Raw genomic sequence first — 46222 nt, 5'->3', positions numbered from 1 at the left:
TCAGGAAAACGGGAATAGCGGAAATGTTAGGAATGCTCTGAATAAGTTTCTGCACAGTCTGGCAGATGTTTTAATGTCTGCAATTGAACCGAAATTCACATTCTTTCAAGCGTAGACAGAACGATTCTTTCCTTATTCCACAGGATTTGAGTCAATATATTTCCTTGACAGTCGGAACAGTAGTTTAGCATTTCTAGATTTACGATTACTGATTAGCTGCTATACTCAGGATACAATGTCTGCTGAAAACGAAATATTCATTGTTTGCGCTGTTGATAATCCTTATGCAATGATGGCCACCACTATGATTAAGTCCTTGGAGCACAACCATCAAAGTCACGAAGGAATTCAGATTTGTATTATCAACAACGGTCTGACAAAAAGGAGTCAAAGGAAGCTCGTAAGTTCAATTCACTCACCAAAGATTACAATAGATTGGCTAAATGTAAATGAAGAATACATTATCCAATTGGGCTTGGGTGAATACTATGAATCGCTAACCACACATTATTATAGATTATTAATTCCTTACCTAGTTCCCGACACAGTATCTAAGGTGATTTACTTGGATTGTGACTTATTAGTGCTGGAAGATATCGGTAAACTTTGGCGACAAACCTTTGACGACAATGTTATTCTTGCGATCCAAGATTCTAGAATCAAGTTTGTATCCTGTTCTTGGGGAGGAATTAATAACTATAGAGAACTTGGGATGGACGGCAAGACTAAATTCTTTAATACTGGCGTTCTTTTGATAGATCTCAAGAAATGGAGAGAAGAAGACATAAGTGAAAAAGTGATCAGGTGTGATGAGGAGAATAGAAAACATGTAAAATATTGGGACCAGTATGGACTTAATGTCGTCCTGAAAGACAGGTGGAGGGAACTCGATCCACGCTGGAATCAATTTCCTGAGACCTTGGACGTTAATCCCTACATAATGCATTTTGTCGGTAAGAAGCCAATCGACTGGATGTACGATGGCAATTACAAGAATTTGTTTTTAGAGTATTTAAGTATGACGAAATGGAGTCTCTATGAACAAGGTCCGTTCATCAAACTGACAAAGAAATTGTTGTCTACGGTAGGCTTTAGATAGCTTTCCCGAATACTAAAGGCCTTTCCAAGCTATTTATAACATTAATAATAACAGATAATTCTAGATGTTTCCTTTCTGAAAGTATACAATCTCGTACTCGACCTTGAAATTATTTTGCGTATCAATTGTTAAGGATCAATCTTAGATGTGTGGTATCTGCGGATATTGGGATAGTTCGAAATCATTGGGTGCTGAGGAACTTTCGACTAATGTCCGCAAGATGTCGAATAGTCTAATTCATCGAGGCCCGGACGATGAGGGAATATGGGTTGATGAGGAAGTAGGCATTGCTTTAGGGAATCGACGGTTGTCAATTATTGACCTTTCATCTGAAGGTCACCAACCGATGCTGTCGGCAGATGGTCGATACGTCATTGCTTACAATGGTGAAATATACAACTTTAGAGATCTTCGAAAAGATTTGGAAAAGCTAGGCCATCATTGTCGAGGTCATTCTGATACCGAAGTAATGCTTGCCTCATTCTGCGAATGGGGAGTTCAAGAATCCGCTAAGAGATTCAATGGTATGTTCGCGTTTGCATTGTGGGATCGGGTGGAGAGAATCTTGCATTTAGGCCGGGACAGGATTGGAGAAAAACCGCTCTATTATGGTTGGCAGAATGGTACCTTTTTGTTTGGTTCAGAACTCAAGGCACTTAAGGCCAAACCGGGATTCCGGGCTGAAACTGACAGGAATGCTCTCACTCTATACCTTCGGTACAACTATATTCCAGCGCCATATTCCATCTATCAAAACATACATAAATTACTTCCAGGTCATCTCTTGACAATTTCTTCATCTTCTAGTGAACCTGAACCATTGTCATACTGGTCTGCTAGGACTCTTGTTGAGTCTGGTTTGAACCATCCTTTCAAAGGTACAGATTCTGACGCAATTTCTGAACTCGATTCCCTCTTAAGAGACAGTATAAAATTACGCATGATATCTGATGTACCCTTGGGAGCATTTCTTTCAGGAGGAGTGGATTCTTCCACCATAGTAGCTCTCATGCAAGCTCAGAGTAATCAACCCGTGAAGACCTTTACAATTGGATTTCACGAGGACAGCTACAACGAGGCCCAATATGCAAAAACTGTGGCTGAACATCTGGGAACCGATCACACTGAATTTTATCTTACTCCGAAGGAAACGATGGATGTAATTCCTAGACTGCCTAGTCTATACGATGAGCCGTTTTCGGATTCATCCCAAATTCCCACTTTCTTGATATCACAGCTTGCAAGACAACGAGTAAAAGTCGCTCTGTCAGGAGATGGTGGGGATGAGCTTTTTGCGGGATACAGTCGCCACTTGTGGGGAAATAGTTCCTGGAAAAGACTTAACTGGATCCCACAATTTTTGCGAAGGAGAATTGCTTCTATCATGAAGCGCTTATCTGTTGGAAGTGTGGATAGTATTTACGAAAACTTGGAGTTTTTATTGCCGGAAAGCCTAAAACTATCTCATCCTGCTGAGAAAATACGCAAATTGTCTGATGTCTTAGACATAAGTGAACCCGCAGGTCAATACAGGCGCCTCGTTTCAAATTGGGCATATCCCAAAGCCGTGGTAGCAGGTGCGAAAGAACCTTCTACAATAATAAATGATGACCAACTATGGCAAGATTTCCCCGATGTCGTGCAAACCATGATGTATCTGGATTTAGTGACATATCACCCGGATGATATCTTGGTTAAGCTAGATAGGGCCAGCATGGGTGTAAGTCTGGAAGCACGCGAACCCTATCTAGATCATAGAGTGGTAGAATTTGCCTGGCGGGTGCCTCTTTCTTTGAAGATTCGAGAAGGTCAGGGGAAGTGGTTGTTGCGACATGTCTTATATCAATATGTTCCTCCAGACGCAATTGAAAGACCCAAAACAGGGTTTGAAGTACCCATAGACAAATGGCTACGTAATCCTTTGCGGGATTGGGCCGAATCTTTGCTGGACAGAGCTTGTCTGAAGCAACAAGGGTACTTTAACCCCAATCCCATCCACCAGAAGTGGCGGGAACATCTTGACGGAAAACGGAACTGGCAATACCAGCTGTGGAACATCTTGATGTTTCAATCATGGTTGGAAAGTGAAAAGCAATAGCTATCTGAGAATTTCGCTTATTCTCTATGGTAATCAAACTTGTCATATGCATACAACATTTGGATTTGTCAAATGCTTAGGGAGATGGTTACCTTGCCCCAGATAACTGTCTTGATGCCAGTTCATAATGGTGAGAAATACCTGCGTGAAGCCATCGACAGCATAATAAATCAGACCTACACGGATTTTGAGTTCCTAATAATCAACGACGGCTCCACCGACTCAAGCAGGGACATTATTCTTTCCAGTGACGATCTGCGCATAAGACTTGTTGATAATGATGAGAATATGGGGTTGACGAAGTCACTCAATAAGGGAATAAGGCATGCCGCTGGTGAATATATTGCAAGGCAGGATGCTGACGACGTTTCGTACCCCAAACGTCTCGAAAAGCAAGTCAGATTTCTCGAAAGAAATCGGGATCACGCGGCAGTTGGCTCTTGTATTCACATAATAAATAAGAAATCAAAAATCAAAGGAACGTTGAGGAAACCTCTAGAAAGTGATTTAATCAGTGAAACTCTTCAAAAAAACAATTGTATTGCTCATGGATCTGTTTTGATGAGAAAAAATGGTTTATTAGAAGTTGGTCTATACGATGAATCCATAGATGTTGCTCAGGATTATGATCTTTTCATAAGGTTATCGGAAAAATTCAAACTGGCTAATCTTCCTGATATTTTATACGGATGGAGAAATCGAAAGGGAAACATTTCAAATGAACGCAGACAATTACAGAGACTCTATAATAAGATTATTCAGGACAGAGCCTGGAGCAGACAACATTCAAGATTGAACGAAGGTAGGATGGATTTACATAACAAAGACATGATGGAAGTCAGTTCCAATCCTAGATTCTCCGTTCTAATGGCAAATTACAATAATGCAGAATTTATGAGTGAAGCAATCAGGTCCATTGTTGACCAGACATTTAGGAACTGGGAGTTGATCATCATGGATGATTGTTCAACAGATAATTCTATTCAAGTTATAAAACGTTTTTCGACTGATAAACGAATTCGACTACTAGAAAATTCATCAAATATTGGCTATACTAAAACGTTGAATAAATTAGTCTCTAAATCTAGGGCCCCTGTTTTTGGAATATTTGACAGTGATGATGTGTTGACTGTTGATGCTCTGGAGGTTATGTACAGAGCTCACATTGAAAATCCGAACTGTGGATTCCTATACTCTCAATTTCTTTACTGCGATCAGCAACTGAACCCTGTACAAGAAGGATTTTGCCGCGATATTCCTCCCCAATCAACAAATCTTAAAGGATATTTTTCTAGTGCGTTCAGAACATTCAAAAAACCGGTCTACTCCAGGACTGATGGTTTTAATGAAAGATTCCTATACGGCCAAGATCGTGATATCATTTTCAAAATGGAGGAGGTAACTGATATTATGTTTGTCGACAGGGTATTGTACAAGCACAGAATCTTACCAAAGTCGCACTCAAATGATCCTTCCAAAAAAAAAGTAGGTCATTTGTGTCATATCCTTGCTAAATACGATGCATACCAACGTCGTCTTAATACTGAGATACCAAACCTGAATAGGTTTGAAATTAGCACTGAGCTTTTCATTGGATTTCTTGTCTCACTTAGGATAAAATCATTTAAGGAGGCAGCACTCTGCATTTCCAGATGCTTGAGCATCAATCCACTAATTCTTCTTACAATATGGGTTTATGTATTCAAGAGATTTCTTAATAAGATTGAGGGAAAATTGTATCCTGACTCAAGTTTTCAGTTCCCAAATATCTGCTAGGATTGCCATCCTTGTGGTACCTGGAATACTAGAATTAATATGAAATCATAAGTGGCACTCCATGGTGTGCTAAACTGAAAATGAAAGGGAAAGTCAATAGATTATACTGGGCAGAGTGGTACCTTTTCAAGTGCCCACAGCTGGCATATGATAAAGTACTCCATGATAGTCTAAGGAGCGTGCTGTCTTGAAATGGGCGAATAGAGTTTGCAGTGCCGCCGGCTGATTAGTTCATTCAGGGATAACCTGGTACTTACCATTTTCACAACCACTACCGATTCTCAGCTGTTCAGACATAATATTGTTGAAGACACACCGGTCTATCGTATTCATGTAAAGAATGGCGAAATGTGCTCTATGTTGAATGCGGATTAGCAATTCGTTTTCTAGTTCATGTGGCTGCGTAAAGGATTTGACATAGTCTATTTTCATGGCTTTGTGCGTAAGTCAGTGGCTTTGGTCAAGGCTGATTGTTTTGTTGGCCCAGGTCCCGCTTCATGAAACTTTGTAAGACTTCAGAACTTCCGTAGGATCGATTTCGCTTCGTTTCTGATGGAACAACGTAAGCAAGGTCAGATCGGTCAGTAGAGATGATAAAATGGCAATGAAGACAAGATTTGCTTTGCCACAGGAACTGTCGCTAATTCTCTTTGTGGGACATTTCTTTCAGAGAAATGTCATGAGATCTTGACGGTCATCTTTTTGAGCATAGCTTATAGATCTTAATATGAAGAGAAATCAGATATCTCTTCTGTTACTCCTGCTATTGGTTCTCCTACTATTGACAGTATACCTACCATATGTTCTTAAAGGTGGTTTTGGTCCGGCTGACGATCTTGCTAACATCGGCAATAGAGGTGGAAATATCCTGCAGGAATTCAGGGCGAATATTTCTCTCGTGAATTTTGCTGCTCGACCTATTTACGTCTTTTCCCTTACTAGTATCCTTATTCTGTTCAACAACAATCCAACTCTATATATCGTTTTGCAACTGGTGATCTGGTTCACAGCAGTAGCTCTCTTGTTTCATATAGTTAAACTATCATCTGGAGAAACTGTGGCCTGGTCATTTTGTTTGTTCTGTTCATTTCCAATCTTTTCGTCCTCATTCATAGCTTCAGCATACATGGTGAACTTCACCCTACCCATACTTTTTTGGGCTTTACATCTAATGCTCTTGGGAAAATACATATCACAAGGGAAGCCCTACAATTACATTGCAGGGTATACGTGCTTAGTGTTGGGTTTACTTACCTCAGAAATCATATTGCCGTTATTGATTATGAGTGCTCTTCTGCCAGTTATTTTCGAGATGGAGGGACGAAAGTCGCTATCCAAGGATGAGTTTCTTAAGGCTAGCATTTACTATATCTTGCCCATTGTCTTAATAGCGTTGTTCTTCTTTATTTTCAAAGTATACGTTTCAAAACTGTACCAAGTGGGCGACGGGACTTATGGACTTTCTCCCATCAGCTTGAAATCATTTATGCAAGCAACCTATTATTTTTTCGTTCTGGTGTGTGAAGTACCCTTGCTGCTGATCGACACCCTACCGTTATTGTTTAGATGGCAAGTTCTGATTATTGCTGTTCTAATGATTGGATTTTTCATTCTGTTACGCAAGTCGGCTGGTGCTAACCAGAGAACAAAACTAAAAGTAAGTGAAAAACCAAGGGAAAGACTCTTCGTTGGCCTGGTCGTAATTTCTCTTATCTCATGTGCAACCATCTTTCTTCTTTCGGGCTATCCCGCTGAAACCTTTGGTCATTATAATAAAATGATGGTTCCCAGTCTCATTCTGCTTTCGATATTCTTAGCTTGGGGAGTGAAAAAAGTATTGACGTCGGTATGGATGGTGCTTGCTCTTTTACTTTTCATTTTATGGCCATCTTCGATGGTAATCCAATTAGATAATTTTGTTGAGTCTTGGCGAACTCGGAAAGAAGTGCTCTCTGACTGTGTCTTGCAGTTAAACAAAACCGACCTAGGTGAAAATCCCTACCTTATTGCGTGCGTACCATTCTTTACTCAAGATAACTACAACAATGAGCACGTCTTTTGGCTAAGCTGGGACTTTAAGAGTGGACTAGAAATGTTCGGTGCAAGACCTGTATCTGCTTTCCCAATCAGTTGGCGTTCATTGGGTGATGATGACCGTGTAGTCATTGGTGACAAGTATATCAACTATCGTTTCTCCAAATTTCCTGTAAATGGGAATATTTGGTACTATGAGTTTGATCAAGACAAGAATAGGTCCAGACTTGAAAGAATCATAGATAAACAGAATCTGGAAGCCCAATTTCAGAGAATCAGGGAATATAGAATTAATTATCATCCAATTATTCTGAGAGAAAGAATCAGAATGGGACTAAAAAAGAAAGTAATGAAGGCGGGTTTCTTGTAGGCTTTGACGATTTGCTAGAAACCAGAAGTCCGCTTTGTCCTAGTTGTAAGGATTTCAATCCCACCCTTCATACCTAGTCATTCAGTGATCCTTAAGACTTTCCCCACCAAGCATCTAGGTGTACTGATGGTCACGGGTGTTTACTATCCAGAGGTCAGTGGAGGAAGTTTCCAGTGCCGTCAACTCATTAATTTGCTGGCAGACAGGGTGAAATTCTCTGTTGTGACAACAACCAACAATCCTCAAATAACCAAAAGGGACCAAGTCGATGGTGTATCTGTTTATCGTTTCTATGTCGAGATAGGAAAAATCTGGTCTTTGTTGAACGCCACTTTTCGTCTAATCTTACTATTCCTAAGGCTACAAAGGGGATTTGACATAGTACATTTTCATGGATTCTCGCGTAAATCGATGTTGTTTATGGCTTTGGCAAAGCTTTTTGGGAAGAAGTCAATTATAAAGCTTTCATCAGCTGGACACGACGATCCCCTTGCAATGCAGGGAAGGAGCCGTATTATCTATTGGTTCTATTCACTGGCCGATTGTTTCGTCGGACCAAGTCCTCGATTTGAGAAGTTGTATAATTCTTCCAGTCTCCAGCACGAACGATTTCGGCTGATTCCCAATGGTGTTAATCTTGAGAAATTCCAGCCAACCGAAAAGAAACAGCAACAGGAGCTGAAACAGGAACTCAAATTACCCACTGGACTATTGCTTATTCTGTTCGTAGGTCATTTTTCTGCTGAGAAATCTCCGAATTCCTTGTTTGACGCTTGGAAAGAAAGAATAGCCGAAGAACTTCCTGTTACAGGACTTGTTTTCGTGGGTGCGACACGCTCCGATCATTACGAGGTGGATCAGGAGCTAGTAGAGCAGATCCAAAGGGAAGTGCAATATCACAAATTGCGACAGCGTATAGTCTTCGTAGAGAGGACGTATGAGATTGAAAAGTATTATCAATCTGCTGACATATTTGTTCTTCCTACTATTCGTGAAGGTTTACCCAACGCCCTATTGGAGGCTATGGCAACCGGACTTCCATGCATAGCTTCCAGGCTTGAGGGAATTACGGAAGGATTGCTAGTGCACGGTGTGAACGGTCTACTTTTTCCACCGGGAGATGTAGCTGCGCTTGAAGAGAATCTGGCAAGAGTCTTAAAGGATTCATCCCTCGCCCGAAGACTCGGAAGTGAGGCAAGAAAAACAATCGAGGATAGGTATTCAATCGAACAGGTTGCGTCCGAATATCTTGAAGTCTATAATAGCATGCTGGCTACCTAGATCAATGTGTGGAATCACAGGTATTGTTGACATTCAAGGCAGGCCTATAAACGAAGAGCTAGTCCGTCAAATGACCGCGCTCTTGAAGCACCGGGGACCGGACGAGGAAGGTATCTATCGCAATGAAGCGTGTCAATCAACCTCCAGTACGAATGGGTGTTCGGTTGCTCTGGGCAACAGGCGGTTGAAAGTGATCGATCTGGAGGGAGGGGGGCAGCCGTTATGTAATGAACAGGAAACAATCTGGATCACATTCAACGGAGAGATATATAATTACCGAGAACTTCGTGAAGAACTAATTAGTCGAGGATACCGTTTTCGAACAAAGTCCGATACCGAAGTAATCGTGTATGCATACGAGGAATATGGACCCGATTGCGTCCATAAGTTCCGCGGTATGTTTGCGTTTGCACTTTGGGATGAACGCCAGCAAAGACTAATGCTTGCACGCGATCGGTTGGGTAAGAAGCCTCTTGTCTATGCTCTGACGGATAGACAGTTGATCTTTGCTTCTGAACTCCGAGCAATTCTTCAGCACCCGGCCATCGAACGAGTTCCGGACTATGAGGCTATCCATCATTACTTGACATTTTGGAGTATACCGGCACCTTGGACAGCTTTCAGAGGGGTCAGGAAACTGCCGCCGGCCAACTACCTTTTATACGATGCTTCTGGATGTGTTCTAAATCAGTATTGGCAGCTTGATGTAGTGAACAAACTGCGTATTACTAGGGAAGAGGCGATTGAAGAAATCACAAGTTTGTTGGATGAGTCGGTAAAGTTGCGGCTAAACAGTGATGTCCCTCTAGGTATTTTTCTCAGTGGTGGCGTAGATTCAAGTGCCATTGTGGCCATTGCGAGTGAGCAGGGCAAGCTGCCGATCAAGACGTTTTCTATCGGCTTCGATGAATCTGAATTCAATGAACTACCTCACGCACGAAGAGTTGCCGAACAATTCAATACAAAGCATTTCGAACGGCTTGTGAAGCCGGATGCTGCGGCTGTGCTTCCACGACTCATCGAGTATTATGGAGAACCTTTCGCTGATTCTTCGGCGCTACCCACTTATTATCTGGCACAGATGGCAAGACAGCATGTTACAGTGGCGTTGAATGGCGATGGTGGTGATGAGATCTTTGGCGGCTATTATCGACACGCCGCCATGCAGCTTGTTGAGATTTATCACGGTATTCCATCATGGATTCGTCAAGTTCTTATTAAGCCGGCAAGCCAGATTTGGCCCGAACAACTAAGCGTGAAATATCTCGGTCTAAATATTAATCCAAAACGATTTCTGAGAATGGCGGATTTGCCTAGGGCTAAACGTTGGGAAAGGTGGACCAGGCTCTTCTCTGAGGCAAGTAAACGTTTTCTCTATACACAAGACATGAATCAGAATACAAGGGGAGTCAATTCTGTCGATCAGTTACGAAATCTATTTGCCAGCTTAGAAAGTGTGGATGGGGCAGATGCTGGCATAGCTGTAGATACAATGCTGAATCTACCGAGCGATTTGCTGGTTAAAATGGATATCGCGACGATGGCTCATGGGCTTGAGGCCCGTTCACCGTTTCTGGACCATCATTTGGTCGAATTCGTGGCTGGGCTCCCGGGTCAAATGAAAGTCCGAGGGATGAAATCCAAGGTACTCCTTAAAGACATCCTAAGACGTTATTTCCCGAGGGAGCATCTCAACAGGACCAAACAAGGTTTTACTGTGCCTTTAGCGGCGTGGCTTCGTGGTTCCTTGAAGGATTGGATGACAGATATATTAAGCTCTTCACAAGCAACGAATCGTGGGGTATTCAGGTCTCATCGTGTTCAAGATCTCGTAGACTCCCATCTGGCCGGAACAGAAGATCATGCTCACAAACTTTGGGCGTTGATTGTGCTTGAAATCTGGTTTGACAGATTCATTGATCAAAACGTTCCATGACACGTAGTCTCCTGGCTGACACAAGGGAAATAGGTTTGGACGACACAGAGAACACAAACATAAGTGTCATAATACCTGCTCGTGATTGCGGAGATCACCTGGAGAGGGTCTTGGAAGCACTCAAACATCAGACACTTCGACCCAACGAAGTTGTCATTGTTGACTCGAGCGATTCAGATTCTGCTGAAGCAATTATTTCAGATTATCAATCAACTTCAAGAATTATCTATAAGAAGGTAAAGAAGGCTTATCCAGGCGAGGCGAGGAATATTGGCGTCGAGATAGCCAATGGTGATTGGATCGGGTTTTTGGATTGTAAGACACTTCCAGAAGATGATTGGCTGGACAAATGCTCACGTCTGGCATCAGCCTATCATTCTGATTTAGTTTTCGGTATGGGAAAGTTTGAAGCTCGGACACCCTTTCAGAAATCGCTCAGAGCGGCTACCTACGGGTTGGTGGGGCATCATACTGTACCGGGTACCTTGGTAAAGAAGATCGCTTTTGGACAATCGGGCGGCTTCCAAGGACATCTTCGGGCTGGTGAAGATATTGAGTGGCGGGACAGAATCATAGATCAAGGCCTGAAGATTCATTTTCTCGACGAACCGGTAATCAAATACCTGGGGCTCCCTAAGACTTTTCTGCTTACCATCAAGAAGTACTTCATTTCAGCGCGCCATACGGCGAGAGCCAACATATTGGTAAATCTCAAGAATGTATATCTGAGCTTATTTCTAATATTTCTCACCATATTGGCTGCAAAATGGAATGCTCTTATAGGATGGGACGAAGATAGCGTGCTTTACCTGCCTCACATCACGAAGCTGTACTTACTTTCAATCCTGCTACTGTTTTTGCTCTATCGGCTGATCAGGTTTTTCTACAGTTTTGGCAATCTTGACAAAACGCTGACCATAACCATGAAGTTCATCATTTTCGTCTTGTTTTCAGGACTGATCTACAGGTGGAACGAAATCTTCGCGGGTTGGGTGGAGGATGCCGTGTGGTATGTACCCCATATAACAAAAATATACGTCGGCACCCTTGTATCCCTCTCGATCTTCTACAGGGGTATCCTTCTGCCGTTGAAAAGAGCCGTATCTCCCTCGTTCTTGTTTCCTGTTAAATGGGTTCAAGTTGGGATTCTGGGACTATCTTTGGACCTGGCCAAGGCCCCGGGCTATGTGTATGGGGCCATTGTGACCATGTCTAGAGGCTTTAGACTTTGAGTTTCAGTGTTCCTTTGCTCCACTGTTGTTTCTGACTTATCTGTGTCAAGGTAGAGGGATCAGAAGCGACGCCCGCCCTAGTAGAGACATAGAGTAATGACGTTCATATACGATTTGATCAACCTTGAGTTTGTATTACTGGTATTTCTATTTGTGCTGATATACCTGCGGCTCGACCTACTGAGATCCACCATCATACTTCTTCATCTCGTCACTATTTTTCTGCTAAACGATGTTCTATTCCACCCAAGCTACATGCCAGATCAATTTCGATACTTGGCGGCTACTCAACATTTCAGGAATACATTCGAACTAGCTTCTATAGGTCGGATTGAGAATCTTTCAGGCGCGCTTTTTGCATTAATTCCATTGCCATTCATTAATTCTGTCCAGTCGATCGCGATGATCAACTTCGTACTTTATCTATCAGTTTTTGTTTTCTTGAGAAAAAAGAAGGTTTCAAATAATGCGGTGGACTTCTTCTTTTTGCTATACCCCAGTCTTATGCTTTATACGTCCCTCGCTCTGAGGGAGACACTGGTCCTGTTCTTTATGATGATTTCGTTATACACAATTATTGTCAAGGATAGAACAGTCGTGGGACTAATTATTGCGGTACCGCTGGCCTTCCTGAAGATTCAAAATTTCCTGATGATTCTCTTGGCGCTATCCATATTCAAGGTATTGTCAGGAAGATTGAATCTAAGAAAATTGATAATAATTGCCTTGATTCCCATGGCCTATATGTATCTTCAGGATCTTCGAATATCGTACTTTACACTCGGCCAATATTTCTCTCTCGAAAAAATGGAGATGTACCGCAACTACATGTATTATGAAAATACGGGTGATTACAGACTGGGGTATGAACCCATAGGGGGATGGGCAAACCTCCCCTTCATTTCAGTCAAGAGTCTTTTCTACTTTTTGCTCCGTCCATTACCATGGCAAGCAACGAACATACTTCAACTGGTTCAATCCCTGGAGAATCTATTCATGGTGGCATTACTTGTCTTGGTCAATTTGAAAAAAACCTACAGTAAGTCTGTAAAGCGGAAGAGATTGTTTCTAAATATCTTTCTGTTGGTTTCAATGACCGTTTACGGGCTTATGGTATTTAATTATGGGGCAGCTGCAAGATATAGATTTGTGTTGTTAGCTGTATACTTCGTTTTCAATTTCTATCTTCTTGGGTATGATAAACTTCTGTACAGGAATACTGTGTTGCGAGTGAGAAACAATATGGGTGCCCTGTCTGTCGGTGCAGCTAGCCTGTAGGTCTATTCCTGTGTTCAAGACAGGCTTACATCAAGGCAACGGGTGGCAAAAACTTCACCCAGTTTTGTCATGCTTAAACGGTGCAAACGGTGAGGTTTGACGGGAACAACCAATGGGCTGTGAGGACCTAGCCATGAGATTGGACGACGAGCCTCGATAGATCAAATCTCTCAATCCTGAAGTCAACTCTACGTGCGATAGAAACCTTGTGAAGGGAACAGAATAGAAACTCTCTAAAGTCGTGAAGTATCGAATGGCAAGATTGCTAAAGAGGCTAAGGATACTGGACAAAGTCAATTTCGTAGTGCCAATTATGCTCAATTCCCGAAAGATTCAAGTTCCTATTATCAACGGCATAGGTTACGAGAATCTGTCAATGTCGGAGATGTGGATGATGCCAGTTCTGGAAAACTTGTTGGCGAAAAAGGGCGGCACATTTGTCGACATAGGGGTCAATATTGGACAGACTCTTATTAAGGCTGAGTGCGTACAACCTAATCTTGATTACATTGGTTTTGAACCCAATCCAATTTGTGTGTTCTATTCAATGGAATTGGCAAAGAAAAACAATTTCAAAAACTGTAACATTGTTTCTGTAGGAGTATCTAATCATGATCAAGTAGTTGAATTGAAATTCTTTCAAGCTAATGTTGTCGATACTTGTGCCACTATAGTCGAAAATCTTAGGCCGAACATGGAAATTACACAGAGACATCTGGTACCTGTGTTTAGTCTCGAGAGTCTGAGAGGACTTATCAAGACTGACCAAATCTCTGTAATAAAGATTGATGTGGAAGGAGCAGAGTTGGAAATCATAGAAAGTCTAAGAACTATCATTCTCGAGTCAAGGCCAACAATACTTATAGAAATCCTGCCTGTCTATTCATTAGAGAACAAAATGCGAAAAGAACGGCAGGATAGGTTTGAAAGTATAATGTCAGATCTCGATTACGTTGTAGTTAGAGTGCTGAAAAATGCGGACGGGTCCTTAAACAGATTGCAGACTATTGAACAGATTGGCATTCATTCTAATCTAAGATTGTGTGATTATATCTTTCACCCCAGGGAATCGAATCATTTGTTTGATAGTTCTCGATAACCTGACATACTGAATAGTCAATGAGGTTAACGGAAGCATCTACAATTCGAGTGTCGAGGATGTCAGAAGTTACCATCGCAGTCATATCTCGACCGTCCACTTCAGAGCGAATATGAAACTGAATTCCTCATCATATTTCTGACTGGCCAAGCAAGTTCTTGTCTAGACATTGACTGGAATGTGCGCATGCCCAAACGAATTCTCGTAATTGCCAACACATCCTGGTACATATACAACTTCCGTTTTGGATTATTGAAGGCGTTGCTGCGACAAGGTATTGACATAACAGTCGTTGCTCCGAAAGATTCTTATTCTTCGCTCCTACGCAAAGAAGGATGTGCCTTTGTCGACGTATTTATGGACAATAAAGGTCTGAACCCTATAAGCGATTTGGTAACTCTTGTGCAACTGTTCCGAATCTACCGTCAATCATCCCCTGACTTGGTAATACACTACACAGTGAAACCTGTTCTTTATGGATCGCTAGCTGCTCGACTGCTGGACCTCCCAACGATAAATAATATTACAGGATTCGGTACGGCATTTCTCAACCGGAAGTGGGTTGCTGCAGTGGTGAAGCGGCTATACCGCGTAAGCCAGAAAAGGGCTTCACGGGTAGTCTTTCAGAATTGTGACGATCAAGCTTTCTTTGTCGAGCAACGTCTGATTCCGGAACCAGTAGCGGAATTAATACCCGGTACTGGCATTGATACATCACTATTTATGCCACAACCGTATTCCCAAAACGACGATGTGGTGTTTTTGCTCATGTCCAGGATGATCTGGGACAAAGGCATCGGCGAATTCGTGGAAGCTGCGAGACGGATCAAGTCGGAGTTCAGCGAAGTTCGCTTTCAGTTGCTTGGTTTTCTAGATGTGAGTAACCGCACAGCTATTTCGCGCGAGCAGATGCAGATTTGGGCAGAACAAGGTATCATTGAGTACCTTGGGGAGACAGATGATGTGCGACCCTATATCAGCAATGCGGATTGCCTGGTACTCCCCTCATACCGGGAAGGCCTCCCTCGTGCTCTGTTGGAAGCGGCGGCTATGGCGCGGCCTGTCATTGCCACCGACACGGAAGGATGCCGTGAGGTTGTCAATGATGGTATTAATGGATATCTTTGCCAGCCAAGGAATGCAGAAGACCTGGCTGAAAAAATGGAGAAGATGATCAGACTGTCGGTAGATCAACGAAGAGCCATGGGGCTGCGAGGGCGAAAAAAAATAGAAGAAGAGTTTGACGAAAAGGTTATCGTCAGGCGCTTAGTGTCAACGGTGAATCAAATCTTGGCTCGGAGTTGATTTCTTCATGAGCTTTTACATCCCATTCATCTCGGCGTTCGTCATCACTTTGTGGTTTTCCTTCCTATTGCTCAAATATGCTCCCAACTGGTTAATAGATATCCCCACGGGAAGAAAGACCCATAACAAGGCCATCCCGATGACGGGGGGGATTGCTTTTGGTTTGGCCATTCTTCTAGGCACCGCTTTGTTTAGTGGCCTGACGGAATACTGGTGGTACCTCATTGGTGGGATAACGATCTATGCTTTGGGAGCCATCGATGACTACCGGCGCATCTCATGGCATGTGAAGTTGGTCGTTCAACTATCGGTCGCTACCCTGATTATCTATCGCTTTGTCGGTGAAATCATGACACTGTCATTCTTCAATTTCCCCCTGGCGTTCTCCACTCCGCTGCTCATTCTCATCTTCCTCATCTGGTTCGTCGGAATACTAAATGCGGTCAACCTCATCGACGGTATGGACGGACTTGCAGGGGGGTCTATGGTTCTGATTAGCTTCTTTGCGGTGATTATTGGTATTCTGAATAATGCCCCTGATTTCATTATGATAAATGCTGCGGTATTGGGTGCTTTGGCCGGATTCCTGCATTTTAATCAGAAGCCAGCCAGGTTTTTCATGGGCGACTCAGGCAGTCTGCTGCTGGGATTTCACGTGGCCTGTCTACCGCTTCTTTTTCACCAATCCATAGAAGCGGGCTCTGTTTTGACCATCACCCCCTTCTTGATTCTTGCCTCCTTTCTGATTATGGATACGACACGCGTCTTCTTCAGTCGAATCCTGAAGAAACAGAATCCAATGACCGCGGACACAATCCATCTTCATCATCTCATGTTTCGGGCCACAAACTCCTATATGGGTACGCTGGTCCCGATTTTCTTGATTACATGGCTCACTGGTGTGGGTTCCATATTCTATTATCGATACTCCTATGATTTTCTTGCCGTGCAGGTATTTCTTCTGGTGCTCATTCTCTTTGTCTTTCTTCCTCCGGTTCCGTTTTATGTTCCGATTGTTTCACGATTTATTCAACGTCTCTCAGATAATCGTGTACGCCGCTCGGATCACAGGCACTGGCTTCGAATCAGATTTGTGCCTTTCCTGGGATTGATCTACTTCATCTCACTCATGGCAGAACGCCTAGATACCCTGTCAATAGGCAACCCTAACGTTTACCTTCTTGTGGGTCTGGCCTCTTTGATTATTTTCTCTCTTCTGCGGCCCAAACGGCACGTCTCCTTTCAGGTTCTTATCATGGCTATTGTTTTGCTTCAAGGTTTGTTGTTAATCAGTGGTGAGGTTCTGGCTCCCTATAAGAGCTTGGTTTTTGTGAGATTTGGGAGTCTGGCCATGTTAGGTATCATTACTATTGGCAACTATATCGAGAACAGTAGTGATTTCGGTCTGGAGTTCTGGTCTGTCATTGACTTACTGGTTTTGTTGATATTTGCTGGCCTGGCCCTTATGAGTCTGAACGGAATAGATGTCTCATTGTTGAGCTGGACAGAAGTGATTATTGTTTACTATGCCAGCGGGTTGTACGCCCAGAGGAGGATGAAAGGAAGATTAGTCCACACTAATCTGTAGCAGGAAGCTACTCCTTCTTCCAATCAAACTTCACGTCCACGCTGTAAGTGGGGACAAATTGGCCCGATTTGACGTCCAGGTTTGTTACGGGGTTAAAGACCCCCAGGCCAAGTCTTAGTTCATCAATGAAACTCGGTGGCGAAACGTATCTGGAGATGGGAATAAAAAGGGCAATGTCAATTGTGCTGCGTAATACTATATTCTCCAAATTCCTTGGATCTTGAACGGAAACAATACTTCCCCCAATTGTGTAACTCTTCCCGAGCTTAATGTTGTACAGCACCTGGGGGAAGAAAATGTCTATTGACCCCGTCTTCAGTTTGGTCCTCAAACCAACAGCGGTGGCAAGGTCTACGCGTTTCGAATCAAGAAACTGGTAGAATAATCCATAGTAATAAGTATGAAAACCTTCCGGATGAACAGAATAATATCCATGCACATCTAACCTTTGAGTAATACCATAGCCCAGAACTACATAAGATTGACCAAATTTGAAGATATTGAACGGGTTCCAGGTGAAGTCGAGTTCGAGCTTACCTTTGCCAGTGGCGGTGCCGTGGTCGTAGGCGCCGGAGGCCCAGAGAGGGCCAAGATAAAAGATAAAAGATAAAAGATAGAAGAGTCTCAAGAACCCCCGCACGGTCGCCCCGTTACGCTGATATTTCGCTACGGGCCGGTCAGGCTCCCTGCCTGCCGGCCCTCTAGCAGCAGGCTGGCGGGGCGGGCAGGAACCAGAACCGCGGATTGCATGAAGTGAAAGCGGTGGAACGGCCTTGGTCATTGCGTCTTAGTGAGGATTGATGGAATATACTAAAAGGGAAGAGTGGAATCAAAAGGGACTGGTTAGATTTTCATGGACAGGTTGGGAAAAATTGAGTTGCATGTGCGAAAAAACCCATTATTGTTAGAATTTGTGACCCGAAAATCAGAGACTAGTGTGAGGAGAATTGATTATTTATTATTGACAATTGATTATTGACAATGGGGAACTAGGGAGATGGAGAAATGGATAGATGAGCGCGATGCCCGGTTTTCGGTGAGGAAGCCCGTATCGGTATTCGACGCCCGTCTTTCGGTATTCGGCTAGTCAATTTGGAACCTCGATTAGGGTTTCGTAAACGAAAATTGATTGATGAGAGTGGAAGCCCCAGTTGGGGCTTTTTCAGGATAATATTGAGATCGTTTTTTCCCGTTGAAAGTAGCAAATGTCGGGAATTATGCGTACATCAATCGACCTCTAGGTTTGGGGATTGGACGTCCTAGCTCTCTAGCTGTTTCGATCCATTCCCGTATAATCACCTTGGCATTGGACAGCGCATCCTCATAGGTTGCGCCGTCGGCCATACAACCAGGCAATTCCGGTACTTCAGCGATGAAGGCTTGGTCGTCTTCGCTCCAATAGATGATTATTTCATACTTACTCATTTTCAAGGTCCCCTAACTTGTATTTGAGCATAATGTTTCTGATCTGCTTGACCTGATAGGGCTTAGCTCTGTTTCCTCTCGGCTGGATGTTTATGATTTCTTCGACCTTGTTTTTTGTAAAGATATGGTGATCTCCTTTGATTCATTCCTGGAACTCAAGATGCTTCAACAGGTTGCAGAGGCTTTGAAAACGAATGTTTTGGTCAGAAGTACCACCCAGGATTCGAAGCAACAGTTTTTCATACCTGACCACAAGTTAAATCTAAGAAGCATTGACCCTGATGACAAAACAGTTAGAGCTACGATTAATTCGAGGGGCCATCCATCAAAGCCCGGTTTTCGGTGATCCTGCTACCGTCCCTCTGCTCCTTACGATGGGGCAGGCGAAGTCCGTATCGGTATTCGATGCCCGGCTTTCGTTAGACGAACTTCAATACGGGTTTGTTTAGCGATAAACGTGTAATGAAAATCGAGTGATGAGAGTGGAAGCCACGGTTAGGGTTTTTTTTGTGACGTTTTTCTTGTTTCTTTATGATAAAAGATGCAGATTATCAGAAATACTGATAAACGGAAATGAACAAAATCGTACAAATAAGAAAACGAGGAACACTGACCTTACCCAAGAAAATTCGGGAGAAATATAACCTGGATGAAGGAGATGCCATTACCCTTGTAGATCTGGGCGAAGGCATCCTGATCAGCCCCAAGCCTACCACGCTTCCGAAACTAGTATCTCAGATAGAATCTCTGATGGAGGAACAAGGCCTCTTACTTGAGGACTTGGTTAAGGGGTTGGCTGAAGAGAGGGCCCGTGTAAGAAGTGACGCGTGACTCGTAACGCGTGACAAGAGAAGGCTTGTTCACGAAGAAGGGTGAAGAGATCATCAGCCCGGAAAGTATTCTTCGATTCTGATGTGATTATTGCTGGGACATTCTCCAAGACTGGCGCAAGCCATATTGTTCTCCAGCTGGCGGAAATCGGTATTGTCCATGGACATATTTCTGATCAAGTTGTTGAGGAGTGTACCCGGAACATCCGGAAGCAACTTCCGGCAGCCCTACCTCTCTTTCAGTCTATTCTGGATGCTTCTTTTTTGACAGTTGTCATTCCGGCTGATGAATATCTGATGAGGGCAAGAGACCAAGCCGATGATAAGGATGTTCCAATCTTGGCAGCCGCCTTACAAGCACAGGCTGATGTATTGGTGACTTTCAATACTAAGGATTATTTTCCCCACGAATCACCGCCGACGATTCTTACCCCAAGAGATGTGCTGAAGACTATCGGGAAAGGAAGGTACCCATAAGAAACACTTTGAGTTGTAGAGCGTAGTTAGGGTAAATTGTTACGAAGGCTTTTTGACAAATTCTTACGGACGTTCGTGGCCTAATCTTGAACCACGATTCATCATGGAGTAATGGAGTATTGGATAAATGGAGAAATGAGACGTGCCTGCCCACCGGAGTACAATGAAGGCGGGATGCGTAAATTGTAATTCGTAGCCTAACTCTTAACCCTTGACTCTTAACCGTTTCCAATGGGGGCGACTGGCTTCGACGGGGCGGAAGAGACGTTCGGTTGCATGTAGAGGATTCCAGGTCACCTCTTCCCGAAGTACCGGGATCCCGATTCGTCGGGATTAATCACCCTGGAAGAAAAAGAAGTGCCAACACTGGCAACTTCGCTGTCGCTTAATTGACGACAGCCGTTCTCCCGGAAGCCCGCCTTTGGCGTCCGGACAGAACGTCGCAAATAAGGGCTGGTCCCGGCTTTCGTCTGTGTAATCGGGACAAGAACAAAGCAGACTGGTTCTGGAAGGAGGGTGTTCGTTAAGCTCCTCCGGGATGAGAAAAAACTAGCGAGCTAAACATGTAGAGACTGGCCGTATCGCCGTTCCGGACGGGAGTTCGAATCTCCCCGCCTCCACTGGCCCGAAGGGCCAAGATAAAAGTTCCAAGTTCCCCCGTACGCTGTCGCTACGGGGCAGGCAAGATAAAAGTAGAAGAATAAAAGACTAAGAGAGTTAAGCGTTAGACGTTGGGAGTCAAGTGGTGCCGTCTAGATCTTCTGGACGGCATTTTTTTATGAGATAACTCCTTAGAATCAATTAAACTACCCCGCGCAGAGACGAATACCAGGATAAAAGGAAAAAGATAAAAGAGATTTCACAACGGCGGGGATAAACGACAACATGAAGCGTCTATTACTCTGTATTTCATCTGCTGCTTTGCTTTATTCGGCGAGCGCTCAGAGATACATTCCGGCGGATCCGTTTGATTTGATGTTCTATGAGAAATCCTACTTCCACAATGGCGAAGATAACGGGTCGCTGATTCTTCGACCGTATTTCAAGAAATACCACAATCGGGGGAATAACTGGAACGTGACCCTCAGGAGCGAGTTTTTCAATAACACAGGTGCCCCGAACCTCGAGAACACGTCAGACAGATGGATTGGCAAAGGGGAGAGTTTTTTCAGTTCGCTCAACGTTTCTTATTCCGGCAAATATATTCTGTTCAGTGTCGAACCGTTCAATTTCCGGAATCAAAATGAAGACTATACAGTCCCTCTCAGATTGGAAAGGTACTCGAAACTTAACGACAATCAGCCTCATGGCGAGGCGACTTACAAAGTGTCCGGCCTGAGGGAAACCCAATTCTATCTTCACTATAATGGCATTGGATTTGGCATCTCGAACGCCAGCATGTGGTGGGGGCCGGGCATTCATAGCACCCTGAACATGACCAACAATACCCGGGGATTCAAACACCTTATGATCGGAACGCTCAGGGAGCAGAGGATAAGAAACGTCGGACTTGACGTCCGGTACATTTTCTCAGAGATGGATAGCCTAAACGCGGCAGAACCTTACTATACGGCCTTCGTGTTTGCGGCCACCATTCATTCCGATCCGGTTGTGACGGTGGGACTTTCCAGGACATACCTTTCGGGCGGAAACTTCGCCGGAAAGGACACGCTCAGTCGGAAAGAAGCCATGCTCATACCCTTTAAAGATCCCCCATTCCTGAAACAGAAACAGACCGATCCTGATGATCCTGAAAGTGCTGTGGACATCTGGGATCAAACAATGTCAGGGTACCTGTGTGCCAGTTTTCCTGAGTCGGGCCTTAAATTGTTTCTCGAGTATGGGCGCGATGATCATGCGTGGGGTGGTGCGGACCTTCGCCGGCAGCCTGATCATACGGTTGCCAGTGTGATTGGGCTTAGGAAGTACGGCATATTCGGAAATAGAAACCTGACGTTTGGATTTGAATACGCAAATCTTATCCAAACACGTTATGGCATAGGGGGCATAACAGGAAGAAAGCGCTTAGCTGGTAATTGGTACGAAAAATGGCCCTATGATTACAGCAGTTATGACGGTAGACACTGGGGGGCTCACAGCGGACCCGATTCCGACGATTTCACGATATACCTCGGGTACATTGGTGATAGATTCTCCATCGTTCCCACCTTTAACTACGAGAGACACGGCGTGATCAATAATGACGCGCTGGTATGGGTGTTGAGACCTTATATTCTGAAGAACCCGGAGACAGGGGAGGTCAGTGTTGCGGTAAGGGAGGAATTGAGGGAAATGCATGTTAACATATACCCGGAAGTGAAGTTTGAATTCCGGCTTGATATACGTTTTGCATTTGAACACTTACGGTTTAATCTATATTATGAGCGGGAATTTGTCGATAACCTCGAGTACAGGAACCAACGGAGGAGTGGAAACGTTCTCTGGCTGGGGGTTGAAAAGGTGTTTGAGAATCTCAGGCTTCCCAGGCTTCTTGACATATTTTAGCTCCATTTTCACGTACTTTTTCTCGATTCTATCGGGAATACCCTCCACAGGATCCTCATCCGTGTTCTTTCCAACCTGATCACCTAAGGAACTAATCCCAGGTCATTTCTTCCTTCCTTTTTTTGGTGTTGATTCGCCTGAACAACGTCTCGTGAGAGATAATGGTGTTGATTGCTGGGGAAAGGAGCGCGAGGGAATGAAAAAGCTATGCACTAGATTCGTGCCAAGAATATGAGTTCAAGTTCGAATGTGAGGGTGTCGGTTATCATCGTCACGTACAATTCCGAGGAGGAAATTGGGCCGTGTATACGATCGGTTGTTCCTCAGGTGAGTTCAGTGGGGGGAGAGATCATCGTAGTGGACAATGCCTCCGCTGACCGGACGGTAGAAAGAATTGAATCTTTGCGGAATCAAAACAAAAACATCCAGATTATCACAAATACCGAAAACGTTGGGTTTTCCAGAGCGAATAACCAGGCATTTGAAATGGCAAGGGGCGAATCAATTTTGCTATTGAATCCAGACACGGAGCTAAGGGCCGAGACGATTGAAAAGCTCTCCTTTCTATTATCCACCAATGACGAGCTCGGAGCGGTAGCCCCGCAGCTGCGTCTTCCCGACGGACGCATCCAGACCTCCTGCCGGCGGTTTCCCACCTACGGATCTGTTCTTTTTGAAATGTTCGGTCTTAGCAAAACCTTTCCTCGATCCAGATTCTTCAACGGATGGAAAATGGGAGACTTTGATCACACCAGTTCAAGGGAAGTGGATCAACCCGCGGCTGCCGCACTTATGATAAGGACAGAGCTGCTCCGATCCCTTAAGGGATTCGATCCGGCGTTCCCCATGTTTTTTAGCGATGTAGACTTGTGTCGACGGATCTGGAAAACCAGGAAGATTCTCTTCTATCCCGGCGCTGTCGTAATGCACCATGGCGGTGCCAGCATTAATCCACGGAAGCCATCCATGATAGTCAATTCCCACCGGTCCTTTATCCGATACTTTCGTAAATGGCATGCCGGACCTGCAAACCGAGTGATGAACATTGTTATCGCAGTGGCGCTGTATATTGCCATGGGGTTCAGGGTTGTATGGACTGTGGTTTTTCGCAAACGCAAGGCATTCAGGCGAACTGCGCTATGAAACCACGGATTGCACTAACTACACAAAGCTAAAAGAGACTCAAGAACCAGTAATAAGTATCAAGTTACAAGTATCAAGTGATCCCGATTCGGTCATTCGTTCCTACGGGACCAGCGACTTTGGGGGGATAAGGCCAGAGAATTTAAGGGCAAGGATCTTGATGAATGCCCAGATTAGACTGTCGTATTTGTTTTATACCAATTATGGTATATTATGAATATGAAATACAATGATCTAACATCGAGATTTCGTTCTCGTCCGTTTTTTGAGGCCCGTGAATTAGATGTCGTCTATGATGAACCGTACGCTCAGATCCGTTTCCGCCTCTCGCGATGGGTCAGCCAGAGTAAACTGATCCAAATCCGGCGGGGATATTACCTTTTACCACCTGAAGAACGAGCCGCTGACCCCTCACTCTACGCAATCTCCAACACCCTTTACAGCCCGTCCTACGTCAGCTTGCATTCCGCCTTGGAATATTATACTATGATTCTCGAACAGGTGACCCGGGTCGAGGCAATATCCCCAAAGCAGACGGCCGGCTGGGATACTCCTGTGGGTCAATTTCGGTATTTTTCGATTAAGACCGATTCCTTTCGAGGTTACCAGTATCTGGAAAGCGAAACTGACTTCAAGGACCGACCGGGATTTTTTGTCGCTACGCCAGAAAAAGCCCTCCTGGATCTGTTCTATTTCCATGCCGGGGAATGGACAGAGGAGCGGATCCTGGAAATGCGTTTTCAGCAGACGGAACGGATACAGAGAAGAGAATTACTGGAGGCTGCCCAATGGTTTCACTCCCCCAGGATTGAAAGGGCAACCCGCAACTTTCTCCAGGTGGCCCGGTTAACATAAATCAGTTACAGTCATGAAAGAGCAAGCCATCACAATTGCCAGAAGGGGCAAGAACAATCTGGAGGCTAGAAATCTTCTGCGAGAGTATCTGCAACATGTCATCCTGCGTCAACTATTTGAAAAGGACCTCCTCCGATTCCTGATCTTTCATGGTGGCACGGCGTTACGCATCTTCCACGATCTACACCGTTTCTCCGAGGATTTGGATTTTCATCTGGAATGGCCCGGTCCAGACATCGATTTTAGGGCGAAGATGCAAAAGATTAAGAGTGGACTTGCCTTGGGAGGGTATCAGATTTCGGTAAAAGAGAATTATGGAAAGACCGTGATCCCTGTATCTATCCGCTTTCATGAGGTGCTCCAGGAGGCCGGTATTGCTCTCCAGCGGAGGGAGAACCTTAGCATCAAAGTGGAAATTGACACAAATCCGCCACAGGGGTTCGTTACGGAGACCGCCTTCATTAACAAATACTTTCCTTTTGCTATCAAACATCATGACCTGGGCTCCTTCCTGGCGGGAAAACTGCATGCCATTCTCCATCGGCGATACACAAAAGGCCGGGATGTATATGATCTTATGTTTTACCTCAGTCGCTGGCCTGAACTCGAACCGAATCTCGAGTACCTTGACAACGCATTGGTTCAGACAGGGTACGATGGAGAAAAGATCACTGGCCAAGACTGGCGTGAGGAGGTAATTCGCCTGCTAGAAAAAACCGATTTTGATGGGGTTAAAAAGGACGTGGAATCCTTTTTGGAATCCGAAGCGGATTTGGCCCTCATGACCCGGGAGAATCTCCGGTCATTGCTTTGTTGAGTTGCGATTCAAAATACAAGTTTCTTCTTAGCTCTCTGCTGGTTGATACTTGCTTCGCGGTGTTATTGTTTTTCTTTTCGTACTTTTCTTGGTCGCAAGAAAAGTACTGCAAAAGAACTCCGGCGGAAAAATAATCTAGCCGGGCCCACCGTGTCCGAGGCAATCAATTAAACTCTCCCGACGGGTCGGGATCAAACAGTAATTGATTGTTACCCTCGTCCACGTTGGTCCCACTTCCAGCTAGATTATTTTAAGGCCGATTTTTTTCTTTGTGGGGTGTCGGATTTCCGTCAGTGGTCGGACAAGAGAAATATTCAGTTCTGTGTGGCTGAAAGGAGCTTGAACCTAAAAGATGCCATCCCGACCAGTCGGGATGGCATCTTTTATCCCGAGCAGAACCGTTAGAATGTATACTTGAAGAATACGGTGGGGATGGCGAAGAATTTGTTCTTCTCGTAATCCTTCTTCCGGGTCCATGCGGCTGGGAAGTTCCATGAGACCTCCACTTCCATACCTGTACTGAACTTTCCAATCTGATAAGCGAGCTGAGGTTCGCTCATTAAAACAATTGTCGCATCCTTTTCCGAGTTCCACACGTCCATAAATCCCATAAATGCAAAACGCCCAGCCATGGGATAAAACCATACAAGTGTAATCTGATACGTCAATCCTTCATCTCCATGTTCGCCCCTTACCAGTAAATCGCCGGATAAACTTAACTCTTCAAAAGGAAACAGATAGCTGAGACCCCCCAGCCAAACCCGATTGACCGCTGAGAATATCGTGGTATCCGACTCAGGAAAGAAAATGACGCCGTCATTGTACTGGACGGTGGCACTAAGATTCCTGTTGATCCGTGGGATTTCAAAATACCGCATGATCTCAAAGTACATGTCCGTGGCACCAGTCTTGTCGTAGTGATGGGAGTCATAATTGATGTCGGTGAATCCAAATGTGGTGCCGAAAGCATCATGAGACAGAAATTCCGCCGTGGAAGTGAAGATTTCCCGGCCAAGGTCGTAATGATGTTGAAGGTTGAATTGAGAGAGCAGGGTGCTGGGGGCCAGCACCAGCCAAGACCCAAGACCCAAGATCCCCCGAACAGAAGTAAGCTTCTTACGGGACAGGCAAGAACCAAGTAACCAGTCCCGAAGGATCCCCGAAAGGATCGGGACAGGCGGGATCTCCGCTCCGCTCCGATTGGCAGTTCGCAGGAGGCAGTTAGCAGTCACGACTAACATTAACCAATTACCACTGTCCAATTATCACGTATCACGAATTACGCATCACGTTTAACGTCTAACGTCGAACGTCTAACGTCAATCGTTCGGTCACATCCTCTCAGGACGGGTGATGCCGAGAATCTTGAGTCCGCTGGCAAGAACTAACCGGGTTGCCGAGACGAGAGCGAGTCTTGCCTTGGAAAGGGGAATGTCATCCGTAATAACCCGGCACTCTACATAAAACTTGTGAAAATGCGCAGCGACAGCCTGAAGATAGTTTGCGATCCCCTGAGGTTCCAGTGTCTCTAAAGCGATCTCTGTCACTTCGGGAAACCGGATCAGTTCTTTCAGAAGATCCCTCTCCGACGGTTCGCCCACGAGGGAAAGATCAGTATCGCTATCCAGCTTTATCCCAGTGTCTTCACCGAACTTGATAATGTTGCATATGCGGGCATGGGCGTACTGAAGATAATAGACGGGATTTTCCTCCGATTCCCTTTCCGCCAGCTCAAGGTCAAAATTGAGGTGACTCTGCATACCGCGCATGATGAAAAAATACCGAACCACATCAGGTCCAACCCGGTCGATCAAATCCTCCAGCGTAACAAATGTGGCCTTTCGGGTGGACATCCTAGTCTTCTCACCACGCTCTCCGAAGGATCCTGTGGATTTCAACGTTACGAACTGGTGAAGAAGAACACGGATATGGTCAGTGGAATAACCCAGTGCTCGCACCGCTGAAATAACATCGGGATAAGCATCCTTGTGGTCCGCTCCAAAGAGATCCACGATAAGATCAAAGTCCCGCTCAATTTTCTCCCGGTGATACGCGATATCCGGCAGCCGGTAGGTCGGTTCCCCCGTTCCCTTGATCAAGACAGTATCCTGGGATTTACCCAATTCAGTGGTTTTGAACCATACCGCTCCATCTTTGTCATAAATGATATCCCTTTTGCGGAGAGTCTCAACAACGCGGTCAATGGACCCGTTTTCATAGAAAGTTTTCTCGTTTACGAATTCATCAAATCGCACGTTGATTTTCTCTAGCGTCGACTTGATATCATCAAAAATCAATTCCTCTGCGGTTTCTTTGAAAATGGGTGATTCAGACTCATTCTCCAATCGATCCCCGTGTTTTTCATGTATACTTCTCGCGATGTCCCGAATGTAGTCTCCTTCATATCCGCCTTTGGGGAATTTCACCGCTTTTCCCATGAGGTCGAGATATCTTGCGCGTACGGATTCACCGAGCAGGCGCATCTGCCGGCCGGCATCGTTGTAATAATATTCCCGGGTGACGTCAAATCCGTGCCACTCCAGGATGTTTGAAACAATGTCACCCAGCACCGCCTGCCTTCCGTGACCCACCGTTAACGGGCCCGTGGGATTGGCGCTGACGAATTCCACCAGCGACCGCTTTCCTTTTCCCACATCCGTTCTGGCCCAGTCCTCCGCTCCTTCCAAAATCCCAGAAATCTGGTTCCTTAAGTAGTCCGGACTTATTGTGAAATTGATGAACCCGGGTTCTGTGACGGATACCGTATCACAGTAGTCCGAAGAAATCCGGAGTTCGTCTTTGATCTCGTCCGCGAGCTCCATGGCGGGACGCCCGGCGTCTCTGGCCAGGGCAAGAGCGAGGTTAGTGGAAAGATCACCGAAGTCGGCGGATGAAGTCGGTTCGAGTTTTACTTCGACCTGAGGTAACTCCAGAGTCTTGAGAGTCTGGCCTATTTGTTGTCGTAGATAGGTTTTCAGAGTGAGCATTATGCTACGTTAGACGTTAGAAGTTAGACGTTTAACGTTCAATGTTCGACGTTCCACGCAAGAGAATGTGCGTCCAATTCTCCATCTCTCCATTACTCCTCCGAAGGAGTTCCTACGGAACACTTCTCCAGTTTTCAATAGTCAATTATCCTCATCCGTCACCCGTCATCCATCAACCATCTCCGACCACCTCTAGATCAGCATCGGCCCAGAGGCGCTCCAACTCATAATAGTCCCTGGCCTCCTGCTGGAATATGTGAACAACGACATCCACGTAATCGATCAATACCCACCGGAGGGCTTCCCTTCCCTCAACATGCCACGGCCTGACGACGTGATCTGTACCCTCGAGAATCCCATCGAGAATAGCGTTTACATGTACGTCTGTGGATCCCGAACAGATGAGAAAAAAATCGGTGATATTTGTTTGCTTCCGAACATCGAGAATGTGGATGTTCTCTGCCTTCTTCGAGAGAGCGAGTTCGGAAACTTTGTATGCCAGCTCTTCAGAGGATATGGTTCCAGGTCGTCGCTTTCGGGGAGTCAATGTCAGGGAGGGGTCGAAAGAAACTCCTGAAGAGGCTCAATCGTGGTGTAGTCTTTTCCGATGATCAACGTGACATCCGTCTCCAGTGAGAGATCGGGTTGGATGAGGAGTCGTGTGGTGTCGCTCTTGGGAATGTTCAGAAGTTCCGCGATTCTATAGGAATTTCCCATAATCTCGTTTCGCTGGATGATGAGCGTTTTTTCGTAATCAAATCCACCCGCGTTTTCCGTTTTGACAACGTCGACCTGATGGGACCGGAGAAAATCGGTGAATTGCTGACCGAGACCCTGAACACCGCATCCATTGAGTACTTCCACCTCGATGGCAGAGAGTGGGGGGGCTTCTTCATAATTGACACTTAAGCCTGGGGGAGAAGATGAAAAGAGTTCGCTCCCTACGGGCGTTCCCCCTCTGAAGTAACGATGCAGAATGGAGGTGACGAATGCCACGCAGGCCAGGGAAAGGAGAAGGATGGCTGTATTCTGGAATGAAAATATAGACTGTGCAGGGGTTCGCCGGGACTTCTTGCGCGAGGATGGCTTTTTCTTACGTCCTCTTTTGACGGCCATCAAAAGGTCTATTCATGATATCGAGCGAACGGGGAATAGCTGTAATAACGATACCTTGGATAGTTATCCACGCCGATACTTAACTGAAGGTTTTCTGTTGGCCGGTAAAGAAGATTGGCACCATAGAAGACCTGTCCATTGAAGGAATTCACCCCATAGGGGTTACGAGAATTGGTGGGCTGAAGAAGATCGAAGGAGCCGTGCAAGGTCCACTTGTCGGAGATGAGGTATCGGAGCCTGTTTGAATAGACGCCGTAACTGACCGACTGTCCCCCCATGACGGCCATATTCAATGAGAATCCATGATTGATGGAGAAACGCTCCAGGTCCTCCAGAGAGACGGATGGTTGCTTCTCTGCACGGTTCTCTGGAAGCTGAGATTTGAATTGAGCAGATACCGGCATTAACAGGAAAATGGAACACGCCGCTATGATCAGCTTGTCAGTTGTTTTCATATAACTCCCTGTAGATACGGTTGGCCTCGATAAGTTGTTCCTGGGTATTTACCCCGGCCACTTCCCGGCTATCGGTCACACTCTCCACAGCTACGAGATGTCCTGAGGATCTCAAGACGGTCAGAACATCGGGAAGATAATACTCCTTCTGAACGTTGTTGTTTCCCACTTCCGGAAGGTACCGGAAAAGGAGTCTCGCATCGAAGGCATAGACACCGGCATTCACTTCCCGGATCGTTCTCAGGTCATCGGTGCAGTCTTTTTCTTCCACAATTCTGTGGAGATTCTCCACGCCATTTCTCACGATTCTTCCGTATCCCGTTGGATCGTCAAAGATCGCAGCCAGAACAGTGGCGCTTGCATGGGAAACATAATGCTTTGCAAGAAGTTTGTCAAGGGTCATTTGGGATAGCAGCGGGACGTCCCCGGAAAGCACCAGAATGCAGCCGTCGAAGCTCTCAAATTCCTTTTCTGCCCTCAAAACCGCGTCTCCTGTTCCCAGCCGTTCTTCCTGCTCCACAAGAGTCAACTGTTCGCCATCCAGTATATCGTTCATCCGTTCCTTGTGAGACCCGACGATGACTACGATCTTCTCAGGATTCAGAGCCCTGGCCGTGGCGACTACACGGCGAATCATGGGCTTGTTCCCAATGGAATGGAGCACTTTTTGATCAGGCGATTTCATCCGTTTGCCTTTTCCGGCAGCGAGAATGATGACGCCCAGAGGTGGCCTTTCAGCCATGAATATGACCCTCCTGAATTATGCCGCCTCCCAAAAGTTCGTCATGGGAGTAGAAGACAGCAGATTGACCGGGGGTAACCGCAAATTGTGGGGACTCAAATTCGGCCGTGACGGTGCCGTTGTCACTGCGTTGCACGCGGCAGGAAACTCCCGAATGGTTATAGCGAATCTGAACATGGATTTCCCTCCGCTCCCATGGATCCTGAAGCCAGTTCAATTCCCCGACGGAACAGCCGTCAAAAAACATCTCCTTCCGGGGAGCCAAGACGATCTTCTTCGTGACAGAATCGATGCTCTGGACGTACACGGCTTCTGGACCGGTAACTCCCAAACCCCGCCGCTGGCCGATCGTGTATTTAGAAATCCCATGGTGACTTCCCAGGGTCTCACCACCCAGCAAAACGAATTCTCCGGATTCCTCCCGGGAGGATCTCTCAGGATCGAACTCAGTCAGGAATTCCCGGTAGTCGTCATTTGGGATGAAGCAGATCTCCTGACTTTCCGCTATCTCTGCCGTGACAAACCCCGCCTCTTTTGCCAGCCTGCGAACCTGTTCTTTAGTCAATGCTCCCACGGGAAAAAGGGTGCGCTTCAGAGCCTCAGTCGGTATTCCCCAGAGAACGTACGACTGATCCTTCCTGTCGTCGATTCCCTTTTTTACCACCGGCCGCCCGGCGTCGCTGCAGTCCATTTGTGCGTAGTGTCCTGTAGCCATCCAATGTGCCCTCAACAGGTCGGCATGGCGAAAGAGTTCTCCCCACCTGACGCGACTGTTACACCGGATGCATGGATTGGGCGTTCGACCGGAAAAATATTCGCCAACAAGATAATTAACCACATTTTCCCTGAAGACGTTTCGATAATCAAGGGTGTAGTGGGGAACGCCAAGGCTCTGGCAGACGATTTTCGCATTGTTGATGGCCTCCACCGAGCAGCAATAGGAACCGTTTCGACCGTCGTATTCCCACAGTTTCAGCGTAACACCAATGGCTTCGTATCCCTCTTCCACGAGTCGAAGCAGGGCGACGGAACTGTCCACGCCACCCGACATGGCAACCACCACGCGGTTTTTGATTGGTGTCATGCCGCCGTCACCTCCTGCGCCACGTTCGACAGATTCCTCATATGCCGGCACAGGACGTCCACCAGGGTGGCCACATCTTCCTCTTGCGTATATCGCCCGAAGGATATTCGCAGCGACTGAAGGTTCAGGTCGTCGGGAATGCCCATGACTTTGAGTACGCGGGATGGCCTGGCGGAACCCGAGGAGCATGCCGATCCAGTGGAAACCGCGAGACCGTCAAGATCGAGATTCATGAGGAGAGCGTCGCCCGATATTCCTGGAACCGTGATATTCACCACACCGGGAAGATGTTCGCCGGGATGGCCGTTTATGACCACTTGAGGGAATTCTGCTCTAAGGCTGTTCACGAAAAGATCTCTCAGCATGTCCAGCCGGACGCCCTCTTCCCGGAGCGTTCCCGTGGCGAGCTCCGCCGCCAGGGCAAATCCGCAAATGCCGGCCACGTTTTCCGTACCGCCCCTCATTCGCTGTTCCTGACCTCCTCCGACAATATGGGGATGAAGTCGTACCCCCTTTTTCAGATACAGGGCACCCACACCCTTGGGACCGTACAGCTTGTGAGCGGAAAAGCTCATGCTGGTGATGTCTGGTTCTTTGGCGTCCACGGGGATCTTTCCCAGGGCCTGCACGGCGTCGGAATGGAACCAGATTCCCGCTTCGGTACAGATCTCTGCAATCTCCCGGACGGGCTCCAGGGTACCGGTTTCATTGTTCGCCATCATCACCGTCACCAAGCCCGTTTCATCCTTGCGGATGGCTTTCGAAATGTCGGCGGGGTTGACGAGACCGTGGGAATCCACGTCGACCATCGTACCCGAGATACCGAACTCCTTGAGCCTGGCAACGGTATCCGCCACAGATGGATGCTCCACCGGCGACGTAACCATGTGTTTTTTCTCACCCTGAAGAATGTTCCACAGGGCAAGATTATTGGCTTCCGAGCCACTTCCCGTGAAAATAATTTCTGACGGTTCACAGTGTATGGATTTGGCCAGTTGTCGTCTTGCGTTCTCAACATAAGCTCGGGCTTCCTGGCCGAACCGGTGGACACTCGATGGATTGCCAAAGACCCGACCGTTGAGGTCGACCATGAGTTTGGCCACCCTTTCATCCAGGGGTGTTGTGGCGCAGTAGTCGAAGTAGAGCATCTGTCTAACCCTTAAAGTAAGGCGGGTAACTTAAGCCTTAACGGAGACCTGGAGAAATGGAGAATTGATTCGTAATTCGTAACGCGTAATGCGTGAAGACAATTGACTATGGATTATGGACAATTGACTATTGAAAACTGGAGAAATGGAGAAGTGGAGGAATGGAGAATTGGAGAACTGATATGTACCTGCCGACTGCCAACTGCCAACTGCCGCTGGAACTGCCACTGCAACTCATAACCCATAACGTAGAACGTCTAACGTCCAACTACACGAATTCGTTTCGGATTTCTGCGTAACGGACGGTGTTCTGTAAATTCCGATAGAAGGGGGGTTTTCGCTCTTCCAGAAGATCGAGCGTCGCATCTAGGTCATAATCAAACCGGTGGACTTCCCATTGGAGTTCGCTTCCCAGGGTAAGAAACGCCACGGCTCCTTTCGTAAGGCCGTCGAAAGGAAGTCCCGTACTCACCGGGCAGAGAACCTTGATATTCCCATTCTCTTCCGCACGGGGGATATGAATGTGGCCATGAATGAAAAGAAACTGCTTGATGGCGGGATACTGCTGCTTCACATGATTCCGCCAGGTAATGGCCTCCGCCAGCGATGGAGGCTGTTCGTCACGTTCATACCAGGCGTGGGTGAATTCCAGTAGGAATGTCTCGAAACTATCGCGGTGTGAAATGCGCATCTCATCGATAAAATCGATTCCTTCCTTGCCGATCTGTTCGTAGGTCCACTGTTGATGCTGAACAATTCCCTGACATACCGGGTCGTCTGGACTCATCCCTTCGATAGTCGGAGCCTCATGTTCCCAGATTCGTTCTTTCAGATACCTTTCATGATTGCCCCGAAGAATAATGGAGTCCTTGTACTTCAACATGACATCGAGCACTTCCCTGGGCGCGGGACCGAGGGAAAAGTAATCCCCCAGCCAGAGTAGCTGATCGATATTGTCCCGCTCCTCGAGTATGGAAATTGCCGTCTTGAGGGCGGCTATATTCCCATGAACGTCCGAGATAATTCCAAAAGTCTTGCTCGACATGATTTCCTTTTTTTCAATATACCATCCATTTGTTATTGTATCAACCCCATCTTCGTCTTTTCTTCGCCTTTTCGCGACGGGAAGAGGCATGTAAAATCTTGTGGTGATGGTGGGCCAAGTTATCATTGTGGGATCAACTAGACCGTGGTTTTTTCTGTACTTCTCTTTGTCGAAAGAGAAGTACCAAGAGAACCTCCGGCTGAAAAATCCTCCCGCCCGTGTCGGCTGAAGCCACGGGAATCCATGAAACTCGCCCGCCTGTTGACGGCCTCACACAGTCATGGATTCTCATCCGCGTCTCCATCTCCACGAATTCCAGCGGGACGATTTTAAGGCCGATTTTTTCATTTTTGGTGCCGAGGAATCATCGAAGGAACATTTGCTTGCCAATGGAGAAAGGGAAGGATTAAACTCTTTTGTCCTCTATGTCCGCCCGCACCATTCTTGCCGTAGGTTCCATTGCCATCGACTGGCTCGAGCTGCCCGATGGGCGCGAGAGAGAGACGTTGGGCGGTTCTGCCACCTATTTCCTGTTGGCCGCCAGCCGTTTTGCCCCCGTTCACGTAGTCGGCATCGTGGGCTCGGATTTTCCCGAGGCGGGAATGCACCTTTTCAAAAAGCACGCCGCAAACCTGGATGACCTGCAGGTCACGCATGGCAAAACGTTCCGATGGGGCGGAAGGTACCACGGGGACTGGGAGAGTCGCACGACCCTGTTTACGGAATTGGGCGTATTTGAAACGTTCAGGCCCGCATTAAGCCCTGTCAACCGGAAATGTGACGTCATTTTCCTGGGAAACATTCAGCCGTCTCTCCAACTCGACGTGCTGGATCAGTCGGAGAACCATGGGAGAGTCGTTGTCTGCGACACCATGAATCTCTGGATCGAGACTACCAAGGATGATCTTTTGAAGGTGCTTCAACTCACGGACATTCTGCTGTTGAATGAACAGGAAGCATCCCTTCTTACAGGTGTTTCCGATCTGGAAGAGGCTGTTTCTGCTATCCAGGAATTGGGCCCCTCGCAGGTTGTCGTAAAGCGGGGTTCCATGGGCTCTTTTCTGGTAACGGGATCGGAAAAGACTCATATAGGAGCATTTCCCGTTAAAACCGTTAGCGATCCCACGGGGGCAGGAGACTCATTTGCCGGCGGTTTCGTGGGAGATCTGGCGAGGGGGGAATCGATCGTAGAGGCCCTCATGGCAGGCTCGGCGGTGGCTTCATTTTGTGTGGAAGGATTCGGTGTGGAAGGTCTTATCAAAATAGAGGAGGATGAGTTAACTCACCGGATAAATGCTATTCGTGAGAAATCGTTGTAACCACGGATTAAACCGATTATCAAGATAAAAGAGAAAGGATAAAAGATAAAAATGAGGAGCAGCAGTTGGGAGTACACAGTCAGCACTCAGCTGTCAGATTACGCATTACGAAACACGAATTACGCATCGGGTCTCCAGATCTGGCTTGAATCCCCACAGGGGACTTGGTATATTCCATCGTTCACGCTGAATTCAAACTTTCCAGGAGGATTTCCCATGTACCCGAAAATCACCGTTGTCGCTTCTGTGCTCGCAGGCCTGTTCCTCGTTTTTCTGGGATGTGCCAGTGAGCAGATTACATCGGCCCGGCTTTACATCCAGCAGGAGGATTGGGACAAGGCGGAGGAGATGTTACTCGAGGCCATGGAACTCGAGCCGGATAACCCGGAGGTCTATTATACCCTGGGATTGGATATCTATGCTAGAAAAGGTGAATGGGACAAAATGCACGAAATGTTCCAAAAGGCGCGAACCGTGGGCGGAGACAAGAAGCTGCCGTCGGGTGCGACAGTCAACCAAGGCGTGGAGGACGCTTTGCTGAAGTATTGGAGTGAGCATTACAACAGGGCGGCGGATCGATATAATAAGGCCATGAGGGATACGGGGGAGACCAGACTCAACCAGCTGGAAGATGTCATTGATCTGTTCGAGACGGCGAAGACAATCGATCCGGAAGAACCCCGGACCTACAAGAGCCTGGTTTTTGCGTACATTCAGGTCGGCGATTCAGACCGGGTTGAAACGACCCTGGAGCAGGCTCTGGAGAGAAATCCCGAGGATTCCGACCTTCTGGTGACGGCAGGGAATACGTTCCGGGAAAGCGGCGATCTGGAACGTGCTGTCGAAATGCTCGAGAAGGCCGTAAGGGTTGATCCTGGGGACAGCCGGTCCGCCCGGGCTCTCGCAGACACCTATTACGACCTGGGAGACAAGGATGGAGCCATTCTTGCCTACAAGAGGGCACTCCGGGAAGACCCCGAGAATGTGGACCTCCATTTTAACCTGGGAGTTCTCTACCTTCAGGTGGAAGACTACGATTTTGCTGGAACGGAATTCCAGACTGTTCTGAGACTCGATCCCGAGGACAGGGACGCCACCGTGGGCATTGGTGAGGCTTACGAGAGGATGGAACAGTGGGAAGATGCGGAATTCTATTACGGGAAAGCATTAAGACTGGACCCGGAAGACCCCCTGGTCCTCCGGGGAATTGCCAGGGTGATTTACCGCCAGGGCCGCATTGAGGAAGCAGAGGAGTATCTAAATCGCGCCAAGGCGATAGAATAGTGTTCAAGTTTTCAAGTGTTCAGGTGCTTATTTGTTCGAGTGTTTTCGTACTTTGACGTTAACACTTTGACACTTCAGCACGTTCATACTTTAGCACATTAACACTCTAACACTTAAATACTTTGGATCTATCCTATACCCTTCCGTTTCATTAAGTAACTTGTAAGGGCCAGATCCAGGTTTTGATCGGTCTGGAGCGAAACGTAGTCAATGTTCCGTTTTCGGCACTGCGTCCTGTAAAAGTCGTGGAACCGCTGCATCACCTGACGGTATGCCGATTGGATCTGCCACGGCTCAGTGGTGATCTCTTCCCCCGTTTCCATGTCACGGAAACGAGTTCTCACGGAAAAATCGAAATCTCGCTCCCTTCTGTCAACGATGTGAAAGACGATCACTTCGTGCTTCTTGTGACGAAAGTGTTTCAGTCCGGTGAGTACCTCCTCGGGTTCGTCCAGGAGATCCGAGATCAGGATGATTAGTCCCCGTTTCTTGACCTTTTCTGCCAGATGATGGAGTGTGGGGGCAACTTTCGTGTCCTCTCCGACTTCGATGTTCTCCAGTTCGGCAAGAATCGTGTTCAGATGGCCGGGTGTGGAACGGGGGGGAACGAATCCTCTTATGCCGTCATCGAACAGGGTGATGGAAACACCGTCCTGCTGGGCAAGCATGAGGTAGGTGAGTGCCGCTGCCAGATAGCTTCCGTACTCCAGTTTGCTGACTTTCGAGCTCTTATAGGTCATTGACCTACTGGTATCCAGCAGAAGGTAAGACCGGAGATTGGTTTCTTCTTCAAACTGTTTGATATAGTACCGGTCTGTTTTTCCGTATAATTTCCAATCTATATGACGGACTTCATCTCCGGGACCGTATGCCCGATGTTCCGCAAACTCCACGCTAAATCCATGGTAGGGACTCTTGTGCAGTCCGATGATATATCCTTCCACCACCAACCGCGCCCGGAGGGACATGTTGTTCAATTTCGCCACAATCTCGGGTTGGAGGTACTTACGTTTATCAATGGTACTCATGTTAAACGTTAGAAGTTAGAAGTTAGACGTTTTTGGTCGTGACTTGATGGATTTGTGGTAGGCGAAAAGCTTCGATTTCAGTTTCTCAATAAACCTCTCCGCCTCACCAAGCTTTTCCTGACTCATATAGCCTAGCTCCACTGCCAGTATTAATTGTGCGTGAGATTCATTCAACGATCCCAGTGCGATATCTACGAAATGTTTCCGGTCAGTAGCGGTTCTGCGGGCTGAACCCTCTGCGATACTTGATGGAATTGCTATGGCAGCTCTCCTCATTTGATTCGTCAATCCAAATTGCTCTGTACTGGGGAAAGGCTGAGTAATCTGGTAGACTGATTTTGCGTACTGCAAAGCAAGCTGAAACACTTCCAAATCCTTAAACGTTCCCATTGCTAACTCTTTTCATCTAACCTCTAACATCTAACGTCTAACGTGGAACGTCTACCGTATTTCCTCAATCAACTTCTCCAGGACAGCGTCGGTTGAGACGCCGTCGGCCTCGGCATTGAAATTCGTGATAACACGATGCCGGAGAACGGGCTTGGCCATGGTCAAAACATCTTCGATAGCGGGGGTGGGCCGTCCTTCGAGAACCGATTTCGCCTTTGCTCCGAGAATCAGGTATTGAGATGCCCGGGGTCCTGCGCCCCAATCAAGCCAATCGTCTATGAACTGGGGACCACGGTCCCCCGGACGGGTTTTCGCCACGAGATCAACGGCAAACTCCACCACGTTATCCGCTACCGGAACGCGGCGGATGAGAGACTGGTAGCTCATGATCTGATCCCGGGAGATGATGGTTTCCAGACTTTCTTCCCTGGCGCTTGTGGTGGACTTCACAATGTCGATCTCTTCAGCCGTGGAAGGGTAGGTGATGTCCAGGCTGAACATGAATCGGTCGAGCTGTGCCTCGGGAAGGGGATACGTCCCCTCCTGTTCGATGGGGTTCTGGGTAGCCAGGACGAGGAAAGGCTCTTCCACCGTGTATGAGACGCCAGCGGCCGTGACCCGGTATTCCTGCATCGCCTCGAGCAGGGCAGCCTGGGTCTTGGGGGGTGTCCGGTTGATTTCATCGGCGAGAATGATGTTGGCAAAGATTGGTCCTTTGATATACCTGAAATCGCGCTTGCCGGTCTTGTGATCTTCCTCAAGGATTTCCGTTCCCGTAATATCACTGGGCATGAGGTCTGGGGTGAATTGAATCCGGCTGAATTTCAGATCGAGAATCTGCGCAACTGATTTGATGAGCAGTGTTTTTGCCAGTCCCGGAACGCCGATTATGAGGGCGTGACCACGACAGAGGAGCGTTATCAGGATATGTTCAATGATGTGCGTCTGGCCTACGATAACCTTTCGCAGCTCCGTAAGAATCTTGTCCCTTGAAACGTGCAGTTCCTGCACAAGCGCAATGTCATTTTTGTCTGTCATACTTCTCCCTGAAACCGGCTCCGGAATGATAAGTTCCTTGGACCAGCGGCGAAAAACTTACACAGGCCCCCTCCTTGAATCAATGGAATTGTCTTGAAATCGCTTGGCGAGGAAGGTAACTTGAAATTCAGCGTCTTGCCAGTCATCATGAAGAAAAAACCCGGGGACGACGTTCTTTCAAAGATGGAGTCCCATGTTGGTACGTTCATCCGTGGCGCTCCTCGAACGGCGGTTATTCTTGGTTCCGGTCTTGGTGGGTTTGCGCGCACCCTGAACGGATCCGTGTCCATCCCATATGGTGAGATTCCTTTCTACCCGAAATCCAGCGTGGAGGGACATTCGGGAGAGCTCGTAGCGGGGAATATCGGAGACCGGGCGGTTCTTGTTGCCAGCGGCCGGTTCCACATGTATGAAGGGTACGATGTGGATACGGTGACACTCCCCATCCGGTTGTTTCATCGCCTTGGGATAACAGATCTGATCATCACCAACGCGTCAGGATCCGTGCGAAAGGAAGTACCGCCGGGGTCCCTGATGGCATTGAAGGGCCATATTGACTGCACATTCCGTGAGAGTGCTGATCTCCCCGGCATCAACGAGGACAGCCGGTATCATTCACCGCGGCTTCTGAAACTTGCCGGAGCTGTCGCAAAGCGGGAAGGTGTTCAGCTGAGAACCGGGGTATACGCCTGGACACTCGGTCCTTCTTTCGAGACGCCCGCCGAAGTCGTTCTGGTCCGAAAACTGGGGGGAGATGCCGTCGGCATGTCTACGGTACCGGAAATCCGGGCGGCAGGAGACCTGGGTCTCGAAGTTCTGGGGATTTCATGTCTCACCAATTACGCCGCGGGAATAACGTCCAAACCGCTGACTCACGAGGAGGTGATGGAAGTCACCAACGACGTATCGGAGACGTTTACCCGCCTCATGAGAGGGATCGTTTCGGAAATCGGGGATTCGTGATCCGGACTGCAGAGAAAATGAGTATCCTCATAAGAAGAGAAGTGAAAGCGATTCAACCTGAACTTGTGGAGTGGAGACAGCATCTGCACAAGCATCCTGAGCTGGGATTTGAGGAGGTTGAAACGGCCAGGTTTGTGGCGGACGTTCTTGAAGATTTTGACATTCGTGTGTCAACCGGTGTTGGCAAAACCGGGGTGGTCGGGTTGCTGAAAGGAAAGAGAGAAGGACCATGTATCGGACTTCGAGCCGATATGGACGGCCTCCCCATTCAGGAGACGGGGGAGGTTCCTTTCGCCTCGGTGAATGAGGGAGTGATGCACGCCTGCGGTCATGATGGACACATGGCCATGCTGCTGGGAGCAGCCAAAGTCCTGTCTGGAATGAAAGAGAAGTTGAAGGGTTCCGTGAAATTCATCTTCCAACCTGCGGAGGAAGGGGAAGGCGGCGCGGTGGGGATGATTGAAGACGGAGTACTTGAGAGTCCTCACGTGGACCAGATCTATGGCCTTCATCTGTGGAACTACCAGTACTTCGGGACGGTAGGTATCAAGGAAGGTCCCATACTAGCAGCCACAGTTCCCTTTACCATCACAGTGAAAGGGAGAGGGGGCCACGGCGCAGCACCGCAGGGGACAGTGGATGCCATTGTCGTGGCGGCCCATCTTGTCACGTCTCTCCAGACAATTGTGAGTCGAAACACCAATCCTCTCGAATCTGCCGTGATAACGGTGGGAAAGATTGAAGGGGGTCACACTTTCAATGTGATAGCCGATAAGGTTGTCCTGCAGGGAACGGCGAGGGCATACACGGAAACCGTTCGTGAGCTCATCATCAGCCGCATGAATGAAATCATTTCCGGTGTGGAAGCCACGTTTGGTGCAGATATTTCTCTGGAGTACGGGGACGGCTACCCTCCCACGATCAATTCATCCGCAGAGACAAAGGTAGCTTCAAGCGCCGCAGGGAAAATCGTGGGTGAAGGCGCTCAATTTCCCTACATGAGTATGGGGGGCGAAGATTTTTCCTACTACCTTCAGAAAGTACCGGGATGTTTCTTCTTTGTCGGCTCGGCCCCGGAAGATAGTGAGCCGATGAGCGTTCCCCACCACTGCTCCCATTTCAACTTCGACGAACGTGCTCTCGCTGTCGGAAGTTCCATCTTTGTCCAACTTGTTGAAGATCTGTTGAACGTTGGAGGTTAGACGTTCGACGTTGGACGTTAGACGTTAGACGGATCACCAATCAAGAACCAAGCTCCAAGAGCCCCTGAACAGAAGCAAGCTTCTTACGGGACAGGCAAGAGCCAAGCATCAAGGATCAAGTAACAAGTCACCAGTAACCTCTCACCACTAACCAAACGTCACGCATTACGAATTACGAATCAATTCTCCATCTCTCCATTATATTCAACCTCCAATAGTCAATTGTCCATAATCCATAGACAATTGTCTTAATCCATCACCGATCAACCATGATCCATCATCCATCAAACCCGCTTCCTCCAATAAACTCCCGGAGGATGGAGGTTTCGGGAATGCGTTCCGGGGCGATTCTCGTGAAGAAGGAAAGAAACGTAACTAAGCGCTGAGCTTCCTGGAAATAATCACTCCCTTCTGGAATTCCTTCCAGAAGAGAAGTGGCAAGATTTGCCAGAACGGGAATCTCATAAATCAGACTTGAATTGAACATGAATTCCGCCTCCTCCTGGTAAGGAAAGATGTTTTGCTCCTCCCCTTTCCGGACCCGTGACCACTGTGAAAGCGTTTCCCCTGATGAATAACCCCGGAAACTATTGTCCCGGACAAGTCTTCTCAGGAGGCGATTGTCCGCTGTGGACACCCGGTGCTCGTTGTCCACGTTGAGCTGTGTAAGGGCGCTGACGTAGATTCGCTGAAGTTTTTCTTTTCCCACCCGTTCGGCGAAAAGGGGATTAAGGCCGTGAATCCCCTCGAGAATGATGAATGTTTCCTCAGGTATTTCGATTGTCCGGCCTGTCTCATACCCCCTGCCGGTGGAAAAATCGAATATTCTTTCAGGAATTGGTTCGCTGTTCAAAAGCCGGAGGATATGATCACATAGAGCGTCGACATCAAGTACGGTGATACTCTCATACTCTCTGCGTCCCTGCTCGTCCACCGGCATCTCATCTCGATCCAGGAAATAATTGTCCATTGAGACAGGTAAGGTGGAAAGACCGGTCACTTTCAGTTGAATGCCAAGTCTTTTTGCGAAAGTGGTCTTTCCCGAAGCGGACGGACCCGCGATAAGTACAACCCTTTTTGCGGGGTAATCCTCGCAGAGACCGTCGGCAATCTGGGATATCTTTTTCTCATGGAGCCCTTCCGCGACCCGGATCATTTCCCCGATTTCACCCGTCCTGGAGAGTCGATTCAATTCGCCTATATTCGATACACCCAGGATTCTACCCCACCTTTCATGTTCCTTGATTATCTGATACAGTTTTGGTGCGTCCACAAACGGTTTCAATGCGCCGGTTTCCTCGACTGGGGTGAGTCGAAGGACAAAACCGGCGTCGTAGGGTTCGAGTTCGAAAGAGAGAAGGGGGGACTTCTCTTCCGTCATGGGCTCAAATCGGTAATCCACAAAGCCGCCGAATCTGATAGAGGGAACGGGATCCTGCCGCCACGAGTCGAGAACCGCGAGCTTGTCCTCCCGTCCCTCGTGGGAAAACCTCTCACTCATCTCGTCTCCGGATATCTTGCTTAGTTCAATATTCACTTCGCTTTCCAAATACCGGATCATTGTTTGGGCAATGAGACGAACGTCCCTTTCCGTTGCCCTGACACCCTTGCCGAAGTGACAATAATAGCCGTCGGACATGGAGTGTTCAATGAAGAGGGTTTTTTCCGGGAACAGCTCACGACACGCGCAGGCCAGAAGAAACGCCAGGGTTGCCCTGTTCCCGGCTCCGGTCGAGTTACTCTCCGATGATTTTGATGAGCACTCTCTTCCGGCGGCGTCCGTCGAATTCTCCATAGAATATCTGCTCCCAGGGGCCAAAATGAAGCTTTCCGTCGGTGACGGCTACAACCACGTCCCGACCCATGATCTGGCGCTTGTGATGCGCGTCCCCATTATCCTCCCCGGTGCGATTATGATCATAGCGACTCACCGGTTCGTGGGGAGCCAGCTCCTCCAGCCACCGTTTGTAGTCGCGATGAAGACCGGGTTCGTCGTCATTGATAAATACGGAAGCCGTAATGTGCATGGCATTGACCAGACAGAGTCCCTCGGTTATTCCGCTTTCGTTGAGAGTACTTTGAACCTCCGGGGTAATGTTCACAAAATCCATTCGCTCCGGCACTTCCATCCAGAGCTCTTTCTGGTGACTCTTCATAACACCTCCTTGTTTGTTGATTGTGAAAGAAATATGGAAAATTGGAGGAATGGAGAAGTGGAGAAATGGAGAGATTGAGACAATTGACTATGGACTATTGACCATTGAAATCTGGAGAAATGGAGAACTGGAGGAACGGAGAGATGGAGAATTGATTCGTAATTCGTGATGCGTAATACGTTATAACCCCATAACGAATAACCCATGACACATAACTCACACATAACGTCGAACGTGGAACGTCGAACGTCTAACGTTTAACGTCCAACGTCTAACGTCACCACGGCAGTCTGTCAAGATCCACGTTTCCGCCCGATAGAATCACTCCCACTCTTTTCCCTACCATATCCACGGTTCCGTCAAGCAGGGCCGCCACGGGTACCGCCGAGGAAGGTTCAATAATGATGTTCATCCGTTCCCACACCGTTCGCATCGCGTTCACTATGGAAGATTCTGACACTGTAACGATGTCTGTGACATGCTTCATGATAATGGCGAATGTTAAGTCACCCAGGGAAGTCAGTAGACCGTCCGCGACGGTTTTTGGATTAACCGAGGGGACAATCCTCCCGGTACGAAATGACTGGTAGGCGTCATTGGCCCCTTCGGGTTCCACTCCCACCACCTCAATCTGTTTATTGACACCTGAGGCCGCCAGGGCCGTCCCGCTCAGGAGTCCCCCGCCGCCCACGGGAGCAAGGAGAGCGTCGAGATCCGGGACCTCCTCGAGCAGCTCAAGGGCCGCGGTTCCCTGTCCCGCGATGATCCTTGGATCGTTGTAGGAATGAATCTCAGTGGCACCGGTCTTCTTGACGATTCCAGCACATGTTTCTTCTCTCGAGGCAAGAGTCGGTTCGCAGAATGTAATCTGTGCACCGTACCCTGAGACGGCCTGTTTCTTGAGTTCGGAGGCAGTCCGCGGCATTACAACGTAGGAGTCCATACCGTGAAGTCTAGCTGCCATCGCTACGGCAGCACCGTGGTTTCCCGAAGAGTGAGTGGCGACGCCGTGTTTTGCCTCGTCTTTCGACAGTGAAAAGACGGCGTTACACGCGCCGCGAAATTTGAAGGCACCCACCTTCTGAAAGTTTTCACATTTGAAAAAAAGGTTCGCTTCTGTCATCCGGTTCAGGGTCTGGGAAGTGAGAACAGGCGTCAGGTGGACATGGCGTTTTATTCGCTTTGCAGCGGCTTTGACATGGGCGAATGTGGGGAGACGGGAGTTCATTTTTGCTAGGGTATATTTGAAAGAGAAGATAATAATAATGGATGGATTAGGTGAACAATGATTTGACGAAGTGTACTTTTCTTGATCGCAAGAAAAGTACTGCAAAATCTCAAGATCCTGTGGAGAACTCTGGCTGAAAAATAGTTGCGCCGGGTCTGGTCCTGCCCGAGGGGATGAATTAAACTCCCCCGATAGTCATCGGGGTCAGACAGTAATTCATCCTATTCCCCGTGCACGTCCACTCCCTTGCGTGTCGCAACCATTTTTAGGCCATTCTTTTTCATAGGAGGTCGCATTAGAAGTATTTTAGCTTCGTATGGTTTAAGGCCACTGGTAGCATTGTCCTGGAAGTCTGAAAAATTCCCAGGTTCTGGTTTCTATGCTAGGTCAAAACGCCTAACTTATTATATCATCTCGAATCCACCCGACCGGAGACCAGAGTCCTAAAAACAACAAAGGCCCGGAAATGATCGAAGTCTCGAACCTGTCAAAGGAATTCAAGTTGAGAAAGCGGCAGCGCCGGGAGATGGGCGAGGCGTATCGAAACACCAAGACCATCAAAGCGGTGGACTCCATCAGCTTTCAATGCACGCCCGGAAGGGTCTTCGGTTTAATCGGGCCCAATGGCGCTGGAAAAACCACGACTCTCAGAATGCTGGCGACGATGCTGAAACCCACCTCAGGGACCATTTCCGTGGCAGGCTTCGACACTCAGACTCACCCTGAAGAAGTGAGGCGTCGGATCGGGTTCATGACCGGCCAGACGGCCCTCTACGACCGTTTGACTCCATTGGAGATGGTCCGTTATATGGCATCTTTGCACCGCATGGATTCGTCGAGATTCGCTGAGCGAAAAGAAGAGCTCTTCACCGTACTGGGCATACACGATTTTGCAGACCGGCGTATCGCACGGCTGAGTTCCGGAATGAAACAGAAAGTGTCGATTGCCAGGACGATCATTCACGATCCTGACATTGTGGTATTCGATGAGCCCACCTCCGGACTGGATGTGATGACCTCCCGGGCCATTATCGACCTGATACGCTCATGTAGAGAGGACAAGAAGACAGTCATTTTTTCCACTCACCGCATGGGAGAAGTAAAACTCCTGTGCGACGACGTTGCCATCATACACCGCGGCAAGCTCTATTTCCGCGGCACGCTGGAGAAATTCGAGTCAGACATGACTCAACCCACCTTCGAAGACGAATTCATTCACCTTGTGGGAGAAGCATGAGGTGAATTCTCCGGTTATGAGATGTAAGCAATGAGAGTGCTAAGAATCTTCCTGAAGGAAATGAAAGACACGCTGAGGGACCGGCGGACGATCCTGATGATGGTGGTAGTGCCTCTGGTGTTGGTCCCCCTGCTTATCACCGTGGTCGTGAAGATTCAGCAATCCCAGATGGAAAAAGCCGAGGCTAAACAGTTGAACATTGCGTTTGTGGGAAAAGAGTATGCCGAAGAATTATACGAACTGGTTCAAGGCGATGATCGTTTCAACCTGATTGGGGGGGTTCATGCGGACAGCATCCTTCCCATGATATCGAGGGAGGAGCTGGACGGTGGTGTTATCGTGGCGCCCGAATTCCCCGGTCACATCTCGGCCCACCAACAGGGGACAATTCAAATTATGTTCAAGTCTTCTGAGGCTTTTGGTGTTGCGGAGCAGAGGCTGTCGGAAGTGATCGAGGAATGGGACCAGAAAATAGTGGGGCGCCGTATCGAACAATTGAAACTTGACAAGGATCTTTTTGACGCGGTGGCCATCGAAAAAATAGACGCTGCTTCGATCAAGGAAAAACTGGGGAAGCTGGCTGGTGGCTATCTCCCCTATCTCTTCATCATCTTTGGATTTATGGGAGCCATGTATCCCGGCATCGACTTAG

41 protein-coding genes, 1 other RNA gene and 1 pseudogene are annotated in these 46222 nt (G+C 47.4%); 25 read left to right on the top strand and 18 right to left on the bottom strand.

Annotation, left to right across the window (positions count from 1 at the left end):
• Positions 1-235 precede the first annotated feature (235 nt).
• The 11 genes from V3U24_11515 (at position 236) to V3U24_11465 (ending at position 17096) form a co-directional block, all read left to right on the top strand.
• A complete protein-coding gene (locus tag V3U24_11515) occupies positions 236-1099 on the top strand; it encodes a glycosyltransferase family 8 protein (GenBank protein ID MEE9168070.1) in 864 nt (287 codons plus the stop codon).
• Positions 1100-1244: 145 nt separating this feature from the next.
• Positions 1245-3197 (top strand): asparagine synthase (glutamine-hydrolyzing), encoded by a 1953-nt coding sequence (gene asnB / locus V3U24_11510; protein MEE9168069.1) that lies wholly within the window; start codon positions 1245-1247, stop codon positions 3195-3197.
• Positions 3198-3269: 72 nt separating this feature from the next.
• Positions 3270-4973: a glycosyltransferase family 2 protein gene (locus V3U24_11505; GenBank protein MEE9168068.1), complete on the top strand. Its 1704-nt coding sequence runs from the start codon at positions 3270-3272 to the stop codon at positions 4971-4973.
• A gap of 1282 nt (positions 4974-6255) precedes the next feature.
• Positions 6256-7377 carry a hypothetical protein gene (locus tag V3U24_11500; GenBank protein MEE9168067.1) on the top strand — a complete coding sequence of 374 codons (1122 nt, stop codon included), beginning with the start codon at positions 6256-6258 and terminating at the stop codon, positions 7375-7377.
• Between the two features lie 126 nt (positions 7378-7503).
• Positions 7504-8658, top strand: coding sequence for a glycosyltransferase family 4 protein (locus V3U24_11495; protein ID MEE9168066.1), 1155 nt, complete (start codon positions 7504-7506; stop codon positions 8656-8658).
• A 4-nt stretch (positions 8659-8662) separates the two neighbouring features.
• The gene (gene asnB, locus V3U24_11490) at positions 8663-10594 is read left to right on the top strand and encodes an asparagine synthase (glutamine-hydrolyzing) (protein ID MEE9168065.1); all 1932 of its coding nucleotides are present in this window, start codon (positions 8663-8665) and stop codon (positions 10592-10594) included.
• Entirely contained in the window at positions 10591-11826 is a 1236-nt protein-coding gene (locus V3U24_11485; protein ID MEE9168064.1) for a glycosyltransferase family A protein, read from the top strand. Before asnB (V3U24_11490) ends, V3U24_11485 begins: the two co-directional genes overlap by 4 nt.
• Before the next feature lie 402 nt (positions 11827-12228).
• On the top strand, positions 12229-13104 hold the full coding sequence (locus tag V3U24_11480; protein MEE9168063.1) for a hypothetical protein: 876 nt from the start codon (positions 12229-12231) through the stop codon (positions 13102-13104).
• Between the two features lie 391 nt (positions 13105-13495).
• The gene (locus tag V3U24_11475; protein MEE9168062.1) at positions 13496-14203 is read left to right on the top strand and encodes an FkbM family methyltransferase; all 708 of its coding nucleotides are present in this window, start codon (positions 13496-13498) and stop codon (positions 14201-14203) included.
• 186 nt (positions 14204-14389) lie between these two features.
• Positions 14390-15508 carry a glycosyltransferase family 4 protein gene (locus V3U24_11470; protein MEE9168061.1) on the top strand — a complete coding sequence of 373 codons (1119 nt, stop codon included), beginning with the start codon at positions 14390-14392 and terminating at the stop codon, positions 15506-15508.
• A 7-nt stretch (positions 15509-15515) separates the two neighbouring features.
• Positions 15516-17096, top strand: a complete 1581-nt coding sequence (locus tag V3U24_11465; GenBank protein MEE9168060.1) for an MraY family glycosyltransferase — start codon at positions 15516-15518, stop codon at positions 17094-17096.
• A 7-nt stretch (positions 17097-17103) separates the two neighbouring features.
• Here V3U24_11465 and V3U24_11460 read toward each other — a convergent pair whose 3' ends face one another.
• The 3 genes and pseudogenes from V3U24_11460 to V3U24_11450 form a co-directional block, all read right to left on the bottom strand.
• The gene (locus tag V3U24_11460) at positions 17104-17877 is read right to left on the bottom strand and encodes a hypothetical protein (GenBank protein MEE9168059.1); all 774 of its coding nucleotides are present in this window, start codon (positions 17875-17877) and stop codon (positions 17104-17106) included.
• Between the two features lie 434 nt (positions 17878-18311).
• The gene (locus tag V3U24_11455; protein MEE9168058.1) at positions 18312-18521 is read right to left on the bottom strand and encodes a type II toxin-antitoxin system HicB family antitoxin; all 210 of its coding nucleotides are present in this window, start codon (positions 18519-18521) and stop codon (positions 18312-18314) included.
• Positions 18514-18774, bottom strand: a pseudogene (locus V3U24_11450) (type II toxin-antitoxin system HicA family toxin). Before V3U24_11450 ends, V3U24_11455 begins: the two are co-directional and overlap by 8 nt.
• Positions 18775-18802: 28 nt before the next feature.
• Between V3U24_11450 and V3U24_11445 the strand changes: the two are divergent.
• The 8 genes from V3U24_11445 to V3U24_11410 all read left to right on the top strand — a co-directional run bounded on the left by V3U24_11445 (position 18803) and on the right by V3U24_11410 (position 25148).
• Positions 18803-18970: a hypothetical protein gene (locus tag V3U24_11445; GenBank protein MEE9168057.1), complete on the top strand. Its 168-nt coding sequence runs from the start codon at positions 18803-18805 to the stop codon at positions 18968-18970.
• 124 nt (positions 18971-19094) lie between these two features.
• Positions 19095-19352 (top strand): AbrB/MazE/SpoVT family DNA-binding domain-containing protein, encoded by a 258-nt coding sequence (locus V3U24_11440; GenBank protein MEE9168056.1) that lies wholly within the window; start codon positions 19095-19097, stop codon positions 19350-19352.
• A gap of 41 nt (positions 19353-19393) precedes the next feature.
• Positions 19394-19828, top strand: a complete 435-nt coding sequence (locus tag V3U24_11435; protein ID MEE9168055.1) for a PIN domain-containing protein — start codon at positions 19394-19396, stop codon at positions 19826-19828.
• A 233-nt stretch (positions 19829-20061) separates the two neighbouring features.
• Positions 20062-20451: a transfer-messenger RNA gene (gene ssrA / locus V3U24_11430) on the top strand.
• 262 nt (positions 20452-20713) lie between these two features.
• A complete protein-coding gene (locus tag V3U24_11425; GenBank protein MEE9168054.1) occupies positions 20714-22333 on the top strand; it encodes a capsule assembly Wzi family protein in 1620 nt (539 codons plus the stop codon).
• A 231-nt stretch (positions 22334-22564) separates the two neighbouring features.
• On the top strand, positions 22565-23476 hold the full coding sequence (locus V3U24_11420) for a glycosyltransferase family 2 protein (GenBank protein MEE9168053.1): 912 nt from the start codon (positions 22565-22567) through the stop codon (positions 23474-23476).
• 219 nt (positions 23477-23695) lie between these two features.
• Entirely contained in the window at positions 23696-24331 is a 636-nt protein-coding gene (locus V3U24_11415) for a hypothetical protein (protein ID MEE9168052.1), read from the top strand.
• Positions 24332-24344: 13 nt separating this feature from the next.
• Complete coding sequence (locus tag V3U24_11410; GenBank protein ID MEE9168051.1) at positions 24345-25148, top strand: nucleotidyl transferase AbiEii/AbiGii toxin family protein; 804 nt, start codon at positions 24345-24347, stop codon at positions 25146-25148.
• A 401-nt stretch (positions 25149-25549) separates the two neighbouring features.
• Here V3U24_11410 and V3U24_11405 read toward each other — a convergent pair whose 3' ends face one another.
• The 9 genes from V3U24_11405 to V3U24_11365 form a co-directional block, all read right to left on the bottom strand.
• The gene (locus V3U24_11405; GenBank protein ID MEE9168050.1) at positions 25550-26239 is read right to left on the bottom strand and encodes a DUF5020 family protein; all 690 of its coding nucleotides are present in this window, start codon (positions 26237-26239) and stop codon (positions 25550-25552) included.
• A gap of 240 nt (positions 26240-26479) precedes the next feature.
• Positions 26480-28135, bottom strand: coding sequence for an arginine--tRNA ligase (gene argS / locus V3U24_11400; GenBank protein MEE9168049.1), 1656 nt, complete (start codon positions 28133-28135; stop codon positions 26480-26482).
• Positions 28136-28307: 172 nt separating this feature from the next.
• The gene (gene rsfS, locus V3U24_11395; GenBank protein ID MEE9168048.1) at positions 28308-28682 is read right to left on the bottom strand and encodes a ribosome silencing factor; all 375 of its coding nucleotides are present in this window, start codon (positions 28680-28682) and stop codon (positions 28308-28310) included.
• Between the two features lie 2 nt (positions 28683-28684).
• Positions 28685-29251 (bottom strand): LytR C-terminal domain-containing protein, encoded by a 567-nt coding sequence (locus tag V3U24_11390; GenBank protein ID MEE9168047.1) that lies wholly within the window; start codon positions 29249-29251, stop codon positions 28685-28687.
• Between the two features lie 8 nt (positions 29252-29259).
• Positions 29260-29706: a hypothetical protein gene (locus tag V3U24_11385; protein ID MEE9168046.1), complete on the bottom strand. Its 447-nt coding sequence runs from the start codon at positions 29704-29706 to the stop codon at positions 29260-29262.
• Entirely contained in the window at positions 29693-30448 is a 756-nt protein-coding gene (locus V3U24_11380) for an NTP transferase domain-containing protein (protein ID MEE9168045.1), read from the bottom strand. The genes V3U24_11385 and V3U24_11380 overlap by 14 nt, the downstream gene beginning before the upstream one ends.
• On the bottom strand, positions 30441-31532 hold the full coding sequence (mnmA, locus tag V3U24_11375; GenBank protein MEE9168044.1) for a tRNA 2-thiouridine(34) synthase MnmA: 1092 nt from the start codon (positions 31530-31532) through the stop codon (positions 30441-30443). The genes V3U24_11380 and mnmA overlap by 8 nt, the downstream gene beginning before the upstream one ends.
• A complete protein-coding gene (locus V3U24_11370) occupies positions 31529-32680 on the bottom strand; it encodes a cysteine desulfurase family protein (protein ID MEE9168043.1) in 1152 nt (383 codons plus the stop codon). The genes mnmA and V3U24_11370 overlap by 4 nt, the downstream gene beginning before the upstream one ends.
• Before the next feature lie 268 nt (positions 32681-32948).
• Entirely contained in the window at positions 32949-33851 is a 903-nt protein-coding gene (locus V3U24_11365; GenBank protein ID MEE9168042.1) for a metallophosphoesterase, read from the bottom strand.
• Between the two features lie 299 nt (positions 33852-34150).
• Here V3U24_11365 and V3U24_11360 point away from each other — a divergent pair, with 299 nt between their 5' ends.
• Both V3U24_11360 and V3U24_11355 read left to right on the top strand, forming a co-directional pair.
• Positions 34151-35044: a PfkB family carbohydrate kinase gene (locus V3U24_11360; GenBank protein ID MEE9168041.1), complete on the top strand. Its 894-nt coding sequence runs from the start codon at positions 34151-34153 to the stop codon at positions 35042-35044.
• A gap of 51 nt (positions 35045-35095) precedes the next feature.
• Positions 35096-36328, top strand: a complete 1233-nt coding sequence (locus tag V3U24_11355; protein MEE9168040.1) for a tetratricopeptide repeat protein — start codon at positions 35096-35098, stop codon at positions 36326-36328.
• Positions 36329-36456: 128 nt separating this feature from the next.
• Here the strand turns inward: V3U24_11355 and V3U24_11350 are convergent, their stop codons facing one another.
• The 3 genes from V3U24_11350 to V3U24_11340 are packed head-to-tail and all read right to left on the bottom strand — an operon-like array spanning position 36457 to position 38784.
• The gene (locus V3U24_11350) at positions 36457-37356 is read right to left on the bottom strand and encodes a DUF58 domain-containing protein (protein ID MEE9168039.1); all 900 of its coding nucleotides are present in this window, start codon (positions 37354-37356) and stop codon (positions 36457-36459) included.
• A gap of 15 nt (positions 37357-37371) precedes the next feature.
• A complete protein-coding gene (locus V3U24_11345; protein ID MEE9168038.1) occupies positions 37372-37746 on the bottom strand; it encodes a four helix bundle protein in 375 nt (124 codons plus the stop codon).
• Between the two features lie 51 nt (positions 37747-37797).
• Positions 37798-38784 (bottom strand): AAA family ATPase, encoded by a 987-nt coding sequence (locus V3U24_11340; GenBank protein ID MEE9168037.1) that lies wholly within the window; start codon positions 38782-38784, stop codon positions 37798-37800.
• Positions 38785-38904: 120 nt separating this feature from the next.
• On the opposite strand from V3U24_11340, the gene V3U24_11335 reads away from it, so the two are divergent.
• Both V3U24_11335 and V3U24_11330 read left to right on the top strand, forming a co-directional pair.
• Positions 38905-39747, top strand: coding sequence for a purine-nucleoside phosphorylase (locus V3U24_11335; GenBank protein ID MEE9168036.1), 843 nt, complete (start codon positions 38905-38907; stop codon positions 39745-39747).
• A gap of 17 nt (positions 39748-39764) precedes the next feature.
• Positions 39765-40949: a M20 family metallopeptidase gene (locus V3U24_11330; protein ID MEE9168035.1), complete on the top strand. Its 1185-nt coding sequence runs from the start codon at positions 39765-39767 to the stop codon at positions 40947-40949.
• A 277-nt stretch (positions 40950-41226) separates the two neighbouring features.
• On the opposite strand, the gene V3U24_11325 is transcribed toward V3U24_11330, so the two are convergent.
• From V3U24_11325 to V3U24_11315, 3 genes are all read right to left on the bottom strand, one after another.
• Positions 41227-42744, bottom strand: coding sequence for a nucleoside kinase (locus V3U24_11325; protein ID MEE9168034.1), 1518 nt, complete (start codon positions 42742-42744; stop codon positions 41227-41229).
• On the bottom strand, positions 42686-43105 hold the full coding sequence (locus tag V3U24_11320) for a secondary thiamine-phosphate synthase enzyme YjbQ (GenBank protein ID MEE9168033.1): 420 nt from the start codon (positions 43103-43105) through the stop codon (positions 42686-42688). The genes V3U24_11325 and V3U24_11320 overlap by 59 nt, the downstream gene beginning before the upstream one ends.
• Before the next feature lie 277 nt (positions 43106-43382).
• Positions 43383-44333, bottom strand: a complete 951-nt coding sequence (locus V3U24_11315) for a pyridoxal-phosphate dependent enzyme (GenBank protein MEE9168032.1) — start codon at positions 44331-44333, stop codon at positions 43383-43385.
• A 466-nt stretch (positions 44334-44799) separates the two neighbouring features.
• Between V3U24_11315 and V3U24_11310 the strand changes: the two genes are divergently transcribed.
• A complete protein-coding gene (locus V3U24_11310; protein ID MEE9168031.1) occupies positions 44800-45570 on the top strand; it encodes an ATP-binding cassette domain-containing protein in 771 nt (256 codons plus the stop codon).
• 30 nt (positions 45571-45600) lie between these two features.
• A partial coding sequence (locus tag V3U24_11305) for a hypothetical protein (GenBank protein ID MEE9168030.1) occupies positions 45601-46222 on the top strand: 622 nt, incomplete at its 3' end.

The sequence above is a fragment of the Candidatus Neomarinimicrobiota bacterium genome, from assembly GCA_036476315.1.
In the GTDB taxonomy this organism is placed as follows: domain Bacteria; phylum Fidelibacterota; class Marinisomatia; order Marinisomatales; family S15-B10; genus JAZGBI01.
The sequence above is the reverse complement of the archived record's forward strand: the minus strand, read 5'-3'. Positions and strand labels throughout refer to the sequence as shown.

Excerpts from the sequence above, each read along its gene's own strand:
- V3U24_11310 (MEE9168031.1), top strand. The coding sequence starts at position 44,800 with ATGATCGAAGTCTCGAACCTGTCAAAGGAATTCAAGTTGAGAAAGCGG.
- asnB (MEE9168069.1), top strand. The coding sequence starts at position 1,245 with ATGTGTGGTATCTGCGGATATTGGGATAGTTCGAAATCATTGGGTGCT.
- V3U24_11470 (MEE9168061.1), top strand. The coding sequence starts at position 14,390 with ATGCCCAAACGAATTCTCGTAATTGCCAACACATCCTGGTACATATAC.
- V3U24_11360 (MEE9168041.1), top strand. The coding sequence starts at position 34,151 with ATGTCCGCCCGCACCATTCTTGCCGTAGGTTCCATTGCCATCGACTGG.
- V3U24_11420 (MEE9168053.1), top strand. The coding sequence starts at position 22,565 with ATGAGTTCAAGTTCGAATGTGAGGGTGTCGGTTATCATCGTCACGTAC.
- asnB (MEE9168065.1), top strand. The coding sequence starts at position 8,663 with ATGTGTGGAATCACAGGTATTGTTGACATTCAAGGCAGGCCTATAAAC.
- V3U24_11445 (MEE9168057.1), top strand. The coding sequence starts at position 18,803 with ATGACAAAACAGTTAGAGCTACGATTAATTCGAGGGGCCATCCATCAA.
- V3U24_11475 (MEE9168062.1), top strand. The coding sequence starts at position 13,496 with ATGATGCCAGTTCTGGAAAACTTGTTGGCGAAAAAGGGCGGCACATTT.
- V3U24_11350 (MEE9168039.1), bottom strand. The coding sequence starts at position 37,356 with ATGAGTACCATTGATAAACGTAAGTACCTCCAACCCGAGATTGTGGCG.
- V3U24_11370 (MEE9168043.1), bottom strand. The coding sequence starts at position 32,680 with ATGCTCTACTTCGACTACTGCGCCACAACACCCCTGGATGAAAGGGTG.
- V3U24_11325 (MEE9168034.1), bottom strand. The coding sequence starts at position 42,744 with ATGGAGAATTCGACGGACGCCGCCGGAAGAGAGTGCTCATCAAAATCA.
- V3U24_11365 (MEE9168042.1), bottom strand. The coding sequence starts at position 33,851 with ATGATAACTTGGCCCACCATCACCACAAGATTTTACATGCCTCTTCCC.
- V3U24_11410 (MEE9168051.1), top strand. The coding sequence starts at position 24,345 with ATGAAAGAGCAAGCCATCACAATTGCCAGAAGGGGCAAGAACAATCTG.
- V3U24_11315 (MEE9168032.1), bottom strand. The coding sequence starts at position 44,333 with ATGAACTCCCGTCTCCCCACATTCGCCCATGTCAAAGCCGCTGCAAAG.
- V3U24_11390 (MEE9168047.1), bottom strand. The coding sequence starts at position 29,251 with ATGGCCGTCAAAAGAGGACGTAAGAAAAAGCCATCCTCGCGCAAGAAG.
- V3U24_11480 (MEE9168063.1), top strand. The coding sequence starts at position 12,229 with ATGATCAACTTCGTACTTTATCTATCAGTTTTTGTTTTCTTGAGAAAA.
- V3U24_11465 (MEE9168060.1), top strand. The coding sequence starts at position 15,516 with ATGAGCTTTTACATCCCATTCATCTCGGCGTTCGTCATCACTTTGTGG.
- V3U24_11425 (MEE9168054.1), top strand. The coding sequence starts at position 20,714 with ATGAAGCGTCTATTACTCTGTATTTCATCTGCTGCTTTGCTTTATTCG.
- V3U24_11515 (MEE9168070.1), top strand. The coding sequence starts at position 236 with ATGTCTGCTGAAAACGAAATATTCATTGTTTGCGCTGTTGATAATCCT.
- V3U24_11385 (MEE9168046.1), bottom strand. The coding sequence starts at position 29,706 with ATGAAAACAACTGACAAGCTGATCATAGCGGCGTGTTCCATTTTCCTG.
- V3U24_11355 (MEE9168040.1), top strand. The coding sequence starts at position 35,096 with ATGAGGAGCAGCAGTTGGGAGTACACAGTCAGCACTCAGCTGTCAGAT.
- V3U24_11455 (MEE9168058.1), bottom strand. The coding sequence starts at position 18,521 with ATGAGTAAGTATGAAATAATCATCTATTGGAGCGAAGACGACCAAGCC.
- V3U24_11415 (MEE9168052.1), top strand. The coding sequence starts at position 23,696 with ATGAAATACAATGATCTAACATCGAGATTTCGTTCTCGTCCGTTTTTT.
- V3U24_11345 (MEE9168038.1), bottom strand. The coding sequence starts at position 37,746 with ATGGGAACGTTTAAGGATTTGGAAGTGTTTCAGCTTGCTTTGCAGTAC.
- V3U24_11460 (MEE9168059.1), bottom strand. The coding sequence starts at position 17,877 with ATGACCAAGGCCGTTCCACCGCTTTCACTTCATGCAATCCGCGGTTCT.
- V3U24_11340 (MEE9168037.1), bottom strand. The coding sequence starts at position 38,784 with ATGACAGACAAAAATGACATTGCGCTTGTGCAGGAACTGCACGTTTCA.
- V3U24_11505 (MEE9168068.1), top strand. The coding sequence starts at position 3,270 with ATGCTTAGGGAGATGGTTACCTTGCCCCAGATAACTGTCTTGATGCCA.
- argS (MEE9168049.1), bottom strand. The coding sequence starts at position 28,135 with ATGCTCACTCTGAAAACCTATCTACGACAACAAATAGGCCAGACTCTC.
- V3U24_11320 (MEE9168033.1), bottom strand. The coding sequence starts at position 43,105 with ATGAAGAGTCACCAGAAAGAGCTCTGGATGGAAGTGCCGGAGCGAATG.
- V3U24_11500 (MEE9168067.1), top strand. The coding sequence starts at position 6,256 with ATGAGTGCTCTTCTGCCAGTTATTTTCGAGATGGAGGGACGAAAGTCG.
- mnmA (MEE9168044.1), bottom strand. The coding sequence starts at position 31,532 with ATGACACCAATCAAAAACCGCGTGGTGGTTGCCATGTCGGGTGGCGTG.
- V3U24_11330 (MEE9168035.1), top strand. The coding sequence starts at position 39,765 with ATGAGTATCCTCATAAGAAGAGAAGTGAAAGCGATTCAACCTGAACTT.
- V3U24_11380 (MEE9168045.1), bottom strand. The coding sequence starts at position 30,448 with ATGGCTGAAAGGCCACCTCTGGGCGTCATCATTCTCGCTGCCGGAAAA.
- V3U24_11485 (MEE9168064.1), top strand. The coding sequence starts at position 10,591 with ATGACACGTAGTCTCCTGGCTGACACAAGGGAAATAGGTTTGGACGAC.
- V3U24_11495 (MEE9168066.1), top strand. The coding sequence starts at position 7,504 with ATGGTCACGGGTGTTTACTATCCAGAGGTCAGTGGAGGAAGTTTCCAG.
- V3U24_11440 (MEE9168056.1), top strand. The coding sequence starts at position 19,095 with ATGAACAAAATCGTACAAATAAGAAAACGAGGAACACTGACCTTACCC.